Source organism: Enhygromyxa salina, from assembly GCF_002994635.1.
In the GTDB taxonomy this organism is placed as follows: domain Bacteria; phylum Myxococcota_A; class Polyangia; order Nannocystales; family Nannocystaceae; genus Plesiocystis; species Plesiocystis salina_B.
This window is the reverse complement of sequence record NZ_PVNL01000124.1, coordinates 1-56,143: the sequence shown is the minus strand read 5'-3', so window position 1 is coordinate 56,143 and position 56,143 is coordinate 1. Positions and strand designations below refer to the sequence as shown.

The 56,143-nt window shown below is 63.6% G+C and carries 58 protein-coding genes (1 of these 58 cut by a window edge); 33 read left to right on the top strand and 25 right to left on the bottom strand.

From position 1 onward, the window contains the following. The 6 genes from ENSA7_RS32815 to ENSA7_RS32785 all read right to left on the bottom strand — a co-directional run. Window positions 1–665: the 5' portion of a hypothetical protein gene (locus ENSA7_RS32815; protein ID WP_181234331.1), read on the bottom strand. The gene continues 127 nt to the left of window position 1, outside the view; only the first 665 of its 792 coding nucleotides appear in the window; its start codon is at window positions 663–665; the stop codon falls past the left edge of the window. Window positions 666–682: 17 nt separating this feature from the next. Then, on the bottom strand, window positions 683–1,819 hold the full coding sequence (locus tag ENSA7_RS32810) for a glycoside hydrolase family 5 protein (RefSeq protein ID WP_106093350.1): 1,137 nt from the start codon (window positions 1,817–1,819) through the stop codon (window positions 683–685). Between the two features lie 110 nt (window positions 1,820–1,929). Then, window positions 1,930–2,787, bottom strand: coding sequence for a carbohydrate binding domain-containing protein (locus tag ENSA7_RS32805; RefSeq protein WP_146158409.1), 858 nt, complete (start codon window positions 2,785–2,787; stop codon window positions 1,930–1,932). Between the two features lie 16 nt (window positions 2,788–2,803). Next, window positions 2,804–4,066 (bottom strand): glycoside hydrolase family 5 protein, encoded by a 1,263-nt coding sequence (locus ENSA7_RS32795; RefSeq protein WP_146158408.1) that lies wholly within the window; start codon window positions 4,064–4,066, stop codon window positions 2,804–2,806. A 71-nt stretch (window positions 4,067–4,137) separates the two neighbouring features. Next, on the bottom strand, window positions 4,138–5,511 hold the full coding sequence (locus ENSA7_RS32790; RefSeq protein ID WP_106093347.1) for a GH1 family beta-glucosidase: 1,374 nt from the start codon (window positions 5,509–5,511) through the stop codon (window positions 4,138–4,140). Next, window positions 5,508–6,812: an MFS transporter gene (locus ENSA7_RS32785; RefSeq protein ID WP_106093346.1), complete on the bottom strand. Its 1,305-nt coding sequence runs from the start codon at window positions 6,810–6,812 to the stop codon at window positions 5,508–5,510. The genes ENSA7_RS32790 and ENSA7_RS32785 overlap by 4 nt, the downstream gene beginning before the upstream one ends. 190 nt (window positions 6,813–7,002) lie before the next feature. Between ENSA7_RS32785 and ENSA7_RS32780 the strand changes: the two genes are divergently transcribed. The 13 genes from ENSA7_RS32780 to ENSA7_RS32725 all read left to right on the top strand — a co-directional run bounded on the left by ENSA7_RS32780 (window position 7,003) and on the right by ENSA7_RS32725 (window position 19,605). After that, a complete protein-coding gene (locus tag ENSA7_RS32780) occupies window positions 7,003–8,787 on the top strand; it encodes a DUF4215 domain-containing protein (RefSeq protein ID WP_244923988.1) in 1,785 nt (594 codons plus the stop codon). A gap of 73 nt (window positions 8,788–8,860) precedes the next feature. Next, complete coding sequence (locus tag ENSA7_RS45910) at window positions 8,861–9,481, top strand: DUF4331 family protein (RefSeq protein WP_106093344.1); 621 nt, start codon at window positions 8,861–8,863, stop codon at window positions 9,479–9,481. After that, entirely contained in the window at window positions 9,478–10,044 is a 567-nt protein-coding gene (locus tag ENSA7_RS45905; RefSeq protein ID WP_106093419.1) for a DUF4331 family protein, read from the top strand. The genes ENSA7_RS45910 and ENSA7_RS45905 overlap by 4 nt, the downstream gene beginning before the upstream one ends. A gap of 187 nt (window positions 10,045–10,231) precedes the next feature. Continuing rightward, window positions 10,232–11,602 carry a hypothetical protein gene (locus ENSA7_RS32765; protein ID WP_146158407.1) on the top strand — a complete coding sequence of 457 codons (1,371 nt, stop codon included), beginning with the start codon at window positions 10,232–10,234 and terminating at the stop codon, window positions 11,600–11,602. A gap of 5 nt (window positions 11,603–11,607) precedes the next feature. Further along, window positions 11,608–12,723, top strand: a complete 1,116-nt coding sequence (locus ENSA7_RS32760; protein ID WP_106093342.1) for a DUF2169 family type VI secretion system accessory protein — start codon at window positions 11,608–11,610, stop codon at window positions 12,721–12,723. Continuing rightward, complete coding sequence (locus tag ENSA7_RS32755; protein ID WP_106093341.1) at window positions 12,720–13,751, top strand: hypothetical protein; 1,032 nt, start codon at window positions 12,720–12,722, stop codon at window positions 13,749–13,751. The genes ENSA7_RS32760 and ENSA7_RS32755 overlap by 4 nt, the downstream gene beginning before the upstream one ends. Further along, a complete protein-coding gene (locus tag ENSA7_RS32750) occupies window positions 13,748–14,806 on the top strand; it encodes a DUF4150 domain-containing protein (protein WP_106093340.1) in 1,059 nt (352 codons plus the stop codon). Before ENSA7_RS32755 ends, ENSA7_RS32750 begins: the two co-directional genes overlap by 4 nt. 17 nt (window positions 14,807–14,823) lie before the next feature. Further along, complete coding sequence (locus tag ENSA7_RS32745; protein WP_106093339.1) at window positions 14,824–15,654, top strand: HEAT repeat domain-containing protein; 831 nt, start codon at window positions 14,824–14,826, stop codon at window positions 15,652–15,654. A gap of 300 nt (window positions 15,655–15,954) precedes the next feature. Next, on the top strand, window positions 15,955–16,644 hold the full coding sequence (locus ENSA7_RS32740) for a DUF2169 domain-containing protein (protein WP_106093338.1): 690 nt from the start codon (window positions 15,955–15,957) through the stop codon (window positions 16,642–16,644). Between the two features lie 7 nt (window positions 16,645–16,651). Continuing rightward, on the top strand, window positions 16,652–17,701 hold the full coding sequence (locus tag ENSA7_RS32735; protein ID WP_106093337.1) for a hypothetical protein: 1,050 nt from the start codon (window positions 16,652–16,654) through the stop codon (window positions 17,699–17,701). Between the two features lie 18 nt (window positions 17,702–17,719). Further along, on the top strand, window positions 17,720–18,676 hold the full coding sequence (locus tag ENSA7_RS32730) for a PAAR-like domain-containing protein (RefSeq protein WP_106093336.1): 957 nt from the start codon (window positions 17,720–17,722) through the stop codon (window positions 18,674–18,676). Window positions 18,677–18,679: 3 nt separating this feature from the next. Continuing rightward, a complete protein-coding gene (locus tag ENSA7_RS42740) occupies window positions 18,680–19,360 on the top strand; it encodes a hypothetical protein (protein ID WP_146158405.1) in 681 nt (226 codons plus the stop codon). A 35-nt stretch (window positions 19,361–19,395) separates the two neighbouring features. After that, complete coding sequence (locus ENSA7_RS32725; RefSeq protein WP_106093335.1) at window positions 19,396–19,605, top strand: hypothetical protein; 210 nt, start codon at window positions 19,396–19,398, stop codon at window positions 19,603–19,605. Window positions 19,606–19,746: 141 nt separating this feature from the next. On the opposite strand, the gene ENSA7_RS32720 is transcribed toward ENSA7_RS32725, so the two are convergent. From ENSA7_RS32720 to ENSA7_RS32710, 3 genes are all read right to left on the bottom strand, one after another. Beyond that, the gene (locus ENSA7_RS32720) at window positions 19,747–20,601 is read right to left on the bottom strand and encodes a hypothetical protein (protein ID WP_106093334.1); all 855 of its coding nucleotides are present in this window, start codon (window positions 20,599–20,601) and stop codon (window positions 19,747–19,749) included. A 78-nt stretch (window positions 20,602–20,679) separates the two neighbouring features. Continuing rightward, on the bottom strand, window positions 20,680–21,489 hold the full coding sequence (locus tag ENSA7_RS45535; RefSeq protein WP_244923987.1) for a hypothetical protein: 810 nt from the start codon (window positions 21,487–21,489) through the stop codon (window positions 20,680–20,682). A gap of 68 nt (window positions 21,490–21,557) precedes the next feature. Continuing rightward, on the bottom strand, window positions 21,558–21,923 hold the full coding sequence (locus tag ENSA7_RS32710; protein WP_106093333.1) for a helix-turn-helix domain-containing protein: 366 nt from the start codon (window positions 21,921–21,923) through the stop codon (window positions 21,558–21,560). Between the two features lie 316 nt (window positions 21,924–22,239). Between ENSA7_RS32710 and ENSA7_RS32705 the strand changes: the two genes are divergently transcribed. From ENSA7_RS32705 to ENSA7_RS32685, 5 genes are all read left to right on the top strand, one after another. Next, window positions 22,240–22,599 (top strand): site-specific integrase, encoded by a 360-nt coding sequence (locus ENSA7_RS32705; protein WP_146158404.1) that lies wholly within the window; start codon window positions 22,240–22,242, stop codon window positions 22,597–22,599. A 37-nt stretch (window positions 22,600–22,636) separates the two neighbouring features. Next, complete coding sequence (locus tag ENSA7_RS42735; RefSeq protein ID WP_146158403.1) at window positions 22,637–23,119, top strand: hypothetical protein; 483 nt, start codon at window positions 22,637–22,639, stop codon at window positions 23,117–23,119. A 483-nt stretch (window positions 23,120–23,602) separates the two neighbouring features. Beyond that, window positions 23,603–24,430 carry a hypothetical protein gene (locus ENSA7_RS42730; RefSeq protein WP_146158402.1) on the top strand — a complete coding sequence of 276 codons (828 nt, stop codon included), beginning with the start codon at window positions 23,603–23,605 and terminating at the stop codon, window positions 24,428–24,430. A gap of 343 nt (window positions 24,431–24,773) precedes the next feature. Continuing rightward, the gene (locus ENSA7_RS44460) at window positions 24,774–25,097 is read left to right on the top strand and encodes a helix-turn-helix domain-containing protein (RefSeq protein WP_181234329.1); all 324 of its coding nucleotides are present in this window, start codon (window positions 24,774–24,776) and stop codon (window positions 25,095–25,097) included. Between the two features lie 9 nt (window positions 25,098–25,106). Continuing rightward, on the top strand, window positions 25,107–26,465 hold the full coding sequence (locus tag ENSA7_RS32685) for a site-specific integrase (protein ID WP_106093328.1): 1,359 nt from the start codon (window positions 25,107–25,109) through the stop codon (window positions 26,463–26,465). Between the two features lie 232 nt (window positions 26,466–26,697). On the opposite strand, the gene ENSA7_RS32680 is transcribed toward ENSA7_RS32685, so the two are convergent. Together ENSA7_RS32680 and ENSA7_RS42725 are read right to left on the bottom strand one after the other, a co-directional pair. Beyond that, window positions 26,698–27,180 carry a type II toxin-antitoxin system VapC family toxin gene (locus ENSA7_RS32680; RefSeq protein WP_181234328.1) on the bottom strand — a complete coding sequence of 161 codons (483 nt, stop codon included), beginning with the start codon at window positions 27,178–27,180 and terminating at the stop codon, window positions 26,698–26,700. Further along, window positions 27,177–27,770 (bottom strand): hypothetical protein, encoded by a 594-nt coding sequence (locus ENSA7_RS42725; protein WP_146158400.1) that lies wholly within the window; start codon window positions 27,768–27,770, stop codon window positions 27,177–27,179. Before ENSA7_RS42725 ends, ENSA7_RS32680 begins: the two co-directional genes overlap by 4 nt. A 55-nt stretch (window positions 27,771–27,825) precedes the next feature. On the opposite strand from ENSA7_RS42725, the gene ENSA7_RS32670 reads away from it, so the two are divergent. Further along, window positions 27,826–30,117 carry a P-loop NTPase fold protein gene (locus tag ENSA7_RS32670; protein WP_146158399.1) on the top strand — a complete coding sequence of 764 codons (2,292 nt, stop codon included), beginning with the start codon at window positions 27,826–27,828 and terminating at the stop codon, window positions 30,115–30,117. A 1,006-nt stretch (window positions 30,118–31,123) separates the two neighbouring features. After that, window positions 31,124–31,765 carry a hypothetical protein gene (locus ENSA7_RS32665; RefSeq protein WP_146158398.1) on the top strand — a complete coding sequence of 214 codons (642 nt, stop codon included), beginning with the start codon at window positions 31,124–31,126 and terminating at the stop codon, window positions 31,763–31,765. A 383-nt stretch (window positions 31,766–32,148) separates the two neighbouring features. Here the strand turns inward: ENSA7_RS32665 and ENSA7_RS32660 are convergent, their stop codons facing one another. Genes ENSA7_RS32660 through ENSA7_RS32600 form a run of 13 tightly spaced genes read right to left on the bottom strand, consistent with a single transcriptional unit; the run spans window position 32,149 to window position 42,920 of the window. Beyond that, a complete protein-coding gene (locus ENSA7_RS32660) occupies window positions 32,149–32,358 on the bottom strand; it encodes a hypothetical protein (RefSeq protein WP_106093323.1) in 210 nt (69 codons plus the stop codon). Window positions 32,359–32,383: 25 nt separating this feature from the next. Continuing rightward, on the bottom strand, window positions 32,384–33,019 hold the full coding sequence (locus ENSA7_RS32655) for a peptidoglycan recognition protein family protein (RefSeq protein ID WP_106093322.1): 636 nt from the start codon (window positions 33,017–33,019) through the stop codon (window positions 32,384–32,386). Further along, on the bottom strand, window positions 33,019–37,365 hold the full coding sequence (locus ENSA7_RS44455) for a hypothetical protein (protein WP_181234327.1): 4,347 nt from the start codon (window positions 37,363–37,365) through the stop codon (window positions 33,019–33,021). Before ENSA7_RS44455 ends, ENSA7_RS32655 begins: the two co-directional genes overlap by 1 nt. 41 nt (window positions 37,366–37,406) lie before the next feature. After that, window positions 37,407–38,273 carry a hypothetical protein gene (locus ENSA7_RS32645; RefSeq protein ID WP_106093321.1) on the bottom strand — a complete coding sequence of 289 codons (867 nt, stop codon included), beginning with the start codon at window positions 38,271–38,273 and terminating at the stop codon, window positions 37,407–37,409. Window positions 38,274–38,313: 40 nt separating this feature from the next. Then, window positions 38,314–38,742 carry a hypothetical protein gene (locus ENSA7_RS32640; RefSeq protein WP_106093320.1) on the bottom strand — a complete coding sequence of 143 codons (429 nt, stop codon included), beginning with the start codon at window positions 38,740–38,742 and terminating at the stop codon, window positions 38,314–38,316. Continuing rightward, window positions 38,739–39,497: a hypothetical protein gene (locus tag ENSA7_RS32635; RefSeq protein WP_244923986.1), complete on the bottom strand. Its 759-nt coding sequence runs from the start codon at window positions 39,495–39,497 to the stop codon at window positions 38,739–38,741. Before ENSA7_RS32635 ends, ENSA7_RS32640 begins: the two co-directional genes overlap by 4 nt. Beyond that, window positions 39,494–40,339, bottom strand: coding sequence for a hypothetical protein (locus ENSA7_RS32630; protein ID WP_106093416.1), 846 nt, complete (start codon window positions 40,337–40,339; stop codon window positions 39,494–39,496). Before ENSA7_RS32630 ends, ENSA7_RS32635 begins: the two co-directional genes overlap by 4 nt. 3 nt (window positions 40,340–40,342) lie before the next feature. Continuing rightward, window positions 40,343–40,567, bottom strand: coding sequence for a peptidoglycan-binding domain-containing protein (locus ENSA7_RS32625; RefSeq protein ID WP_106093319.1), 225 nt, complete (start codon window positions 40,565–40,567; stop codon window positions 40,343–40,345). Beyond that, window positions 40,567–41,214, bottom strand: coding sequence for a hypothetical protein (locus ENSA7_RS32620; protein ID WP_106093318.1), 648 nt, complete (start codon window positions 41,212–41,214; stop codon window positions 40,567–40,569). Before ENSA7_RS32620 ends, ENSA7_RS32625 begins: the two co-directional genes overlap by 1 nt. 10 nt (window positions 41,215–41,224) lie before the next feature. After that, window positions 41,225–41,635: a hypothetical protein gene (locus tag ENSA7_RS32615; RefSeq protein ID WP_106093317.1), complete on the bottom strand. Its 411-nt coding sequence runs from the start codon at window positions 41,633–41,635 to the stop codon at window positions 41,225–41,227. After that, window positions 41,635–42,234, bottom strand: a complete 600-nt coding sequence (locus tag ENSA7_RS32610) for a hypothetical protein (protein WP_244923985.1) — start codon at window positions 42,232–42,234, stop codon at window positions 41,635–41,637. Before ENSA7_RS32610 ends, ENSA7_RS32615 begins: the two co-directional genes overlap by 1 nt. Window positions 42,235–42,270: 36 nt before the next feature. Then, complete coding sequence (locus tag ENSA7_RS32605; protein ID WP_106093316.1) at window positions 42,271–42,522, bottom strand: hypothetical protein; 252 nt, start codon at window positions 42,520–42,522, stop codon at window positions 42,271–42,273. Beyond that, entirely contained in the window at window positions 42,519–42,920 is a 402-nt protein-coding gene (locus ENSA7_RS32600; RefSeq protein WP_244923984.1) for a hypothetical protein, read from the bottom strand. Before ENSA7_RS32600 ends, ENSA7_RS32605 begins: the two co-directional genes overlap by 4 nt. A gap of 426 nt (window positions 42,921–43,346) precedes the next feature. On the opposite strand from ENSA7_RS32600, the gene ENSA7_RS32595 reads away from it, so the two are divergent. The 7 genes from ENSA7_RS32595 (at window position 43,347) to ENSA7_RS44450 (ending at window position 50,665) form a co-directional block, all read left to right on the top strand. Beyond that, entirely contained in the window at window positions 43,347–44,522 is a 1,176-nt protein-coding gene (locus ENSA7_RS32595) for a hypothetical protein (protein ID WP_106093315.1), read from the top strand. After that, the gene (locus ENSA7_RS32590; protein ID WP_106093314.1) at window positions 44,479–44,727 is read left to right on the top strand and encodes a hypothetical protein; all 249 of its coding nucleotides are present in this window, start codon (window positions 44,479–44,481) and stop codon (window positions 44,725–44,727) included. Before ENSA7_RS32595 ends, ENSA7_RS32590 begins: the two co-directional genes overlap by 44 nt. 4 nt (window positions 44,728–44,731) lie before the next feature. Continuing rightward, window positions 44,732–46,714, top strand: a complete 1,983-nt coding sequence (locus ENSA7_RS32585; protein ID WP_106093313.1) for a hypothetical protein — start codon at window positions 44,732–44,734, stop codon at window positions 46,712–46,714. Between the two features lie 19 nt (window positions 46,715–46,733). Beyond that, a complete protein-coding gene (locus ENSA7_RS32580; RefSeq protein ID WP_146158397.1) occupies window positions 46,734–47,168 on the top strand; it encodes a hypothetical protein in 435 nt (144 codons plus the stop codon). A 554-nt stretch (window positions 47,169–47,722) separates the two neighbouring features. Then, window positions 47,723–49,120 carry a hypothetical protein gene (locus ENSA7_RS32575; protein ID WP_146158396.1) on the top strand — a complete coding sequence of 466 codons (1,398 nt, stop codon included), beginning with the start codon at window positions 47,723–47,725 and terminating at the stop codon, window positions 49,118–49,120. A gap of 23 nt (window positions 49,121–49,143) precedes the next feature. Next, window positions 49,144–50,178 carry a hypothetical protein gene (locus ENSA7_RS42720; RefSeq protein ID WP_146158395.1) on the top strand — a complete coding sequence of 345 codons (1,035 nt, stop codon included), beginning with the start codon at window positions 49,144–49,146 and terminating at the stop codon, window positions 50,176–50,178. A 259-nt stretch (window positions 50,179–50,437) separates the two neighbouring features. Further along, on the top strand, window positions 50,438–50,665 hold the full coding sequence (locus tag ENSA7_RS44450; RefSeq protein ID WP_181234326.1) for a helix-turn-helix domain-containing protein: 228 nt from the start codon (window positions 50,438–50,440) through the stop codon (window positions 50,663–50,665). Between the two features lie 12 nt (window positions 50,666–50,677). Here ENSA7_RS44450 and ENSA7_RS32565 read toward each other — a convergent pair whose 3' ends face one another. Beyond that, entirely contained in the window at window positions 50,678–50,998 is a 321-nt protein-coding gene (locus ENSA7_RS32565; protein WP_106093309.1) for a helix-turn-helix transcriptional regulator, read from the bottom strand. Window positions 50,999–51,438: 440 nt separating this feature from the next. Here ENSA7_RS32565 and ENSA7_RS32560 point away from each other — a divergent pair, with 440 nt between their 5' ends. The 6 genes from ENSA7_RS32560 (at window position 51,439) to ENSA7_RS32540 (ending at window position 56,141) form a co-directional block, all read left to right on the top strand. Then, entirely contained in the window at window positions 51,439–51,771 is a 333-nt protein-coding gene (locus ENSA7_RS32560; RefSeq protein ID WP_106093413.1) for a helix-turn-helix domain-containing protein, read from the top strand. Window positions 51,772–51,781: 10 nt separating this feature from the next. Continuing rightward, on the top strand, window positions 51,782–52,207 hold the full coding sequence (locus ENSA7_RS32555) for a hypothetical protein (protein WP_106093308.1): 426 nt from the start codon (window positions 51,782–51,784) through the stop codon (window positions 52,205–52,207). Then, window positions 52,123–53,085 carry a hypothetical protein gene (locus ENSA7_RS45530; RefSeq protein ID WP_244923983.1) on the top strand — a complete coding sequence of 321 codons (963 nt, stop codon included), beginning with the start codon at window positions 52,123–52,125 and terminating at the stop codon, window positions 53,083–53,085. The genes ENSA7_RS32555 and ENSA7_RS45530 overlap by 85 nt, the downstream gene beginning before the upstream one ends. Before the next feature lie 434 nt (window positions 53,086–53,519). Next, complete coding sequence (locus ENSA7_RS42715) at window positions 53,520–53,798, top strand: hypothetical protein (protein WP_146158394.1); 279 nt, start codon at window positions 53,520–53,522, stop codon at window positions 53,796–53,798. Window positions 53,799–53,802: 4 nt separating this feature from the next. Further along, the gene (locus ENSA7_RS32545; protein ID WP_106093307.1) at window positions 53,803–55,635 is read left to right on the top strand and encodes a GGDEF domain-containing protein; all 1,833 of its coding nucleotides are present in this window, start codon (window positions 53,803–53,805) and stop codon (window positions 55,633–55,635) included. 290 nt (window positions 55,636–55,925) lie between these two features. After that, on the top strand, window positions 55,926–56,141 hold the full coding sequence (locus ENSA7_RS32540) for a helix-turn-helix domain-containing protein (protein ID WP_106093306.1): 216 nt from the start codon (window positions 55,926–55,928) through the stop codon (window positions 56,139–56,141). Window positions 56,142–56,143 lie beyond the last annotated feature (2 nt).

The window sequence follows — 56,143 nt, the reverse complement described above, 5'->3', positions numbered from 1 at the left end:
TCAAAGGGCAGCGTGAATTGCTGCCACTCGTCCGAGAGCAGCAGGACCTTGCCGTGCGGGTCGCAGTCGATGTCACAGGTGCCACCCTCTGCGGGTGGGATCGTGGCCTCGATCTGGACCGCGGCCCGGATCTGCGCGTTGCCCTTGGCCGTCACCACGATGCCCGTGTACGCGGAGGCGTCGTAGATCATCTTGATGCCGTCACCACCCTCGGGATCACCCTGATTGTTGAGGTCGATCCCAACCCCCGCGCCCCAGTCGATGAACCCGCTGCCGGTCGTGTGCATCGCCATCGCCGTCCCGGCCGCGCCGCCCGCCTCCGGCAGGACCATGTCGGTGGCCGGGGTCTGCGTCGCACCCATGGACTCGTCGTTGAACGTGTACCAGTAGCCCTTGCGCCCGTTGTTGGGGATCAGCGCGCCGTCGCCGTCCTCGAAGTTGTCGATCATGTTGTCCGGCTCGATCGGGATCCCGCTGTCGCCGTCGCCGTCGCCCGAGGGGTCGCCGTCACCGTCGCCCGAGGGATCGCCGTCGCCGTCGCCCGAGGTGCTGTCGCCATCGCCGTCCCCGGCGCTGGTGTAGCCTTCGCTCGAGCCGACGTCGTCGCCACAGGCCGCGACGATCGTGAGGGTGGCGCACAATGCGATGATAGTTTGAGTTCGCATGTATTGTTCTCCGTCCGTCAATTAGCCCCGAGGGCCGTCTTTACGATCTGGCCGGTCGCCGAGGGCGTGCCGGACAAGTCTTCGATCAGTGCAGGGAAGCCGCAGCCGCCCGGGAACCAGGCCCACGCGGACCACGACAGCCCCCGTTGCTCGGCATAGTCAATGAGTTGCTGCGAGTAGGAAGGGTTGCAGTCGAAGCTGCCAAACTCCGTCACGAAGATCGGGTCGGTCTCCGCCAGAAAGCCCCAGTCGGCGTCCCAGGTCCCCGGCTGCTTGTTGCCGAAGTCATAGGGATGCGACGTATAGACGATGTTGTAGCCCTCGACGCGATGATTGGGCACGCCGGACAGATCGTAGGCGTAGTTGAGCCCGCCGATCAGCACCAGGTTGTCGGCCCCCGCGTCGCGCACCGTGTCGTAGAGCGCTTGCATGCCCACGGCCTCGAAGCCGTCGCCCGAGTCGCCGCCGTTGAGCCACACAAACCACGCGACGTCGTGCGGCTCGTTGTAGAGCTCGAAGATCACCCGCCCGTCGTCCTTGTAGCGCTCGGCGACGCTCTGCCAGAACGCGCGGGAATTTTCGTCGGCCATGCGCTGCTGCGCGGGCACCTGCGACAGGTCGCCCTTGTCCGACCAGTGCAGGTCCAGGACCACGTCCATGCCCGCGGCCTTGGACCAGGCCACGACATCGTCGATGCGCTGCCGGTAGCCGGAGTTGTAGACGACCGAGCCCTCGAGCCAAAAACCCTGGTTGATCGCAACGCGGATGACGTTGGCGTTCCAGCTCGCAATGAGGTCGATGTCCGCCTGCGAGATCCCCTCGCCGTTGGGGCTCCACTCGAGCGAGGGCCGGTCGATCCCACGAAACACATGGACCTGGCCGTCGCTCGCGTAGATCTTGTTGCCCTTGACGTAATAGCCCTCGGGTGCCAGCGGCGGCATGTCGCCGTCCCCGTCGCCGCTCGCGCTGCCGTCCCCGTCACCATCCCCGTTCCCGTCGCCGTCACCACTCGAGTTGGAGCTACCGGTATCGCCAGCGCCCTCGTCGACGACGGGCTCATAGCAACCGCCGCCTTGAACGACGAACAACCCGAGCAGGCACCCCGCGAGGGGTCCAGCGTCGAGTCGGAGGACCGCGGGACGAGCCAGCTTCATCGCCGAACACAGTGGTCCTTGCCATGGCCAAGTGGATGAAGGTTTATGAGGCGGCGCTTGCACAATCTTCCGGGATGCGGGGTTCGCTCGGATTCGAGACAACGAGGCCCTCAGAAAAAGCCGATCTCGTCGACCCAAAAGTCGAAGTTGGCGTTTGCGGCGACCTTGAACTGGAGGCCAACGACGGTGGTCGCGTCCCACGCGGCCGGGGTGCCCCACCCCTCCTGCGCGAGCTGGTCAAACGGCAGCGTGAATTGCTGCCACTCGCTCGAGAGCACCAGGATCTTGCCGTGCGGATCGCAGTCGAGCGCACACGTGCCGCCCTCGCCGGGTGGGATCGTCGCTTCGATCTGCACCACCCCGCGGACCTGACCGTTGCCCTTGGCCGTCACCACGATGCCCGTGTACCCCGAGGCGTCGTAGATCATCTTGATCCCGTCGCCGCCCTCGGGGTCGCCCATGTTGTTGAGGTCGACGCCGATCCCCGCGCCCCACACCGCGAACCCGCTGCCGGTCGTGTGCATCGCCATGCTGGTCCCGCCCGCGCCGCCCGACTCCGGCAGGACCATGTCCGCCGCCGGGGTCTGCGTGGAACCGTCGCTCTCGTCGTTGAAGCTGTACCAGTAGCCCTGGCGGCCGTTGTTGGGGATCAGCGCGCCGTCGCCATCCTCGAAGTTGTCGATCATGTCCGCGATCGGGATGTCGCCGTCGCCGTCTCCGGTCGTGGTCGGATCGCCGTCGCCGTCCCCGGTCGTGGTCGGATCGCCGTCCCCGTCGCCGTCTCCGGTCGTGGTCGGATCCCCGTCCCCGTCCCCATCCCCCTCGTCCGTCTCTGCCGAGCTGTCTCCGTCACCCTCACCAAACCCAGTGAGGGTGATGAAGCTGCTGTCCTCCGACTCGGATCCGCCAACGCAGGCCGTGACAATCGTGAGCACGGCACACATCGCTACAATGGTTTGGGTTCGCATCATTCGTCTTTGTCCGTCAGTTCTGGAGGGCGGTCTTGACGGCCTGTCCGGTCGCCGAAGGCGTGCCGCCCCAGTTCTCGATCAGCGCCGGGAAGCCACAGCCGCCCGGGAACCAGCCCCACGCCGACCATGACAGCCCCCGCTGATCCGCGTAGTCAATCAGCTGCTGGGCGTACCAGGGGTTGCAGTTGAAGCTCCCGAACTCCGACACGAAGATCGGGTCAGACTCGGCCAGGAAGCCCCAGTCGTCGTCCCAGTCCCCCGGCTGCTTGCTGCCAAAGTCGTAGGGGTGGCTGGCATAGACGATGTTGTAGCCCTCGACGCGATGGTCGGGCACGCCGGACAGATCGTAGGCGTAGTCGAGCCCGCCGATCAGCACCAAGTTGTCAGCCCCCGTGTCGCGCACCGTGTCGTAGAGCTCTTGCATGCCCACGACCTGAAACCCGTCACCGGAGTCACCGCCGTCGAGCCACACCGACCAGCTGACGTCATGTGGCTCGTTGTAGAGCTCGAACAGCACGCGCCCGTCGTCTTTGTAGGTCTCGGCCACGCTCTGCCAGAACGTGCGCGAGTTCTGGTCCGCCATGCGCTGTTGGCCCGGGTGCTGCTGCAGGTTGCCCCGGTCCGACCAGTGCAGATCCAAGACCACGTCCATGCCCGCGGCCTTGGACCACTCCACGACATCGTCGACGCGCTGGCGATAGCTGGGGTCATGGACCACCGAGCCCTCCAGCCAAAAGCCCTGGCTGAGCGCGACGCGAATGACGTTGGCGTTCCAGCTCGCGATGAGGTTGATGTCCGCCTGCGAGATCCCCTCGCCGTTGGAATTCCACTCGAGCGAGGGCCGATCGATGCCGCGAAACACGTGGATCTGGTCGCTGTCGTCGTAGATCTTGTTGCCGTCAACGTAGTAGCCGCCGGGTGCGAGCGGCGGGTCGCCGTCACCGTCTCCGCTCGGGTCGCCGTCGCCATCCCCGTCACCGTCACCATCACCATCTCCGTCACCGCCGGGGTCGCCGTCACCATCTCCGTCACCGCCCGGGTCCCCGTCGCCATCACCATCCCCGCTCGGGTCGCCGTCGCCGTCGCCGTCTCCGCTCGAGTCCCCGTCACCATCGCCGTCGCCGGTCGAGTCACCGCTCGTCAAGGTGAACGCGCTGGTGTCTCCGTCGTCGGCAGGATCGTTGCAGCCGCTGACTTGCAGGACGAACAGCGCAGACAGGCACCCGGCGAGGGATCGCGCGCCAAGTTCGGAGACCGAGAAACGAGCCAAGCCCATCGTCTCGGTCTGTGCCCCCTCCGTGACCAAATGGATGAAGGTTTGTGACGCAGGGCGAGCAATCGTGCGCGTCAGTCGCTCGGAACAGCGTTCTGCGCGAACACCCTGGCCAGGAAGGCCGCGCTGTCCTTGGGCGTCCGTACTTGGCTGTCGTAGTCGACGTGAACGATGCCAAAGCGCTGGCCGTAGCCGCGCTCCCACTCGTAGTTGTCCATCAGCGACCACGCGAAGTAGCCGGCCAGCGGCGCCCCGTCAGAGATCGCCCGATGAGCCGCGCGGAGGTGCTCACGAAAGAACGCGACCCGGCGAGCGTCCGCGACCCGGCCCTCGGCGTTGGGCCCCGTCGAGTAGCTGCAGCCGTTCTCGGTCACGTACATCTTTCGCGGCCCGTAGTGCAGGTGCACGCGCATGAGGGTCTGGTGCAGCCCCGGCGGGTAGACCTCCCAGCCCATCTCCGTCCAGTCCCGCTCGGGCCCGAGCGCCCGCACCGGGGTCTCGTTGGCTTCCTCGGGGATCGCCTCGCTGCGGATGATCGAGCGGTTGTAATAATTGACGCCCAAGAAATCTGCGCGCGTCGCGATGGCCTCGAGGTCACCCGGCTCGATCATCGTCATCCCGCCAGCGGGCAAGAACCCCCCCGCCACATAGTCGCGCACCATGTCCTCCGGGTAGCCACGACCAAACACCGGATCGAGAAACCAGCGATTGAAGTGACCGTCGGCGTGGCGGGCCGCGTCGTGATCGGCCGCGCTATCGGACGCGGGCAGCATCGGCCCAAGGTTCAGCGTGATGCCAGCTCGAGCGCCCGGGCACTTCGCCCGAATCACAGGCATCGCCCAGCCATGCGAGAGCAGCAGGTGGTGGCTCGCCGCGATCGCCCGCGCCTTGTCCACGACACCCGGCGCGTGAATGCCCCGCTCGTAGCCGAGCATGCTCGCGCACCACGGCTCGTTGTGGGTGATCCAGTCGCTGACCCGATCACCGAGTCGATCGACGACCGCCTCGACGTAGGGCACGAACGCCTCGGCCGTCGAGCGGCGGGACCAGCCGCCCTCGTCTTCGAGCGCCTGCGGCAAGTCCCAGTGATAGAGGGTCGCAAACGGTCGAATCCCGGCCTCGAGCAGGGCGTCGACCAGCCGCGAGTAGAAGTCCAGCCCCTTTTGATTCACCGCCCCGCGCCCCTCGGGCACCACGCGCGGCCACGCGATCGAGAACCGGTACGCCGGAACGTTCAGCGACTTCATCAGCGCCACGTCCTCGGCGAAGCGATGGTAGTGGTCGCACGCGACGTCGCCGTTGCTGCCGTCGATCACCTTGCCCGGCGTCTTCGCGAAGCGATCCCAGATCGACTCGCCGCGGCCGTCGGTCTGGGCTGCGCCCTCGATCTGGTAGCTGGAGGTCGCGACGCCCCACACAAAGTCGTTGGGAAAAGCGTGGTCGGTCATGGCGGTATGTCTTTCGGTCCCGCTTGGTCGCGGGGAAACGGTGCGAGCTTCGCCGCCACCAGCGAGGGGATCGTGGCGACGACGACGAACACGAAGTAGGCGCGGTAGCCCATCCAGTCCGCGAGGGGACCGCTCGCCATCTGGGTTGGGATCAGCACGAGGTTCATCAAGGCCGTGCAGAACGCGTAATGGGTCATATGATAACGACCCGGGCTGATCTGCTGCATCATGTACAGCATGTTGGCCACGAAGCCAAAGCTGTAGCCGAACTTCTCGATGGTCACGAGTACCCCGATCGTCGTCATCGACAGGGGCGCCTCGGGGCTCACCGTCCAGCTCAGGTACACATAGCAGATGTTGGGCAGGTTCAGGCACAACGCCAGGAAGAACAGGCTGCGCGCCAGGCCGTAGCGCGACACGAACCAGCCGCCGAGCAGGCCACCAATGATGCTCACTGCCGTGCTGATCGTGCCGTCGATGACGCCCTTTTGGATCAGCGTCATCCCCAGCCCGCCCTCCTCGAGCGGCGCCTGCATGAACAGCGGCGCCTCCACGAGCAGCAGCCCCTCGGCGCTGCGAAACAGGAACACGAACGCCAACATCCCCCAGATCTTGTCCTTGCGGAAGAAGTCCCGGACCGTGTCCACGAAGGTCGCCGCGATTTCCTTGGTCGACTGTGGGCCCGTCGGCTTCGACCCGGGCGGCAGCATCACGAGGTGGTAGACCGCGAGCGCAGCCATCGTCGCCCCGCTCAGCCCCAGCGCGACCGCCCACGCCGCCTCCGGGGCGTAGCTCGCCCGGTCTTGCAGCATCCCAGCGACCCAGACCACGCCCGCGGTCGCAAAGATCCGGCCCACGTTCCAGGCCATCCCCTGCACGCCAATGTATTTGGCCTGGTTGGCCGGATCCAGCGACGTGATGTAGATGCCGTCGACGCAGATGTCCTGCGTGGCCGAGGCGAACGCCATCACCCACAAGATCGCAATGACGATCTGAAAGTAGTTGGGCAGCGGCAGCGCCAGCGCGACCAGGCCGAGCAGCACCGCGATCAGCAGCTCCATCGTGAGCACGAAGAAGCGCTTGGTGCGGAACATGCCCAAGAACGCCGCCCAGAACGGCTTGAGCGACCACGCCAGGCCGATGCTCGCCAGCGCGACCGTGATGTCGCCGTCGGAGTGACCCAGATCCTTAAATAGAGTCCCCGCGACCCAGATCACCATCGCGAAGGGGATGCCTTCGGCGAGGTAGGCCGTCGGCACCCAGGCGAGCGGATGGCGCAGACGCGGGGCGGGTTCGGCCATCGCGGGTTACGTGTGTAGGCCAGGTGGTGCGTTCGGATGAAATTTCGTTGCCCGTCGACCGCCCCCCCCAAAAAAATCATCCATTCGCGCCGAATGGGCACCACCGAGGACTGCGGATGTCGAGTCCGACACCCCTTCGGAGTACCCCATGCACCCTCGGATCGTCCCTTTCGTCCCCTTCGCGCTCCTCATGGGTAGCCTCGCTGCCAGCGGCTGTAACAACAACAGCGGAGGCGGGGACGATCGCTACGGCGACGTTGGGACCAGCTTCGGCGACGGGGACGGCGACGACACGAGCGGCGACGGCGACGGCGACGACGGGCCCAAGCTCGACATGAACACCGACGAGACCTGCATGGAGGGGGTGCCGCTGCCCTTGAACTGCGGCGACGGCATCCTCACCGAAGACGAAGCCTGCGACGACGGCAACACCCAGGACGGCGACGGCTGCTCATCCGACTGCCTGTGCGTCGCCGCCGGGTGGCAGTGTCACCCGCCTGGCGAGCCCTGCCACCAGATCGCAATCTGTGGAGATGGCGTCGTGGTCGCCCCCGAGCCCTGCGACGACGGCAACAAGCTCGACGGAGACGGCTGCTCCGCGACCTGCAAATTAGAGCAGGGGTGGAAGTGCGAGGACGAGCCCAGCATGTGCGAGCCCACGATCTGCGGCGACGGCATCAAAGAGGGCGCCGAGGCCTGCGATGACGGCAACGCCCTGCCCTTTGACGGTTGCTCTTCGGTCTGCCAGGCCGAGCCCGACTGTACCGGCGACGGCGGGTGCACCTCCGAGTGCGGCGATGGCTTGGTCATCAACGAGGAGTGCGACGACGGCAACAACGTCAACGGCGACGGCTGCTCCTCGGCCTGCACCCTCGAGGACGGGTTCGAGTGCCAAGAAGAGGACTCGTGCGAGATGATCGACGGCGAGTGCGTGCTGCGGGTCCCCGCCGTCTTCCGCGACTTCAACGCGGGCCACTCCGACTTTGCCGTGCAGTGCGACGGCCTCCAGACCGGTGGCCTCGCCAACATGCTCGACGGTCAGGGCAAGCCCGTCCCCAGCAACACCCCCGTGTGCCAGAGCGCCAAGTTCTCCGAGTGGTACACCGACAACGAAAGCAACGCGACGATCGTCAGCGACATCGTGCTGTTCGACAACGGCGTGGGTGGCTTCGTCAATCGCTGGGGCCCAAACGGCGAGCAGTGGACCGCCTACGAGAACGCCATGTGGGCCGCCAACACCGTCGCAGAGTGCATGATGCAGGGCTGCGTCCCCTGCCCCTGGGACGCCAACGTCGGCTGCTTCGCCGACGAGGTCACCTACGACGGCCAGCCCTTCTTCTTCCCGATCGACGATCACCCCGACGCCCTGCCCGACCCGCGCTACGAGGCCAAAGTCGGCCCGTCCTACGGCTACCCCAACTGGCCGTGGGAGAAGGAGATCATCCCCGGCGCGGGCAACCACAACTTCCACTTCACCACCGAGGTCGTCTACTGGTTCCAGTACAACGCGGCCACCACCGCCCAGCTCGACTTCACCGGCGACGACGACGTCTGGGTGTTCGTCAACCGCCGGCTCGCCGTCGACCTCGGCGGCGTCCACGTCCCCGAGAGCGGCTCGGTCACGATCAACGCCGCCTCGGCCGGCACCTACGGGCTCACCGACGGCGAGGTCTACCAGATCGTCGTGTTCCACGCCGAGCGCAAGCAGGACGGATCATCGTTCCGTCTGACCCTCGACGGCTTCTCCAACACTCCGTCGAACTGCTTGGGCATCTGCGGCGACGGGATCGTCGTTGTGGGTGAGCAGTGCGACGACGGGATCAACGACGGCGGCTACGGCGAGTGCGGCCCCGACTGCCTGCTTGGGGGCTACTGCGGCGACGGGATCGTCCAGGACGAAGAGGACTGCGACGACGGCAACTACGTCAACGCCGACGACTGTCCAAACTCCTGTAAGCACATCTTCATCCCCTGATCTGGGGCCGAAAACCGGCGTCGGCAGGATTTTTCGCCGCGCCGCCGCGTGGTGTGCGAGGATTCGCGTGCCCATGCGAGTCAACTCCAAGCAACTGATCTGGGCGGGCGTGCTCGCTGGCGCAGTGATCGGGTCGACCGTGGTGATCGCAGCCGATCACCACGAGGCCGACACGACCTCGGCCGACGACGCCTCCGCCAACATTGGCGATCTCTATGCCTTCCACGCGGGTGGGCGGCTGACGCTGATCCTGACCTTCGATGGGTACAAGCTCAAGTCGGAGACGCCGAGCTACGACCCCGACGTGCTCTACGGCTTTCACATCGACACCAACGGGGACAACTCGCCCGATCAGGAGATCTGGGCGCGGTTTGGCCAGAACGGGGCTGGTGAGTGGGGCGTGTCGGTCGAGGGGATCCCGGGGGTCGAGGGTGCCGTGATCGGTGCTGTCGACGAGGTTGTCGTCGACGACGCTAGCGGGGCCCAGGTGTTTGCTGGGTTTCGGGATGATCCGTTCTTCTTTGATCTCGAGGGCTACAACGACACGCTCATGACGGGGCAGCTGTCGTTCGATGCAGCTCGGGATTTTGTTGCGTTCAAGAACACTGGCGCGATCGTCGTGGAGTTTGACCACGCAGGGTTGGGCAGCACGTCGCTCGCCGTGTGGGCGACCACTGGGAGGCGGGGATCATGAGCATCTATGGCTACGCGAAGTTCTTGGGGGTCATTCTGCTGATCGTGCCTGCGTGTTCGACGGAGGATCCTGTGCCTGAGGATCCCTACGTGTTCGCTGAGGATGCGGCGTCGGAGTACACGCGGGTTGATCGGACGGGCATGCCCGCGATCGGGGCGGTGGTGATCATGGATCGGCAGGCGTACAACGACGCAGATCCGAGCGACGACGCGGATGGGGTGTTCGTTGAGCAGATCACGGGGTCGATCACCGCGCTGCATGACGCGCTCGACGATGACCTGGATGGGCTTGGGTTGACGCCGTGTGCGCCGGAGGTGTGCGTGGCTCAGGCGGCGCCGCTGGTTGTGCCGGATACGATCAAGCTGGATCTGAGTGCGCCGGCGGGGTTTCCGAACGGGCGGCTGCTGACGGACCCGGTGATCGACGTGACGCTGTCGGTGGTGCTGTTGGATCTCAGCGTGGCCGGGCAGAGTGTGACGAGCTTGGTTGGGGTTAATCCGCCGGCGAATGATGTTGCGTTTGAGACGGCGTTTCCGTACCTGGCGCCGTACTACTCGGGGTGAGGTGGGGGGTCTCTGCTTTCGAGCTGGTTTGTCGCAGTATCCCGCTCATGTCCGGCACGATCTCCTGGCACGGTGTGATCACGTCTGTTCAGCCGCGTATTCGCAGGGGAGGCATGGGTTTCGGGTGAAGCTCGACGTTGGTGGGGAGGAGGCGACAGCGCACCGGGGGGGATGTCGAGGAGTGTTCATGATGCTACCCACGCCAAGCAAGGGCGCAACGCCGGAGCACAAGGTCCTTTGGGACGTCGTCACCGAGCACTGGGACGCGGCGGGGTTTGCCTTTGATCAGTGGCAGGATGCCCTGCACTCGCCGATCTACGTTCTCGACGAAGTCGCGCGCGGACCCGAGGCGGCATGGCGCACGCACTTGGGCGCGGCGCTGTTCCCCGGTCCCGCGGCCTTTGACCGTTTGTTGGCGCCGACGCTCGAGCGCCCTGACGAGAGCGACCCGTCGTTGGTGTGCTTGGCCGCGTTGGTCGCCCTGCGGTTGGATCGTCGAGAATCGCTGGCGCCAACTCTTTGGGAGTCGGAGGATTCAGCCTTTTTCGCGCTAGCGCGTGCCGTTGGGCTGGCTGCGAACCATCAATTCGACGCCTGGATCGATCACGCGTTTGGCCAGACTCGAGCTCCCTTGTACCGATCCCGGCTGCTGCATCTCGCCGCTGTCCGCGGTGTGCGACTCCCAGGGCTCTCCGCATCCCTTCAAAGTGCCGATCCCGCCGAAGTCGTGGCAGCCTCACTCGCCGCGCGCTGGGTCGACCGTAACGAGTATCTTCCGCTGCTCGAGCACGTCGTCGAAACCGGACCCACGCAAGCGTGGGTGGCATCCGTCGAGACTGCTTTGCGCTGGGGTTCGACGCGAGCGTTCGCTGCATGCCGTCGAGCGGCAAGTGCGCAAGACACCTGCAACGCGGCGGCCCTGCGATGGCTGGCCCTGCTCGGCGATCCCAGCGATCATGCTCTGATCGTGCCGGCATTGGACTGGCAAACGGTGCGACGCGATGCCATCCAGGCGCTTGGTCTGAGCGGCAACGTCGCCGCTATCGAGTTGTTGCTACCGCTGCTCGGACCGAGCGACGACGACGAGTGCGAGGCGCAGCTTACCGCCGAAGCCTTGGCGCGCATCACCGGCCTCGATATGCACGACGAGACTCTTCAGCGCGATCGCGTGGTGCTCAGCGATGCCCAAGAGGCGGAGGCCGCGTTGCCCCCGCTCGCTAGTGATGATCTGGAGGGTGATCTCGAGTTGGGGCCCGAGCACGTTTTGCCCGTGCTCGACCCGGTTGCGGCAGGCGCATGGTGTGAGCGCGTCGCGGGTCGTCTCGACCCCCGGCATCGACACACATACGGGGACGCCGACACGGCCCACACGCTCGTGCTCCACCTGCGAGACGGAAACATGCGCGATCGCCATCATTTTGCGGCGAGCTTGGCCGTGCGCTCGGGCGACCGATATCGAATTCACACCGACGCGTTGAGCAGCGACCAACTCGACCAGCTCGCGGCACTCGAGGGCTGGCGCGCCAGCGACATCAATGTACGTTTCAGCAGGTGGTGACGTCCATGCAGATTGCAGCCAACACGACGGGCATGACCGCGGGAATGAGCGTTGCCACTGACAAGCACGGGCACGACTACTGTGTGGTGGTGGTCAAGGGCACATTCGACACTGACGCGCGCGGACACATGACTCTCGCGGGCGAACAAGCGCCGCTCATCCTCACCGACGAGCACTACGGCGATCCAGAGATCAGTTGCATCCGCTACGAGTGTGAGTTCGCGCCCGAGAAACCCCACGCAGAGGTGCTGGTCGTCGGCAAGGCGATACCGCCGGGAGGGCGCCCAGCATCTGCCACCACGGTTCGCCTCGACGTCGAGGGCTGCACCAAGGACATCCGCGTCACGGGTGAGCGCCGGTGGGTGCGTTCACTCGGAGGGGTGGTGCCATCGGCGCCGGTGCCCTTCACGGAAATGCTCCTGACCTACGATCGTGCGTTTGGAGGGCAAGATGACAGCCGAGGACAGGGGGCGGTCGCTGTCGAAGCGCGTAATCTGCACGGCGTCGGCTACAATCCCCATCGTACGGTCGCGCAGCTCGACGGCTCGCGGCTTCCGAACCTAGAGCGCCCCGACCAACCCATGACCGGACCACGCGACCGCCTCGATCCCGTCGGGTTCGGGGTCCTCGGCCGGGCCTATCAGCAACGCCTCGCATATGCTGGTACCTACGACCAGCGCTGGCTCGATGACGTATGTCCGTTTTTGCCCGAGGATTTTGACGCGCGCTATTTCATGAGTGCGCCCCAAGACCAGTGGTTTCCTCACTTTCTCGGCGGTGAACGTATCCGCTGCGTGCACATGGCAAACGAACCGGTTGTCCAGTATGTGCTGCCGTCGATGCACGTACCGATTGCGTTTTGTTTTCGGGACCGCGAGATCGTGCAGCTCGGGATCTGCGATACGGTCCTCGTCGAGCCTGCTTGCCATCGCGCGATGTTGCTTTGGCGAACCCGTGTTCGATTGGGCAAGAAGCTCGGTGACTTGAGGAGCGTCCTCGTCGGCCCGCAGCCCCCCAAACAGGCACCGCTGCTCGGCTATCGCGGCGGCAAGCCCCACTTCCGCACCCTCGGAAGTGCGCTCGCGTGGATCCGCGAACGCTCACGCACGGATCAGACATGAGCACGCCGCTCTACATCCACAGCGTCGGCTTGGCCTGCCCGCTCGGCTTGACCGCCGACGCCGCCTGTATCGCGATTCAGACCGGACTCACCCGCCGCGAGGAATTGGCCTTCGTCGGTCTCGACGGCGAGCCGATCGTCGGCTCCTTTGTCGGACAGTTTGAGGAGGGTCTCACCGCCCGACAACGCTGGATCGCGCTGCTTGGACATGCCATCGAAGACACCATGCGTGGGATGCCGCGCGGACTACTCGAGCAGCTGCCCATCGTCTGTGCCCTACCTGATCAGCCAAATCTACCGACCTTGCGAGTCGACACGCTGGCGTCCCGCGTGGGTGCGGCAGTCGGCATGCGCCTCGAAGTGGGAGCCTTTCAGACCCTTGCACGAGGCGCCTATGGCGGTTTTCAAGCGCTCGCCCACGCCCGGTCCATGCTCCTCGCTACGCGCCGAGTTCCGGCGGTCTTGGTCTGCGCCGCCGACTCGCTCATCGGTGCCCGAAGCTTGATGCAGATGCAAGCGACTGGCCGGCTACTGAGCGTGAACAACTCTGACGGTGTGACGCCCGGCGAGGCAGCGGCCTGTCTGCTGGTCAGCACCCAGCGCGCGGGTGCAATCGCGGTTGTGAATGGCATCGGCTTTGGAGAGGAGCCGGCCCTGCCGGCGAACGATTTGCCGCTGCGGGCAGACGGCGTGGTTGAGGCGGCCCGAGGGTGCTTGACCGAGGCCGCGCGGGCCATCCATGACCTGGACTTTCGGCTGTCAGACGCCGCCGGCCAGGGCTACCACTTCAAGGAGCAGGCGCTGCTGGTTTCACGGATGCTGCGCCAGCGCAAGCACAACTTCCCGCTGCAGCTCCCCGCTGCTTCGTTGGGGGACGTCGGCGCAGCGGCAGGCTTGTGTGGGCTCAGCTGGGCGACCACAGCATTTCGCGCCGGGTACGCCCCTGGCGCGCGGGCCATCGCCTTTGCCGGGGATGGCCACACAGGGCGAGCGGCCGTGGTACTAGATGCGACAGGGAGCGAACGATGAGCAAGAAAGTCTATGCGAACGGAAACTCGATCGCCTGCAAGGCGGGGGACGCAAAGGTAGTGGCCGCGTTTCCCGACGTCTGCATGAGCCCTCCGGCGCCACCCACCGGCCCGTTCCCCGTCCCGTATGCCGCGACTTCATTCTCCAAGGACCTGAAGAAGGGCAGCAAGCACGTCCTCATCGCCGGCAAGCCGATCGCCCTCGCTGGTCAGAGCTTCTACAAGACATCGCCGTTGGGGAACGAAGCTGCGACGAAGAACTTCGGTGCGTCGGTCCTAACCCACCAGGTCACGGGCGCATCGTATTTCTCAGGCCACTCCTTCGATGTCAAGGTGGAAGGTAAACATGTATGTCGCCACATCGACCTGATGACTTCCAATCACGGAAGCTACCCCGGCAACACGGTGCCGATGCCAAATATGGAGGACATGACCATCTTGGCGCAGCAGCGAATCGCAAAAGGCCAGTGCGCTTGCTGTGGTGGGATGAAACATAGCGATGACACCGGAAAGCCCATGGGACGCGACGACTGGTACAATGACAACATCAACAAGCAGGCACTGGAGCGACAGACGAATTCCGGGTTGAGCGATCACCAGCGAAGGCAGTGGGCGAAGGGCCAGAAGCAAAAATACCGGTCGCTCATCGCCCAGGCGAAGGCCCGGCCGGGCTGCACGTGTGCTCAACCCACGAGGGTGTTGCCGGAGCCTCCCTGTGACGTGTTCTACGGTCGGTCGCCGCCTGGTCCGTCGCGGACGTCACGAGCAACAAAGATCAAGAAGTCTTGGGACGAATATCGCCGTGACTACCAGAAGAAGGCGAAGATACCTTCGGCGCGACGTGTGATTCGAACTCTCAGCGTCGAGTTTCACCGTGCCCCAACCCAAGCAGAGATCCTCCGCGAGCGCCGAGTGAATCACCTCACTCCCAAAGCCGCGGGCGGGTGCCCCACGGGAGACATCTCAAAACCCGACAACGGCAACCTTCAAGCCAACTATCTGCTGTGCCCGGCGTGTCGCATGATTGACGAGGGGTTCGGCGAATTTCAGAACTAGCGAAGGAGCAGGTACAGATGTCACCGCACGACAAGAAGTACGAGTTCGACGGATTCAAGTGGGAGGGCAACGGCTACTTCGGGTGCCGGCGCCCCCCAGCGGGGGCGACGTTTCCTCAGAACCCACGCAAGCAGCCCTGGTACGCCCTGGCGGTTGCGCTCGAGCAAGCGAAGCATGGAAACCTCACGAACGTCCCCCGGCTCTTGGAGGTCGCAGACAAGGAGATCGACGGCGTCTTGGACCATGCCTGCGCCCAGATTCTCGGCGACGCCGGTCCGACTGCCTGCTACCCAGAGCTAATCGAGGTGATGCGTCTGAACGAAAACTACGAGTTCACATTTTCGATTTGTGATGCGTTGAGTAAACGAGGTCGCCTCGGCGACATCCCTCTCCTTCTCGATGCATTTGAGGCCAACCAGGAGAATGGTGACGCAGAGATCATTCCTATCGATATCGCCGATATGCTCGACCCGGGAGACTATTCGATTCCCATTGCTCCGGACGAGTGCGGCGGCATGACCCGCTACCGCGAGGTCATCGAGCGCACGTGGCGAGACCTGGCCGAACGCCTTGGAAGCGAGGACGCACTCGTGCTTCGCGGGGGACTACTCGATGTCCGCTCACTCGCCAAGCTCATGCATCACTACGCGAAGAAGCCCGTCTATTTCCCAATCGACCTCCGCCGGAAGTTTGAGGCGATGACAGGCATCGACTGCACCGCGTTCTATGAGAACCGTGGGTTTTGTCCGTTGCCCGCCATGGCTATCGTCGAGGATTTTCTGGACAGCCCGCAAGTCGAGAACTTCCAGCCGGGTGTTCGCTACTTTTTTGGTCACCGCGTGCCATGAAGGAGATTCTCCGACACAGGTGAGTGATCGGACGCAGCTGCGCGAGGTGACCCAAAACCTGAGGCAGCGCGGCGACGCGCATCGTTTGCATGAAGTCGAGCGCGGCGGCCCTACGAGCCGAAGATTTTGCCGCTTGTCGCGGTTCCGACTGCCTCTAGTTTTTTTTCATGATCACCAACACAGTTCTGGCGTTGGCGCTCTCGTCGTCGCCGACTATCCACCCGCCACCGCTGATCGTCGCGGACGACTACACGACCCAGGACGGTCACCGCACTCGATGGGCATCGGTGACGTACACGGATCAACGGTCGTGCGAAGGTGCTCACGGTATTCGGCGAACGCAGCTATGACGGGATCGTGCAGTTGGGCACCAGCTCCCCGGCCGAGTTCACGTCGTGTCCGATCCGCTACGAACTCGCGTTTGGTGGCACGGATACCGCGGATCCAGACCCCAAGCGACAGCGACTCGATCCCAGGAACCCGATCGGCCGAGGCGAGGCCAACTCCTTGGCAGCCCTTCGCGGCAAGCCGGCCCACCGCATCGAATACCCAGGCGCGAGCCCGGTACGCAGCGGTCCCGCGGGATTCGGCGCGCTGGCCAGCTATTGGTCACCACGGCTCGATCTCGCAGGAACCTACGGCCAACACTGGGAGCAAACCAAGCGCCCGCTGCTGCCCGACGACTATGACCCACGCTGCTTGTCATGTTCCCCCCAAGACCAGCGCCCACCGGGGCAGTGGCTCATTGGCGGCGAGCGCATCGAGTTGGTCAACATGACTCCGAGTGGCGCGCTGTCGTTTGAGGTCCCTGGCCATGTAGTCACATTCCGTAGCCTGTTCGGACGCAGGGCCCGGGAGCATGTCGGTCAGATCGCGAGCGTGGTGGTCGACGCCGAGGACTCGCGGGTGATCGTGGTATGGCATTCCAGCCTGGCCGTCGAGCCCGACAAGATCGACTATCTCGACAAGACCATCATCGAGGTCACGTGAGCCGCTCATGACGACAACAGCGCACATTTGCGCGATCGGGGCCCGAACGCCGGTCGGCCTGTTGGCCGAGACCTCCGCCGCCGCCGTCCGGGCGGGCATCTCGCGTATCACCGAACATCCCGTGCTGCTCGACCGCCACGGCGAACCCGTCTACGGCTGCATCGACGCCCAGCTCGACCTCGCACTCAATGGCGCGCAGCGGTTGCTCGCGCTCAGCCGCCCCGCGCTCACGGAGGTCTTCACCAAGCTCAGCGCGAACGTGCAGATAAACGGTTCCGTGGCCGTGTTGCTGGCGCTGCCAGAGCTGCGACCTGGCTGGGCCAACCACGACAGCGACGCGGTTGTACATGGCCTCACGGCAACGCAGGCGCCGGGCGTGGCAGCGCCTCACGTACAGGTAGTCGGCCACGGCCACGCGGGCGCCCTGCATGCGCTCGGGCTCGCCACACAACAGATCGAAGCCGGCGCGCTCGAGCTGTGCATCGTGGGTGGCGTCGACAGCTACTTCGATGGTCCGGTGCTCAACTGGCTCGACAAGCGCAGGCTGCTTGCCGGCAACTCGCGGGCGGGCTTCATTCCTGGTGAAGCGGCCGCGTTCACCGCTGTCGGCAGCGCCATGGCCCTGCGCGCGCTCGGGCTCCCCTCACTCGCCACGGTGCGAGGCTGGCACTCGACGATCGCAGCCGATCGTTCCAACGTCACCCCGGCCACTCCTGGCACCGCCCTCGCCGACGCGATCAACACCGCGACCCGCGGCCTGCAACCGCCCCAGGAGCGAATCAACGATGTATTGTGCGACATCAACGGTGAGCGCTATCGCAGCGAGGAGTGGGCGTTCACGATGTTGCACACCCACGCCCGGCTCGTCGACGGGACCCGCTACATCGCGCCGACCAGCGCGTGGGGGGACACCGGCGCCGCGACGGGCTCTTTGCTGTCGGCCCTCGCCGTGCGGGCGTGGGCCCGCGGATACGCGAGCGGGCCGCTAGCGATGGCCTGGGCCGGCTCATTCGGCGGCCTGCGAAGCGCGGTCGTCTTGCAGGCACCATCTGTCTAAACTGGAGCGCACGAGCCCATGTCCAGCGTCAGCGTCAATTCTCCCAAGACCCCCGTGACCGCGGGCAGCAACGGCATCGCGGCCGCGACCCTCCCCAACGTCTGCAAGATGCCGGGTCCGCCCGCGCCCTTCGTGCCCACACCGCTGCCCAATATTGCCAAGAGCGGGACGAAGCCAAAGGGCTTCACCAAGGACGTGAAGATCGAGGGCAAGACGATCGCGGTCAAGGGTGCGAGCTTCGGATCCCAGGGCGACGCGGCGTCCAAGGGTACCGGCGGGGGTGTGGTCTCGGCCAACACAGATGGGCCGGCGAAATTTGTTGGTCCGGGTTCGCTGGATGTCAAGGCGGAGGGCAAGAACATTCAATTGTTGAGTGATCCCATGGTCAACAATTGTGGGCCGAGCGGCAGTCCGCCCAACGCAGCTACGGCGGCAGGCATCATGCAACTCGCACAAGCGATGATGTATCCTGAGCAGGCCGGTAATACGACAACGGAGTGTACCAACTCATTCAACCACACCTGGGTTCACCGCGAGGCCAGCGGCAAAAAGCGGATGAGCCAGAAGATCGACGAAGCAGCGTCGCACCCACGAGTGGGCCCGCGATTCGAAGCCGCAGCTGCCGCGCATAACAAGGCGGCCGGCGATCTGACAAGGAGTTCTCAGTTGAGCCAAGACCCTCACGAGGAGAAAGTCTTCTGGAGGTGTTCGGAGTGCGACATCGAGCGTGAAGGTGACCAACTTCACGACGACCCCAACGGAGGCCCTCCGCAGGTGGTCGAAGTCAAGTGCAAGAACGAGATGAGCATGCAGGATGCGCGACAACTAGGGCGGAATATCCAGGCTGTCAAACAAGGTGGCGCGAGCGCGATCATTTACAAAGTTCCGGCTAGCGGAGGCGGCGATTTCCTATCCGCCCAAATCACTCGTCTCGGTGAGATTGCTGGCATGGCAATCCGTATCATCAAGGTCTGACTCATGGGCTACTCATTTGAAGCAAGGTTTTCACAAACTCGCCTCGATCTGGTTGAGCTTCTTCATCAAATCGACGATACTCTCCCCGGCTGCGGCCTGACTTTCACCGGATCTGCAGTCCAGCTATTTGCTCACAACGGTTGGCCAACGGTCGAAACCACAGAGTTCGCCGCCGTCGGCTCTTTGCCAGAAGTGGCGAGGATTGCGGGTTCCTGGTGGGGAGTCGGGCTCGAGTACGTTTCTCATGCACTACTCGATGGGCTCGGACGAAACACCGCAGCCGAGGTCTACGTCAACGTTTTCAGGGCTCCAGATCTCCAGTGGACGATGAGCTATCTAGAGTCGAGTGTAGCGGCCGACTATCGCATCGGGTCACCCGAAGCAGCCGCGAATCTCTCGGCTATGCAATTGGCCGTGTGTGAAGCCGGCGGATTCGACCTTTCGATCTACGATGAGGAGAACCACAACCGCGCCCCCGTGCCGACGCTTCGCAACGCCGAGGTAGCGGTCAAACGAATCGCAAGCGATCCAAAGCTAGGCGATCTGTCTGTGGCTGTATCTTCCAAGTTAATGAGCCACGAACGAGCTTGCAGCCTCGCCGGCCCTCGTGCGGAAGAAGTCAAGGTTTCGATAGCAGGCTACGTGCTGTTCCCTTTTCTCGCGCCAACCGTCGATCGTGGCTAGCCCGCCTACACAGTGAGCAACCATCTTAGGAAACGATGTTCGACTATCTGAAGACTGCAATCGTCGCGACCAGCGTACCGATGAACCCGGACGCACTATTGCTGGCTGATGCCATCGATCTACTCACTGAGCGGCACCAGTTTGGCTTCCTGGGCTACGGCGGTCTCGTCCGCACCACCGGTCTCGTCTGCCCGATCAGGCTCTACGCCGACCACCTGCGCCGCGACTCGTTGTGCCATCAATAGGGTCGAAGAGCTTGACTTTGTGGACGAACGGGCCGAGCCCGTCCCGCCGCTTCGACCCGTCGAAGCAATCGTCGACGGCAATCATAAACCGACCTCTGCTGCCGTACCCGGCAGCAGAGGCGCGCAGCGAGCTGGCGCCGCTCACTTCGAACGTTTGAGATCCTGCCCGATGAGTGCGGTGCTGTTGAACCACCCGCGGCTCTTGTTCACGTTGACCGCGTACCACCTGCTGCCCTTGACCTCGCTAACGGACCTGACCTCGACCAAGGATTTAGCGGGCACCATGACGACCTGAGCCAGCGCTGCCATGGGATCGGCCGGGTCTGGCGACGGCATCAATGGTGTCTCTTGGGTGAGCCGGAAGCGGTCCCCCTTGACCAAGCCCTCAGGGTTTAGGGTCTGAACGGGTTTGAGCTTGGCAGCAAGTGGGTACTTGAACTCCCAGGTCTGTTCGAGGTCCCCGCTCTCGCTTAGCTTGCAGGTACCCGAAGTTTTTGGCTCGCTGAGCCGGATCAACATCCAGACTTCGATCGCCTGACTGAACCTGTTGATCTCCTTGTCGATACCCATGGCCGCCCACTCCTCACGCTTTTCTTCAAAGCGCTCGAGGGCGGCCGTGTTGGAGAGATCGAAGTCTCGGCCAGTTGTCCAGTCCGCGACCTTGCTGTCGTCATCCAAGTAGTCGAGCGAGTAGGTCTCCTCGCTTCCGACCTCAGTGTAGTCGCGGGTCACTGTGATGCTGACCTCGACGTCCTCGGGTAGGTCGGTCTTGAGATCGACGTGAAGGTGGCCGTCTTCAAACTCGGCGGTGGCCTCGAACTGCGTGCACGCGAGACCCTTGGTGAGTGTCTGCGGGCCCGCGGTTTCCGGCGCCGGCTTCGCCCACATGTCCTTCCGCTCGAGGGGTGGCCCCACGTAGTGGTCCGGTCTGTCATCTCCGCAGCCCCAGAGCACGACACTGACGAGACATGATGTGGCTACGCGGAGACTCAACATGGGAGCCATGGTCGCAGGTCGGGTGCAGCACGTCGAGATCGACTTCGGGCGCAGACTCGAGCAGCCCGATTGCGCCCGTCATGGTTTGGCCCCCCTTCCTCGCCGCCTCCAGGCACTCAGGGTCGAGCGAGGGACCTCGAGCAGCTTCGCGGCGTTGCGGACTGAGCCGGCGTCGGTGACGACCTGGCCGAGCAGGTCGGCCGCCATGCGATCCCAGCTGTCGAGCTGAACCACATAGAAGTCGCGCACGCTGGGCAGGTCGATCGCGTTGTCGCCCGTGACGCCGCCACGCTCGACGGCTTCGGCCAGGTCGAGATACGCGGCGGCGTCGGGTAGGTCGCCGACCGCAGCGACGGGCCAGCGTGAGCACGCCGCGTCGCACGAGCCACGCGACAGCAGCCAGCAAACCCAGATGGTCAAGCTGTCGCGCGGCACGGCGATCACTGCCGACGCTCGCTCGATCGATCCAGCATCCCCGACGACTTGGCCGAGCAGATCGGCGACCATGCGCAACCACGGCCCGCGGTCGATCGTGTAGCGGCGGCGCAGTCGAGCCGGGTCGAGGGCGCCATCGCCAGCGATCGCCATGTCGCCGGCCGCTTCGACCAGATCGAGGTAGTCATCGCCGCGGAGGGTTCGCACGCTGAGCGTGAGCCCGACGCGTCGCACCGCGTCGGGCCGGAGAGCTGCGAACCATACTGCGGTCGCGTCGGTGCCGACCGTCGGACCCTGGACCCACGCGTCGAGCAGGTCCGCCGGGACGCCGAGCAGGACCAGCGCTTTGCGAGTCGAACCCGCATCGGCCGCGAGCTGGGCGAGCAGCTCGTCGATCATGCTCTCCCACGAGCTGAGCCCGATCGTGTAGCGCGCACCCAGCACGCCGGGCACGAGTCCGCCGTCGCCCGCAACCGCGCCCCGCTCGACGGCTTCGGCGAGGTCGAGGTAGTCGTCCCCGCTCAGTCGTCGCCCCGTTGCCGCCGGAGCACGGCCACGAGCTGAAACAACGCCTCTTGCACTTCGGGGGTCACGCCCGCGAGCGCATCGCCCAGCTCCCGCGCGGCTTCGCGTTCACCGAGGTCGAAGCTGTCGAACAAGGCGGAGAGCTGCATCTGCAGCCCCATGCAGAGCTTGCGCAGCGCGTCGAGCGACGGCGAGAATGTGCCTCTCTCCAGTCGTCGGATCGTGTCGGGCGAGAGCTGGGAGCGCTCGGCGAGTGCTTCCTGCGTCAGCCCGCGGGCACGCCGACACGACTTCACGTGCCGACCGAAGCGGCGATCGGACTCGACTCGCGCCGGTTGTTCGGCGGCTTGCTGGTCGCTCACGAGGACACCTCCTCATCCACTCGCGAGTTGATGGAGACGAGTCCGCGGTGATCCACGAGGACATCGGATGCCTGCTCGGGGACACGGCGGACCCTGCGATCCACGGTCTGGTTGGCTGCGTCGTTGCTGAACATGGCTCGACCCACTGATCCCGTCTTTCTTCTACTATCATGAATTTAGTAAGATGTGGAGGGTTGTGCAAGGCGACCTAGACCCGTACTCTGGGACGGGTACGCTGCTCCTCGTGTCGGGAGTGGCCAGGCGAGCGCAGGCGCTGATGGACCAGATTCGACGCCGGCTCGTAAAACTCGCCGAGATGTCCCCCGCCGAGCTGGCGGAGATGGGCGCCGGCCTCAACGCCGAGCTTGGCTCGCTCGCCGACATGGTTGCGCGGGCGCAGGGGTTGACGTCAGCCGAGGATCCGCTGGGCGGGACCTACCGCCAGGAGATCGCCAACCTGCGCAACTGGCTGCGGGCTCAAGACGAGTCGCCGGACTGCCCGGTCGCGCCGGAGCTGGTGGCCGCTTGGCTCAAAGAGCTGGCGCGAGATCGCGCCGCCGTCACGATGGGCCGCTACGTCGCAGGGATCCGAGCGTGGCATCGCGCCGAGGGACACGCGGACCCGACCGAGTCGGACGAGGTTAGGGAGGTAATTGCGGGGTTGGACACTGACTAGCGCCGGAAGGTCTGCAATGGGCAATCAACATCACGGGTTGAACAAGCATCTACGCCTCCCGCACTACCGCGACCACGAGCCGGTTGCAGTGCGACGAGTCCCGGGTGGCCGAGAATATACACTCCTCGTCGTCGGGCTGGCTGTCACTCATGTCGTTAGTGGCGAGGATGAGGCATCAGCCCCAGACCTCAAAAACTTCATGAATTCCGTCTATTCTGAACTCGCTAAACAGTGGGTTCAAAGGTACTGGATGAGAGTGCTCGAAAACGGTGGCATCTTTAGGGCCGATCGTGGGTCGGGTACGACCATATGGCTTGAAGTCGCAGGCGTCTCGATGCTGTTGACCTGGGACGACGGCACGGTAATCGCCGACCGGCTTGAGGAGCGCGGACACGCTTGGGATGCAGCGCTTATCCGTGAGCGGATCGAGGCCGCACGCCTATGGGACGCGAAACAAGAGGCAGATCGGACTTACTGGGCCGCTGATGGTAGCGCTGACGAGCCGGACATACCGTCGTAGTCAGTCACCCGCCGATCTCGGCCATGAGTCAGCGCGTGCGACGCTGATCGGGCCGTCGCAGCAGGAGAGCTTCGCGGCGCAGGTTCGTAGCTCATCGGCCCGGCGAAGCAGGGCCAAGTGGCCGATCTGCACCTTCATGTATGCCAAATAGGACCGGCCACCGCTCGCCGAAAGCCGGCTCGCTGCGTTCGACCTAACGGACCCATGGGCGGGCCGGGTCTCGTGGCCGGCGACGAGGACTGCTGTTGCTCGTCGTTTTGCCGCAGTGCAACCTCGAGTGTGTCGAACGGCCAACGTTTCCTGAGCAGCGCGAAGTCGCGCTAGGCCGTCAACCTTTCCCGTCGGTTTGGCTTGAGTTAGGTTAGGTCGCCAACCTCCCACCCTCGCCGCTGCGTAGTTGGATGTTGACAAGCTCCCAAAGGTAGTGCAAAGGTGAAGGGGTTTGTTCCATATCCCCGGCAGTGACCTCCCATGCGCCCAAACATGACCGCCATTTTGCTGTTTAGTATACCCTTCAACACGGGGTGTTCCTCGTTAGATAGGCCGACCACAGTGATGGGAGAAAAGGGAAAGGATTCCTGCGAGAGTTCGTTTGTTTACGATGAAGCGTTCGTCGGTGTCCCCGTGACGATTGCGCACCAAGCATGCGAGTGTTCATGGAACATAGGCCTGCTGGCGGATGGGAGGGCGAGTGCTCGAAATGCTCGATTGGGCACCACAATCGCTGGGGCGATTCTGATAGCAGCCGGCACAGCAACCACGACGGCGATCGGAATGTCCGGGCTACCCGAGGACGACCGTGAAGTCGGGGTTGCGACGGTGGGAGGGCTCACGGCCGCTAGTACACTAATGACGACGCTTGGTGCATTGATCCCAAGCGAAGAGAGTTATTCGTTGGCACACCAGAAAGCGTACGAGGAATGGACCGCAGGTTATGAGGCGGTCAACAAAGCTCTATTGTGCAATCAATCGCTCGCTCTGATGAGTAAGAAGCCCGACACCGGTGCGGTCACCACGAACACAGATGCCGTCACCACGAACACAGATGCCGTCACCACGAACACAGATGCCGTCACCACGAACACAGATGCCGTCACCACGAACACAGGTGCGGTCACCACGGACACCGGTGCGGTCACCACGGACACCGGTGCGGTCACCACGGATACCGTGAGCACTGGTGCCAACGGCACCGATACCGGTGCCCGTCGGTGCGGAGACACGATGGAACTCTGGGCTACCGCCAACCGAGCGTTCCTCAACTGTGCCAAGGTTTCAGTGTCCAATGCTGCATCCACGAAGTCCAAATGATCTCGATATGAGCGGCCAGGTCCCTGATCTGGACGCGGATGTCTCGCACTGGGTTGGCCGACGGAGCTGATGCGAGAAAGAGGATCGAGAACTGGTGCGGCGCAAGCATCGTGTCGCCCGAACCGGCTGGCAAGGATGCATGATGTGCTACTTCGGGATCTGCCGTGTTGCTTGTCGACTAATAGGATACCAGTTTGGATCTACATTGGCCGTGCAGCAGACGGAGTCTGCGATTGCCGATTTAGGACGCCAAGCCAACACCCAGACGGGTCCCAGCACTACCCGACGCGCCAGCTTGTCCCAATGCCCCATCCCTGAAATACTCCCCTCCTCACCTTGGCCGATGACCATTGAGGACACGCTGCGAACCCTGCTCCGCGAAGAACTCCTCGCGGTCAAGCAGGATATCCTCGCCGAGGTCCGCCGCTCCCTCCCCTCCTCCGACCCCACCCTCGAGTACCTGACGACCGAAGAGGCCGCCGAGCTGGCCCGTGTCACGCCAGCGACGATCCGCGAGTGGATCAAGACAGGCGCCCTCCGCGAGCGCCGTGCGGGCAACAAGCTGCTTATCAAGGCCAGTGAGCTGCACGCCCATCTCGCCGGCGATCTCACCCCCGATGAAGACCTCGTCGTCGCGCGGGAACTCGCCAGGCTGGGTTTGCGTTAGTCTCCAGCCATGGGTTCTGTCTATCCACGAAAAGACTCCCCCTACCTCTGGTGGGCCTACCAGGGCCCCACCGGCAAGCGAGTGGTGAGCCGCTCGCCCTACCGCAAGGGCCAGGAGCGATCCGCTCACCGAGCGCTCTCCAAGATCGAAGCGGCGATCGCCTCGCGCCAGGCCGACGTCGCCTCGGACCAAGTCCCGACGCTAGCCGAATACGCCGATCGATGGACCGCCGCCCGCAAGGCCCGGGGCATCCGCAGCCACCAAGAGGAAGCCCGCCACCTGCGGCTGCACATCCTCCCCCGCTTCGGCGAGCTCCCCGTCACGGGCGTGACCAAGGCCCACATCAAGGAGCTGCTCGCGGCCCTGCGTGAGCAAGACAAAGCCCCGCGGACGATCCGCAACATTCACAGCACGGCCCGCTCGCTATTCAACGACTTGCTCGACGACGAGATCGTCGAGACAAACCCCTGCGACGTTCACCGCAAACACCTCGGCCGCAGCGGCGACAAAGATCCAGAGTGGCGATCGTCCGCACTATACAAGCGCGACGAGATCATACGATTGATCAGCGAACCCCTGATCCCGCCGGATCGCCGCGTACTCTACACAATCAGCTTCCTGACCGGCCTGCGACTCGGCGAGGTCGCGGGGACCTGCTGGCGTCACTGGATCCCAGCCGAGCCCGCGTCAAAGCTGCTGATCGCCCACAGCTACGCGAGCTCGACCAAGACCGACACCCCGCGCGAGGTCCCGGTGCACCCGCTGCTCGAGCTGGTCCTACAAGCCTGGCGCGAGCACGGCTTCGAGCAGGCGATCGGCCACGCGCCACAGCCCGATGATCCGCTGATCCCAAGCCCGCGATCACTCGGCGGCAACGGCTCGCACCGTCACCGCAAGGCCGGCACGATGCGCACCAAGAACCAGGTCGGCAAACGCTTCACGCGTGACCTCGAGCTCGCCGGCATCCCCCACCGCCGCCTCCACGACGCGCGCCGCACCTTCATCTCGCTGGCCCAGGCCGACGGCGCCCAGCGTGAGCACCTGCTGCCCGTCACGCACTCGAGCGGCTCGACGCGCGCGGCGTTCGACCTCTACACGACGATCCCCTGGTCGACGCGCAGCAAAGCAGTCGCCCTCTTCCGCCCGGTTCCAACCTCCAACTACAAAGAGTTGGCAAGTCGGATCCTGGCAAAAGAGGGCTGCTACGCGAGCTGCTACGTAGCAAAGCAAGTCCCTGAAAATACAGGGGAAAAGGTAGTGGAGGCGCCGGGAGTCGAACCCGGCAGATGTGTCCACCCTAACCCCGCGATATCGCACGTCTTTCGCAGGCAAGGGCTCGAAATCACTCAGGTTCTAATAATGCGGTGAGTGCTCGGGAGTCCTCCCGATTTCTCCGCGATCCGCCCTGGTTTTGGAGACGAGTTTGGAGACGGGGCGGCGAAACTAGGCGCGGGGGCCGCGAAACTGGGCGCCGGGCATCACTCCCGAGTTCTCCGCGATCTACCTCTGGTTTTGGAGACGAGTTTGGAGACGGCCAGCGAACTCAGCGCCGTCTTCGTCGACACAATCTCCCCTGGATCACGTATGCGCTCGTCGTGATTTACGTAGAATCGAACAAGCCAACCTGCGGGCTAGGCGGATCGCGTGCGTAGAAGTCCACAGGATCGCGCGCGCGTAACCCGGCTTGGTTGGCGAGGCTGAGTTGCTTCCGGTCGTGGGTTATCAGTAGTTCGACACCATGGGCAAGACACGTTCCGATGATCATCGCATCGAACTTCACAACCTTTTTCGGGTAGCCCTTCGTGGCAAGTCCGGCACGATTCCCTATGGCATCCGCCATGGACCTGGCGCCGCGGATGTCAAAACTGAGGATGTCCAATCGCGGCAGCGTCAGCAAGCTGTCGTCACCATAAATGAGTCTCTCCCCCAACGCGGCCGCGGGGACAAGCAGGACCTGCCTCTGAACGATGTGCTCGATGAGTTGCCGGCATTGGATGAAGATCCTGTGGTCCTCGTCGAATGCGGCGGCCAGCACAGATGTGTCCACCGCTATCCGAGCGGGTAGATCGCCGTCAAGAATCACGATCCATCACCCTTTGATTCGGCCCCAGCCTCAGGTTCTCCCGGCATTTCTTCATCAACTTGCGTAGGCCAGTTCTTCACCCACCGCTCCAGCTCCGCCATGGTATCCAAGTTAGGATCGATCGGCGCCCACGACACCAACTTTGCACGTCGGATACGGAAGTTCTCATCGAACCATGCGCGCAACTGAATGTGGAGGTCGTGATAGAGGTACGCGCTCAGGTCGCGAGCTACGTTCTCGTCACCAACGGTTACAGAGATCAAGTCTTGGAAAGCGGTCGAAATCTGGATTTTCGGCTCTACGCCGCCAGCTCGGATCAGCCGACACCGGAACCCCATTGACGCTGACGCGGCCGGCGCGACCACGCTCGGCGCCCGTAGTTCAACCACATGCTCGTGAAGTCGAACCGACGCCCGCTGCCCCTCTGGGACCTTGCGCAACACGCTGCGTAGGTTGTCTACCGCTGCCCCCGCTCCGCGGGGCACCGGCTTCACACAGGCCACGACGAGACGTAGCTCCTCAAGCATCGGTTCGAGCTGCTCAAGTCCTTCGTCGACACCGAAACTGATGGCTGCGCATTTGTCGATCACACGGACGCCCACTAGCCGTGTCGGTCCGTAGCCCCGCGCGTCAAGAAGCCGGTCGATGGACTCGACAGACGCACTCGCCAGTCGAACTAGGACGTTCGCGTCCACTGACTCCGGCGAAACGCCTGGGCCGTCGAGCTCGACTAGCAGCTCAGGTGTGCGCCCATGCTCCATCCTTGACAAGAATACCTCAGTCTCGCCACGTCGTCGGTGCGCGAATGTCGCCGACGCGAAACTCTCGAGGATCCGGTGCTTGTCCGCGACTGCCGATTGGAGGTTGCAGCGCCTGCATGCGACATCGAGCGCGCTTCCCTTGTCGGATGATCCTGGACGGGTCAAACTGGAGAGCTGGACATCGCAGTGCCTGAAGGTGCGAACTCCCAAGGCTGCGACGTCGAGCAAGCGCTCGCCAGCTGGTGGCCGATGCGGCGGATCGACCAAGACTGGCGGGTCGGCCCCAAGTCGGCGATGCTCCAGGGCGCGATCGACAACGTGCACCACGTCGACGTCCAAGCTGCGAGCCCCGTCCTCTCGACCCATGGTTCACGAAGTGCCCAACGAGCACATCCGGTCCTACCTCGACTACTACAGCACGATCGCAGGTCCGCCGGGCTTCGCCGTGCTCGTCAATGGCCAGTGGGGGGTGGGCAAGACCTGGTTCATCAAGGAAAAGGTCATCGGGAACGACCACGACGACTACCTGTACGTGAGTCTCTATGGCGTCTCGAGCGAAGAGGAGTTCTTCGAGCGTGCGCTCGTCCAGCTCAATCCCTGGCTTGAGAACGCGGGTATCGCCATCGCCGGGCGGTTGGTCAAGGCGTTGGCCACCATGGCGCTGTCGGTCTCCATCGGCGACGGAGGAAAGGTCGGCGGACGAGCAGACGCCGCAGCGGGACTGATCGCCGACGCCAAGCAGCGCGGGATCGACTCCGCCATCGACCGCCGCATCCTCATCGTCGATGACGTCGAGCGAAGCTTGATGGCGCCCCGACAGCTGTGGGGGCTGGTCAACGGCTTCGTCGAGCAGCGCGGCGCCAAGCTCCTCATCGTCGCCAATGATGACGAATTCGCCGATGTCGACGAATTTCGGCGGACCAAGGAGAAGAACATCGAAATGACGCTGACCGTTCAGCCCGATGTCGCCGGTGCCCTCGACAGCTTCATCTCGGGCCAGCCCGAGGCTGCGCGGGCGCTGATGATCTCGCGCAAGGACGACATCGCACGAACGTTTCGCGCGTCCGGGTACCACAACCTTCGAGTCCTGCGATTCGCTGTCCGCAACTTCGTGCGGATCCACGGCGCCCTATCGGACGAGGTACGAGGCAACGAGGCCGCGATCGATAGCCTGGTGCGCACGGCGTTTCCGCTGGCGTTCGAGGTTCACACGGGAGCGCTCGCTGGCAGGCTCGACGTGGGGGTGATCCGACGGCTCGCAGGCGTGCGCGACGACGACGATGGTGGACGGGGGGATATTGGCGAGATCGAGAAGAAGTACGGGCCCGCGTACCCGTTCACGGTGCCCTGCCCCAGCCTCGCGTGGTGGTCAGACCTGGTCTTCTCCGGCAAGCTCGACGCCGCGAAGCTAAACCGGTCGCTCGAAGCTCGGTTCATCGACATCGAGAACCAGCCCGACTGGAAGCGGTTGGCGAATTTCGCGTGGCTCTCGGATGCGCAATTCGAAGAGCTGCTCGAGCGAACCTGGAACGATCTCGTCGCGGGTGACTGTCGGGAGTTCGGGGCGCTGCTCCACGTGGCAGGCGTGCGAGTCTGGGCGGTGACCAAGGGGTTCATCGAGGGTGACATCGACGAGGTGGTCGCGCTCGCCAAGCGCGGACTCGACGGGCTCGACGAGGCCGCATACCTCGATCTAGCCAGGTGTCTGGCTCGACACGATCGAATCTTGGAAGCCTACGACAGCATTGCCTACGCGGGCCGTGACGAAGCCGGGTTTGCGGCGATTCAAGACCACGCTCGAACCCTGGCTGAGGAATTCGTCGCCGCGCGCGTCAAGCTGGAAGCCAATCGCTTGTGGGATCGACTCCAGGACGGCAGCTGTGCGGCGTTTTGCAGCGCGTTGGGTGTCGAACCGGGCGCGCTCGATCCTATCTTGCTGAGGGAGGACATCCTGTGCGAGCTTGATCCTCGGGAGTTCGCGGATCGAGTCGAAGGATTCGATGTGCAGGAGCAAGAGTCGCTCGCGTCCGCGCTGTGGGCTCGCTTCCACCGCCGAAAGAGCACGCGCGAACAGGAGTGGCTGGAGGCGGTCCTTCGTGAGCTCGACGGGCGCCCTGCGAAGATGCAGCGTCACTTCTCGAAGCAGCGATTACGGCGCGTGCTGGGCGAGGACTGACACGAGGGACGATAGGTCCGCCGCAAGAGTTGCGTCGATCTGGGCGGCAGTCGCCGCGCCTGCGTCCTCAGCTGGGCGAGCGTCCCGCGATCTTGTCACGCTCCGTGCCGATCTTCAGATCACCGAACCAAAACGGAGCTCACCTAGCGCCAGCCAAGGTCCGCGGGACCAAGCGTGTCCACCGAGACCGCTGCTCATCCGCCCAGGCAGCCAAAACGATAAACAGCAAGGCCCGGCGCCGCTATCGGCGCCGGGCCTTGCTCGGTCGCTACTCCCTTTGCGGAACGCCGTTCTTCTCCTGATACATCGAGATGATGTGACTCGCCTCGACTGCAGCCGCGATCACGTCTTCGGCGCTAGTAGCGCGTGCTGAGCACAGACCGAAAACGACGTTCATCCACCTAGGCAGCCAGCCCCAGCCGTGACACAGCGGGCACGGTGATTCGGGAAGCTGTACACAGTGACAGCACTCGACGAGCTCCGAATGCTGCGAAATATCACACCCGAAAAGATGCAACTCGGGTTGTGCGGGTTGAGCTGAAATGTTATTGATTTTTTGCAACGAAATCTCCTGACTTTGGTACTTGAGACGGACTTGCGACGTCCGTTTCGTGGCGGATTTGCCACATCCGCGCAGAGTACCATAAGCAGAAGTGAGGCGCAAGGTCCGCTTTGGATTTGCGCCTTCTTTTTTTGGCTCTTCGGTACGAGTCCCGCGATCATGTCGCGCCCTACGCGCAATGCGGGTAGCACAGCAGATCGTCGCCGCGGGAGAAGGCCATCTGCCTGACGCATCACGGCATCGACTGGTTGCCGACGATACGAGGCGACCGCTTGGCGCGTCGGTTGGATACCGCGGGTGTCCACTGGATCTCGCGTCGACACGTAGCGGGTCGCAACCTCGGGATCGCGCCATGCGTCCGGATCTCCGAACTCCGCCTGGTCGAACAACGGCCACGCCCCGAGCAGTTCTCTCCTCGCTGGCTTCCGTGATAGCGTCAGCATCATGCTATCGCCAGAACGAGAAGCCCTAATAGCGAACGAACTGAGGGTCGGGAAGGTCATCGACGCCACGATCGAAACGTGTCGGATGGAGTCCGCGCGCGCTGCGAGACTAGGAAGCGACGACATCGTCCGGATCCACAACCTGGCAATCTATGTATGCCTCTCGGAACGAGACCAGGGACTGCTCAAGATCGAAGCACTGCGAGCAGATGAGTCAGACCACGCCCGGCTGAGCCTTGTCGCGCGACAGTGGGCCACGCTGCTCTACGAGGTCGCGGGCGACATCCGTCAGAAGGCGTTCACGATGCCAATCCGCGAAACTATCCTGGCAATCGACCCGGGCGCCCAGTTTGAATTGAACGAGATCAACTCACTCGCCCAGCAGTTCTGGCACCGTCGTGGTCAGGAGTTGAAGCGTTGGCGTAACGCCGCGTGTGCTCATCGGGATTTTGATGCGTTGCTTCAACTGCATGTGGTCCAAGAAATCGATCTGCTGGCCGTCATGGATATCGCCGGCGAGTTCGCCGATGTACCGCGTCGGGTGGTGCCGTTCCTGACCAACGTCCTAGCGAAGACGGTCGGACTCGACGGCGCGCTCCGAGTCCTCGGCCGAGCTAGTCGCCTCGGTGGGGTCGAAACGTAGGGGCGACGCAGGAAGCCACGTCGGCTAGGCTCGGCCGCATGACCCTCAGTTTCGAGCTCGCAAACGGACTTGTCGGCATGGTTCGAAGTGCGACTTCTCGCTGGCCGGCCACCACCAGCGGCCGCACGGTGATCATCGCTGGCCGGCCACCACCAGCGGCCGCACGGTGATCATCTCGCTGACGAACAACCGGTAGAATCAAGCGAGGGCGTCCACTACGCTTCTGCGAGGCCGTGATAGCGACCCACGAGAAAGCCGACCACCGCGATCTGCGAGGGCCGGCCTTCGAGGAGCGGCTGCTATGCTCAGTGGAACCGGTTGCAATAGTCGGCCTGGACAGCCTCGAAGCGCTCGGCCGCCTCCTCGAGCGCAAGATCGACGCGTCACGCAGAGGCGCCCGTGTTGTGTGCGGACAACAGGATCCAGAGGAGTGCGTCAGCGTGGATCGTAGACATCGCTCGGAGTTCGGTGATCGCCACAGCGAACCGCTCGGCGCTATCTGGGCTCCAGTCAGCGGCGCTGGCGGCTTCAATGAGCCGGTGGCTGAGTTCTCGTGCGTGCTTGTCCAGGTTGTCCAGGGCTTCGTCATCCATGTGAATTTCCGTTCTCAGTCGTGTCTCACGCGTTGATGTCAAACGAGCGCCAGCTGTCGGGGATCGGCCGGCCGGTGTCGATCGCAAACTCCGGCCCGCCGTCGGACAGCTTGAGCTTCTCGATCCCCCACTGCGCGACCGAGCTCCAGATCTCCGGCCCCGGATCGTTGCCACGATCGGCGTCGCTCTGTCGGTGCCCGAGCACGAAGCGGATCCCCTGTCGCTCGAGCAGCGCGAGCAGCTTCCGGCCTGCCTCGATCTGCTCGGTCGTCAGGGTGTCGCGGCCGTAGCTCTCGGGCCGCCACCAGTTGCCGTTGGCGGACCGCAGGTTGCCCGCGAACTCGATCGCCACGGACCGCGAGTTGAAGCCATGTGACGACGACAGGCGCGCGCTGAGTGGGTGCAGCTGCGCGACGCTCCCGTTCGGCGTGATCACGAAGTGAGCCGTGACCTTGCGGTAGCACAGCAGATCGTTGCCCCGCGAGAAGGCCATCTGGTGAAGCACCACGGCGTCGACCGGCTGCTGACGAGACGAACGCTTGCTCGCCGGCGCGGCGGCGCACAGGTTGACGATCTCGAGCCGCGTCGAGCGTGCGTGCGCCCACCAAGCGGCCACGCCGAACGCGAGAACCGGCGAGAGTCCGACCGCGAACGCCAGCATCACGACCTCCGCGCGAGCTCGGCCATGAGCCGGCGCGTCTTGGGGGAGATCGGGCCCTGGTACTGAGACAGCTTCGCCGCGCACGCGCGGATCTCGGTCGGGATCTCGACGGCACGCTCCACGATCGCCAGGTGACCGGGCGCGACCTTGATCAGTGCCGAGTGCTTGCCCTCGCCGTAGCGCAAGACCACCACCGGGCGGCCCTCGTCGTTCGACACCATCTCGACCTTGAACTCGGTGTCAGTGCCGATGCCGAGCCCGACGGCGATCTGCGAGCGCGTGCGGAACCGGACGACGTCGTTGCGCTTGAAGTGCAGTCGCCTCTTTTTGCTTGGCTTCGGGGCGGTCGACGGCTTCGCGTCAGCCGTGGTCACCGACTGGGGGGCCACGACCGGCTTCTGATCGGCCTTCTTGGTGGTCGCGGCCTTCTTCGCGGTCGCGGCCTTCTTCGCGGTCGCGGCCTTCTTCGCGGTCGCGGCCCTCTTCGCGGTCGCAGCTTTCTTCGCGGTCGCGGGCTTCTTTGTGGTCGCGGTCGTGGCCTTCCTCACGGTCGCAGCCTTCTTCGCGGTCGCAGCCTTCTTCGCGGTCGCAGCCTTCTTCGCGGTCGCAGCCTTCTTCGCGGTCGCAGCCTTCTTCGCGGTCGCAGCCTTCTTCGCGGTCGCGGCCTTCTTCGCGGTCGCGGCCTCCTTCTCAGTCGCAGCCTTCTTCTCAGTCGCAGGCTTCTTCGCGGTCGGAGTCGTCTTCGCAGTCGCGGCCTTCTTCTTCGCGGTCCCCTCGGTCTTCGTGGCGGTCCTCTTCTTCGACTTCTTGGCGCTCATGTCTTTCTCCTCGACGGACTGCTCGCGCTTGCGAGCCGCCTTGCGTTCGGCTTCGATCCACGCTTTCGCCCAGCGAAGACGCTTCTTGCCCTCGGCGGCCAACCGCTTCGCCCGCAGGTCGTAGACATCGGCCGTCATCAGGGCAGTGTTCTCGGCGAACTCCCGCTCGAGCTTCGCCAGATCCAGCTCGCCACCCGTCGGCTCGTCGAACTGCACCTTGTTGCCGAAGTCGCTCGGATACAGATGTCCAAGCCACGGCCCGGCCACCCGGAACCTCACGCCCTGCGGCGCCTCGCCGAACAGCCGATCGAACGTCGCCGCCAAGACATGAGGGAAATCCGCATAGCCAACTTTGGGATCGTAGGTCGAGCTCGCGGGCATGGGCTTGGGTGGCAACCACCCCGTGTCCTCGCCAGCCTTGGTGCGCAGCACCATCTCTTTGATGTTCCAGGCTCCCCACAGCGGCCCGCCACGTCGCAGCATCGCCGCGACCACGGTGTCCTGCAGCGTCCAGCCCTCCGGCAGCTCGGTCAGCGGCAGTCCAGTCTTCGCCTGCTGAGCCAGCTCTTTGAGCACGCTCTTGCTGGTCACGTTTCCGCCCGTCGCCGTCACCGGCCCGACACCCACGGACCCGTCCGGCGCGGGCACCCAGTAGACCGTGCGCCCACCAAAGCGCCCCGAGCGAAAGTCGTTGAGCGAGGTCTTCGCCGTCTTCAGCTTGCCGCTGACCCGCGAGCTCGGGATCAGGTTCACGAGCTCGTGCAGTGTCTGCCGACCGATAGGCCCGCGGTAGGGCACATACTTGGAGCCGAGCCCCGCGATGAAGTCCTGCAACGACACCCCAAAGGGAGTGACGTTTGTCTCCGCGGTCATCCCGGCCGGAAACGGCTTCCCCTTGATCCAGTGCTGCGACTTCCTGCGGTCGCCGTTCTCCAGCACGAAGTACGGCTGACCGATCTCGATCTCGATCGCGCGGAGCGGATCGTCGGGCTCGTACACGATCCCACTCGGCACCAGCTGCTCGAGCAGCGCCTGCTGACCCGCGAAGTCCTGCACGCTCGGCAGCTCGTCGACGGCCGGCGCCTTCCGTGCACCGCGGCTGGCACGGGTCCGGGCGACTCGGTTGGCGCTCTCGGCCTTGGCCTCGCCGATCCCCACCAGCTTCCCGCGAAAGAACTCCGGCTCGTCGTCAGGCTGACAGAGCATCAGCTGTCGCGCCGTGCTCTTGAGCCCTTCCATGGTAGGCGGGCACGAACCCACGGGCGCCGTCTGGTACGTCGTGCACAGCGTCAGCGACTCGTCGTCGACGTGCTTGAAGCACGACGTACCCGCGATCGAGCTCCAGCCCGTCCCCTGATCCTTGCGCGATTGTTGAAACTGACTCCACGCGAGATCGAGTTCCTCCAGCGTCGGTAGATTGGCTTGTGGCATCGTGGTGGGTTCCTTCACGTTGTCGGGGATCGTCGCGGGCTTCGGGGGTTGGTCGACGCCCGCGTGTCGACGCAGCTCGGCGATCAAGCTCTCGATCGCGTCCTCTTCAGCTTCGAACACACCCTTGACCTGGAAGCCCCAGTCCCCAGGTCCGCGGACCATCACATCGGTCCGGTGACCCGCGGGCCCGAGCCCCTTGGTGTAGTTGATCCCGCCCGGGTTCCAGCGCATCTGCAGGCGTCGGCGCTCTCGATCATACGAGCTGAGTTTGGTGTGCGCGCGCCAGTAGGCCGCGTTGAAACGACGCACGCTCAGCTCACCCCTGGCCAGCGCCGCGTCGGCGACCTCGAGCAGCGCCCGCGCGTCGGCTTGGCGTCGCTGCTCCGCGTCGGCTTCGTCCTCGGCTCGCCGCTTCGCCTCAGCCTGCCCCTTGGCGCTGAGCCCCGCGAGATCGATCCCGCCACTACACAACGCCGATCCATCATCTCGGTCGACGAACGAGACGCTATGCACGGACGCGAGCACCCGCTCCGCGACCTCGGATCCGATCGAGCACAGCTTCTTGTAGATCTGCTCGGGCTCGCTCTTGGGGTCGTACAGCGCGGGCTCCAATGACAAGCGCATGCTGTCGCCGTAGCTGGCCAGATGCCTCCGGCTCGCCGCGAGAGCATCGAGCGCGAGCTGAACCGTGGCCGCCTCGTTCTTGCCGAGCACGTCAAAGAACGCGCGGCGCTCGAAGGACTCGCGGGTCTCCCAGGGGACTCGTCCGACCCAGTGATCCAGCGAGTGATCGCGGTACCAGGACTGCGAGCGATTGTCGGTGAGTTGCTCGAGCTGACGCTGCCAGGTCTTGCCGAGCTCGAACACCGCCGCGCTCTCGGGGTCGTGCTCGATGCTGGCGAGCACGCCGCTGAACTCGGCGCGGCCGTAGGTGTCGCCACGCTCGGGTGGTGGCGGCCAGTCGCCACGCTCGAACGCAAGCTGCCCGCGCACGCGAGACAGGAGCGTGCTCGCCTCGTCGGGTTTAACGATCCTGTTGCGGTTGATCCACGCGCGAAGCTTCGCGCCCCACCCCTTGCGCTCCGCGGCCGTGAACGCTTCGCGGACCTTGTAGAACTCGGGTTTGATCGTGCCCGGTTGGACGTCGAAGCTCTTGGCGAGGGCGGCGAGATCGTCATCGGACGGGCCCTCAACGCTCGGTGATCGGGGCTCCGCGGCGGGCTTCGCAGCGACGGCCGGGCTTGCATCCGCCTCGACGACTTCCCCCTCGTACTCCACCTCTGTCGGGATCCCCTTCGCACGCAGCGACCTCGCCACGAGCTCGACGCGCTCGCGCGGCTGAAAGCCCCCGCGCGTCTTCGGCACGTACCAACCACACCCGGTCGGCAACCGCCGCGAGTAGCGAAAGCGATACGGCGAGCGCAGCCTCTTGATCGTCTCCTTGTGAGTAGCAGTTGCCCCACACAGCAACACCCCCTCTTTTCGGCTGTACCGCACCACGAGCCCCAGATGCTCCGGGACAGCGCGAGCCGGAGCAGCTTCTCGCTGAGTCTCGCGCTCGATCCGATCAGCTTCGATCTCGGCGCGCTTGCTTGCATCCTCGGCAGCGCTAGCGAGCAACTCCGCGACGGACTCCTCGAGCTTTGCGGCGATCGACTCCGTGCCGCCGTAGGACCGGGGCCGCTGCCATCCGCCGACGTACCGATAGGACACGCGCGACTGAGTACTGACCGAGCCATCCTTGTCGATCACGATCCGAAACGTGTCAGTCGGATCCGTGACGAACTCGTTGACCCCAGCCCAGCGCTCGCGCGGCGTGTGTCGCCAGCCCTCAGCTTGCAGCCGCTCGATCACGATCTTCCGCGCGTCGGCTTCGGTCTTGGGCTTGTCGTCGACCGCGAACAGATCCCCCGGTCGCTGGATCTCCAGCTCGACCTCGCCAGCCCACACCACGCTGGGCTGTTCGTTCTCTTCGTCGCCGCGGTACCACGCGCGCACCTGGTCGCCGGCCTTCTCGACTCGCCGGATCTCCCGTTCACCGTCGCCGATGATGCGCACGACATCGGCGAGGCGCAGCTCTCGTGCCTCGATCTTCATTGCTCACCTCCGAGTTGTCGCCGACTCGTGTCGGCCGCTGGTCACGGATCGATGTTGAATTCCCAGCGAGCGACAAAGATCTTGCCCTCTTTGGGATCATTATCGAGGGCACGCACGGTGACCGGCCCGCGCATGCTGTCCTCGCTGAACATGATCTGCTCGAGCAGCCCGCTCTCGCCGATCCGGATCATCTTGACCATCTCGCGATCCACGTACCACTCCAGCTCATTGGTGCGGTACGGCAAGATCAGATCGTAGGGCGTCGCCGGTCGCACCTGGTACGTCTCCTTGGTCAAGTTGCTCGGCTTGAAGGTCTGTTGGGACTTGCCCTCGCCCCCGTACCCCTTCTTTTTCGGCTCGATCGATCGAGCCGCGAGCAAGATCTTCGAGCGCGGGACCTCGATCAGATCCCCAACCCTGAAGCCGTGGCCGGCGTGCGCTCCATGGTGCTCGGCGTAGACCACCGGCCCGATGATCCGACCGCGAACCAGGGTCTTCTCGACGCTCAGCACCTTGGCCGAGATCAGCTCTTGCCGGGTCTGGGTGTAGTTGCCGACCTGCTCGCTCTCGACCGCGATCACGATCTGATCCTCTTGCGTCATCCCGTTGACCACCGCGTCCTCGGGCGGCCACGAATCCGGGAACTGCTCATCGAGGATCTTCTGGAGCTCGGGCGGCAGCTCGGGCGCGTTGAGCATGTGGCCGCGCGGGTTCGTGGATTTCTGCTCCGGGCTTGGAGCTGGCCGCGGCGGTCCGCTCGGCGTGGGTCCTGGGCGCGCGTCCGGTGTGACCGGTCGCGCGCCGTCTTGCTGTTTCTTGCGTTGTCGCCACCACCACACACCACCGCCGACGAGTCCGGCGACGGTGAGACCAGTAGCGACGATCCCGATGATCTTCATCGTGTTCATCGTGTCCCCCTCGTGTTCGAGAACTTGCGGTGGTCGCTGATCAGCATCGATCACCTACCCACCCAAACGTCAGTTGGCCGTGCGTGCCGAGGTCGATCCCATCGACACGCGCGACCAAAACCATGGCCTGGCCCTTGATCCCCACCACGGGGAACGCCGAGCCGTCGTCGCTCATGAAGGCGACGGGCAGCTCGAGCTTGGGCACGACGATCAGCGGCACTTGATCGGGATCGGCCAGCGCCGCGTCGATCTCGATCGCGCTGCTGGTCTCGTCGGTGATCTTCTCGGCCGGGACCCACGCGATCGAGAACGCGGGCGCCTTGGTCTTGTCGACGTACAAGCCCGTGCCCTTGTCGATCGTTGCCCAAGAGACAAAGCGCAGCCCCGTCGCGCCGCGGGTGAACGCCGCCGTGTGCAGCGTCGATCCGGCGTCGCCGTCGAAGCGGCGGATGCTCGACCTGCAGATCACGGGACCAGCTCCTTGGCGCCGATGTAGTCCGGCCACGCGAGCGGCACTTGCTGATAGAGCTTGTCCTCGCTGATCCCCAGCGACTCCGCAGCCTCGATCGCACGCCGACGAACCGAGCGCGACCGGGCGCTCTCCTCTTCGAAGTCGGCCAGCAACGCTGGCGAGGCCATCCCCCGCTTGAGCGCGAGCACGTTGCGAGCGGCGGCCGGCATCTTGCGAAACTCAGCCCGGTTCACGAGTCGCCACGCGTAGTCCACAAAGAACACGGTCGCGCGCCACGGGTTGAACACGTCATAGGGCGTGACCTTGCCGCGGCGCATCTCGTCGGTGCCTCGCCACGGCGCCAACGCGCTCGACGGCAGCAACCCGTAGGGGCCGCCGCTGCCGAAGATCCACATGCGCCGCGGATACGGCGACTCGCCGTAGGTGGCGAGGTTGCGGTCATACCCCTCGGCGGCGGCGGCCGACTCTGCGACCTGCTTATCGCGCGACGCGTTGCTGGGCTCCGCCCACCACGGAAACAGCTCCGGCCGCCCAAGCCCGGCCTTGGGGTTGCCGCGACTCTCCGTGTAGCGCTGGATCGCCGCGAGGATCTGCAGCTCCTTGGGCGCCCCCGTGCGCGCGACCAGCCGCTCATACCCGGGCGAGCGCGCAGCGAAGACAGCCGCGCCCGCGATCGAGCCCACCGCGAGCCCGGCCGCCGCGAACCACACCCACGGCGGCACCACCCGCGGCCGCTGAACCTCGGCGTTCACCGTGGCGGCTCCGCAGGTGTCTTGGCCGCGTTGATGATCAGCACGGTCCCGCCGATCGCCACCAGCGATCCGACAAACGCCCCAGCTGCCCACAGCCACGGGCGCGTCAGCTTCTCCCACATGTTGGTGGCCTTCTGCTCGGCGTCGGCGGCCGCTTCCTCGACCGCTTCCGACGCGTCGTCGACCACCTTGTTGGCCCGCGCGAGCCCGTCCATGACGCGACCGACGAACCCCTTGCCCATGTCGTCGGCATGGTCGGCGAGGATCCCCAGCTGCTGGGCAAAGTACATGTGCATGATCGCGTCCGGCACTGGCCCCGCGCCTTGCCGCCGCTTGACCAAGCCCAGGTAGACCGCATTGGTCGCGGTGCTGTCCGGCTCGAGCTCGTGCAGGACCTTGCGGTAGTCGTTGAGCCGCCGCAGGTACGCCAAGAACTCCGTGTCGTATCGCTTGCGCTCCGAGTCGGGGATCTTGTAGCTGGGGACTCGCTCCCAGATGTCCTGGGCGAGCAGGTGCACCCGCTGCGCTTCATCGGCCACCTCGTCGAGCAGCGACTCGAGCCGCGCGGCCGTCCGCTCCTCGGGGTCATCGAACTCCGGCCAAAGATCATCGAGCACGTTCGTGTAGTGGGCCGCCGTCACCGGCGGCGGCAACCCAGGGTTCAACGACACCCGGCCGAGTGTGGCCGACTTGGTGATCGGCACGCCCTCCTCGAGGTCGTCATCATCGTCGAACCCATGCGGACCGCTCGGCCCCAGCCCCACGTTGGCGACCTTCAATTGTGGAGTCAGAGCCGCGAGCGCAGCCTTGGGATCAATGAACGCGACCTTCGTCGTCGGCATCACTCAGCCCTTCCCCGTCGTCGGTGCAATGGGCTGATCCCGCACGGCCTTGAACATCTCGCTGGTCGAGTGCGCCAGCTCGACCGCCGCGATCGTCGTCGCGTCGAGCTCCCCGGTGACCAGCAGCGGCCGCGAGCCCACGCGATTGAAGTCCCGTTGAAACGCCTTGATCCCCGAACTCGCGGTCGTGTACCCAAGGTCGCGCAGCATGTTGTTTGTCGTCGTCATCACGCTTGCCCCACCAATGAAGACCACTTGATCAGGTTCTTCAGCGAGTTGTTGAAGGCGATCTCCATCGCGTTGAGCGTGTTCTTGCCGGGGATCCCATCGGCGTCGAGCAGCCCGCGGAACGGCTTGAGCTTGCTCGGGTCCGACCCGGACGGGAACTTCACTTTCCCGCTGTCGAGCCCCTTGATCACCCGATTCCAGTCATTCTGAAACTTGGTGACCTCGGGGTGTGGCGTGTTGTTGGGGACCAGCGTCTCGTTGTTGTACTCGACCTTGTAGCCGAGCCCCGTCATGGTCAGACGCACCGATCCCGGGTGCGGGTACCGCTGCGTATTGTAGCCCTCCGGATCGCCGCTAATGTTGGGCGGCTTGCCGATCGCACGATCGCGGCTGTTCGACTGCCCGCCGTCCGCGGGCGTGTCGTCGGTCTTCTTGGGGTCGCGTTTCTCGTCGTCGATCACGATCAGCGAGCTCCCGCCCCACCAGCCCATGAAGGCACCAAGCCGGTAGAACCCGAACGCGGCCAGCCCCGTCGCGCCTGCGACCCCGGCCCCGACCCCGGCCTTCTGCCACTTGGTCATACCCGCGGGCGTTGGCTTGGCCAGGTCAGCTTGGTCGCGCACGGCCAGCTGGTCCGGCTCGCGCACGGCCAGCGCCTCATTCGTCTTCGTGGTTGCTCGAGTGTTTGTCGCCACAGCAGCAGCTCTCCTTGGGTGTTGCGAATTTCGAGACGGGATCCATGACCGCGCCGTCTTCAAGCTGGTAGGCCAGCCGATCCCCGTCGATCAGTACGGGCCGACAAGGCTTGCCCGCCGCGAGCTCGCGGCCCATCGAATAGGCCACGATGCTCACGGGGTGCCCCACGCGGGTCTCCAGCAGGCGCTTGGCGTCCTGCAAAGCCGCGTCCTGGTCGAGCACGCACCCGGCACAGCGAGCGCAGCACGGCGAGTCCTCGGCTTGCTCGCGGACGAACTGCCTGGCGTTGATCTTCGCGAGCGCCTCGGTGAAGAACACCGCCGCCTCGCTGACCAGGTGCTCGCCCACGAGCTCGGTGGGGAAGCTGATCATCAGCCCTTCTTGCCCGTGTCTGTCGGGTTGATCCCCGACTCGTTGAGCCAGTTGCGCAGCAACCCGTAGAGCTTGTCGGACAGCCCGGCGTGCTCTTTGAGGTACTTCAAGCCCGCGTATCCGCCGATCGCCCCGAAGAACGTGGCCTGAAACATCTGGCTCGCGCCACCGGTGAGGTTCGAGACTTCGATCGTGAACCCCTTCGAGCTGTCCACCGGCCCGATGTCCGGCGGGAACGGATTGAAGGGAGTCTTGAGCGGCTCCCAGTCGAAGGTATCGGGGTCGCGCGTGGTCGTGATCCCGGCGCCGGTCATGCCCGCGTCACGATCATCGCGGCGCGAGATAGCCTCGATCCGAATGTCCGGCCCCGACAGATACGCGACCATGGCCACGGGCAGCAGCCGCTCGTAAGGCTTGACCTCGTGGCGCACCGTCGCGCCCGGCCCGACGGGAATCTCGACCTCGAAGGGCACGATGCATCCGAACGAGAATTCGCTGGGGCACACGATGTCCCGCTTCATCGCCTCTTGGGCGGCTTCGAGGCCATACGGCGCGCCGGGTGTGGCGCAAGGGAGCAGACTGCTGAGGTTGGTGCTCATCATCATGATCTTCTTCTCTCTGGGTCAGTGGTTTTTTCAGACCGGCGGCCGGGGGTTCTCGAGCCGCTGGATCCGGCCCTCGTGCGCGTGAAGGCGAGACTCGACCTCGCCGAGCCGCTTCTCGATCTTCTGTTGTTGGTCTTCGAGCGCGTCCTGGCGCCCCTTCTCTTTGGCTTGCTTGTCGAGCAGCAGCTCCGCCCGACGCGATCGGCCTTCTTGCTTCTGTTGTCGTCGTTGCGCCGTGCGCTGCTCGCTCGGCTTGAGTGCGTTGTTGTCTGATTCGCTCATGGCGTCCCTTGAATGAGGTTTCGGGTGATGATCGAAAGCTGCGAGTGGAGCAGGACCTTGCCCACGCGGCCGGCCACTCGAACGCCCCGGTTCTCGGGGTTCCAGATGCTCACCGCTTTGGCGCCGGTTCCAAGCAAGATATTGGCGATTGCGCCGATCGGGATGTCCTTCTTGGTCTTCCAGGTCGAGATAGCCCCGGCGGCCGGCGTGACGACGACCTCCAGAGCCTCGGTGGTGAGGATCTCGGTGCGGTCGAGCCGCTCTGTCACCTCTATGTCCCGCAAGCATTGTTGCGAGAAGGCGTGGGCCTGAAGTTGCGTTTCGAGGCTCTCCGCGTCGTCGAGAATTGCCAGGTGACCCTCGAGTGCCTCCATCGCCTCGGGGCTCCGGTCCAGCATGGTCCGTGTGTGATGCGCCATCGATCAACCATCGGGGATCGGCGCTCGGATATCCACGATATTCGGGCCGAGCTCGGCGTGCGAATAGTCCACGACCTTCGGTCTAGGCTCGTCGTCGGATTGGCAAAAAACTAATCCAGTGATCAGCGACCGGTGAGACGTCGCGGCGAAAGTGCATAGCCGAAAATCTACCGAGCGCTGCTCTCTACCATGCACAATATCCAAAGTGCGGCCCACAATCGGCACCGTGGGCCGCACAGTGCTACGCCGAAAGTCCACCGTGCATAGTAAAGAGCACGCCACAATTGGCGGGGTGCACCCCTCAATCCGCGATTGGGTGGACATATCTGGGCAGAAAAAACCTCTTGCAGCATCGACGCGGTGATGACAAGTTGCCGTCTCTCTCTCGATCACACGAGGTGTTTCATGACCCGACGCAAAGGCAGCCTTACTGCTCCCCCGTCCGAGTGGTGTCGACTCCTGGCCGACGCGCATCACGAGCTCGATCGCGTGCGCATGCTCTGGCGCCGCGGCAACGTCCCCTACCGGCCGCTCGTCCCCGACAACGTCAAGCTGGATGATCTCCACAACGATCACGACTGGGACGGCTTGGAACTGGCCGAGACCCACTTCGTGTGGGACCTCGAAGATGCTGAGTTCCCGGCGAAACGTGCCAAGCAGATCGAGGAGATCGTGGTGAACCTGTGGACGGTCGCGGCCAACTGGACACGGCAGCGGGGTGACTGGTGCGACTTTCAGCTGGTCGGCATAGGACACAACGGTGAGCAGCTGTTCGAGGATGGTCGACGCTGCCGACAGAGCGACGACGAGGACGACGGGGACTCGACGACCCCGCCCAGCGAGGGGCCGCGCGCGTGGACTCGGGAGTCGCGCGAGTCGGCTGGTGGGCTCGATCTCCAACGCGAGCACGCCAGGGCACTTAAAGAGATCATCGACTACACCAAGTCCGATCGAGACAACGCGGTCGAGCGGTCAAACGAGACCCTCGAGAACAACCATCGACTCTGGGCGCAGGCGAACAACGCGGTGCGCGAGGCGATCGAGTACCAGCGCGAGCAGGTCGAGCGCGCACGAGACGAACAGTCTGGCCGGATTGAGCTCAAGGCCCGCGCGCTCGAAGGAATGGAGCGGACCAAGCGAAGCGCACAGATGTTCGGGTTCCTCAAATACGGCCTGGACTGCGTGGTCGCCAACGTCATCCCGTTTGCGGATCGGGTGGTCGAGGTGCTGGGCAATCGCAACCTCACCGTGTTTCCAGAGTTCAAGTGCGCTCAGCAGGCCATGGCCTACCTCGTTCACACATTGACCGTGACGCAGCTCGACTTGCTCATGAAGGGTGATCGCAAGGCCGGCGGCGCCGTGCTGGCCGTGCTCGACCAGGCCGCGAGGGTCAAGAACGAGCACGAGGCCCTCGTGCAGATGAGCCGGCTGGTTCCGATTTTTCGCAGTGATCTGTTTCAGGATGTTGCGAACCCCGAGCAACAGCTGGCCGCTCGCTACATCATCGGCCGCTTGGCCATGTACGCGATGGGTGATTATGGCGAAGACACAGAATCCACAGACACCACAACAACCGCCTGACCAAAAAGACCCTGACGACCAGGCGCGCGAGGATCTGTATCGGGAGCTCGGGCTCGACGACTTCAGCCATGAGTCGTGCATACGCGATCTGTTCGGTGACCTCTACACTCTCGGCCCTGCCGAAGACGAGCCCGCGACCGGCGACTCCGGCCGCGTGACACAGATGGGGCCGGGCCGACGCAACCAGCCAGACGAGAACGAGTGAACCCATGCTGCTACGACCCGACGAGACCTTCATCGACAAAGCCACCAAGCGCGCCGAGCGGGTGTTTCCGCGGGGCATCGACTGGCAGACCTTCAGCAGTCAGCTACCGGGCAAGGAGGTGTTCGCCAACTCGGTGCTCGACCCCGCGATCGGGATTGGCGGGGATCTGGCCATGAAGACCTTCGCCGCCGCCGACTGGCAGAACTGGGTCTCGACCACGCAGATCAGCTTGTTCGAGCTCGGCACCCGGGTCGGCATGCCCCAGCTCGAGGGCACCGGGCTCGCCGAGGGCATGTCGCACGTGTACACGACCCTCGGCAGCACGATCAACACGATCAAGAACTTCGAGGATCCCGCGGAGATGCTCCCCGAGCTGCTCAAGAACACGGCCATCCAGATCCTGCAGATGGTCTGCCAGAGCAACATCGTGACGCAGACCGTCGCGCAGGTGCTCGCGGTCGCGGTCTGGGCCGTGGACGTTGGCCGCGCCCAGGTCGAGGCCAACCTCGGCAAGAACATCTCGTTTCCGCCGCTGCAGACCGAGGATCCGGCGACCGACACCTGGCAGGTCAACCGCGTGTTCGAGGTGTTCCGCAGCAAGGGGACGGGCGGGGTCGTGTACCCCGACGGCGGGATCGAGCCGGCGTCCAACGCCGACTACACCAGCTTCTACCTGCCCGCCTACAAACACCATCAGCCGTGGCAGTTCCAGCATCGAGCGCAGGGCCTCGCCGCCCAACAGGGGCACCCAAAAGAGAGCCGTGGCCCGAAGGGCGACGCCCAGTATCAGTTCGATCCCGGCGACGCATCGACGTTCGGGTTCATGCCGGGCACGACCACCTCACTGCGTGTGTTGCAGGCATCCTATCGTTTCTACCAAGCGGTGCGTGCGACGGTCGGCGTTGATCGCTACTCGCTCATCTGCCGCGGCGAAGACAAGCCCTGCTACAAGACCACAAAGACTTTCGACGGAAAGCGGGACTGTCGGCAATGCGTCAGGGCAGAGTCGGTCTGGCCGGTTGAAGGGTTGGGATGGGCCTACGGCGGCGCGCCACTCAACGCGACCACGCCCGGCGAGAACGTCGGCTCGTTCTATCCGTCGACCAACAAGCTACTGAGCAACCTGCTCGACATGGTCGCGCGCCCGGGGCCGCTCCTGTACACGATCGATGTTGAGCTCATTCACAGCGCGTGGAAGAAGAGCTTTGAGCAGTTCTGGGAGTTCGCGGCGTCTGAGTGGCGGCGACACAACGGCGCAGGATGGCGTGGCCTCATCTCCCGCTTGGCGACGTTCATGACCGCGTTTGAGGTTGATGACGAGCTGCGCCTGGGGGGTCGTGAACCGGCCATGCCGGTCAGCCTGATCAGCTCGCCGCGTGAGGCCGACTTCAAGGTCGCGTTCTCGAACTCGATCTTCTCTCAGATCATCGCCCCGTTCTGCCGAGATCTGGCGGCCATGCAGCTGCACTACCTCGACGCGGTGGAGGTCGCCTACATCCCCCCGGGCGCAGGGGCGCTCTACTACGCAGGTAGCATCCGCAAGAACAAGCTCGGCGACCACTTCACCACCGCCCGCCGTGAACTTCTCGGCAGCACCAAACGCATGTTGATCGATCTGCGGCAGGTCAGCGACCCCGACTACCGAGCCGAGCTCGAGCGGGTCGGTGTCAAGGCGTCGCCCGTCAAGCAGTCGCTGCACGGCAGCCCGGGAGTGGGCGGCCAGCAACTCCTCGCCCCGGACATCAAGCCGCGCCGAGCCCCCGGTCGACCAAAGGTCTCGCGGGCGTCGCCGTTCGAAGGGGCCGTCGAACTCGTGCAGCGGGCTGCGGCGGCGCAGCTCAAGGTGTCACGAGCCAAGCCCAAGGTCGCGCGCGCGACCCCTCCGAGCAAGAAGACCAACACGGGTCTGGCGCTTGGAGTTGCGGCCGGGAGCGTGCTCTTGACCGCCGCGGGCATCATGCACCTGCGAAGGATGACCGACGACTGACCCCCGGTTACGATGGGCCATGCCCCCGCTATCAAGTCGCGGACTCTCACTCGGGTTGCTGTGTGCCCTGCTGTCCTGCCAAGCGCCGCCCGACCTCACCGCCGATCTCAACGAGTATCAAACGGCGATCAACGACGCCAACGGAGCGGCGTGCGACTGCCCCATGGATCTTGGGTACGACAGCATCGTCGAGTGCGACGAAGCCGTCGGCACCGTCACCAACGATGATGTGCAGTGCCTCGCCGACGTGCTCGACGGCAACGAGGATGCCGGCAAGGACTACCTGGACTGCGCGAACTCGGCCTACCGGTTCTACGTCCAGTGCTTGCAGTCGAACCCCAACTGCCAGGACGGCTGGTACGACGACTGTGCCAGCGATCTCACCGCGCAAGTTGCGGGCTGTCCGCAACTGTCGTCTGATCTGCGGCCGATGTTCATGGCGTGCGTTGAGTAAAGGCTGGCCCGGGCATAAACTGCGCGGACTTCACGCCTGCATCGTATACAATTTGTGCCCAGATGCCGTTCGGCCTCCCCAAAAAACCGTGGACCCCAACCACTGCGAGTCATGTCCACCGAACACAAGCCCATACTTTGGTCGTTCACGCCGCGAAGTCGAGTTCGAGCTGGCCAGCTAGCGCTGGCCTCGGCCGCGACCCTGAGCAGGCCGTGACGGTCGAGCCGTGTCTCGGGCTCACGGCTCGAGACAGGGCCGGCGCGAGAACGCGCCCCATCGAATGCCCTTTCCGCAGGAGGCCGACGAGCGAGACGCGATCGGGCTGCTGCGGGACTCGAGAGGTTGTTTCGGTGTAGGGCGTGAGCGGAGATTGCCACACCCGAGCAGCAGATCTGCGCGGTTCATCATCGAGCGGCGGCGGTCTATCAGATGGAGTCGTCTGGCAAGTAGCATAGAGCGGTTCGGGCTTGCCGCATCCGTGGGGTCGTGAGAGACTCGGTTGCCATCGCGTGGGCGGACACTCAGGAGCCCGCCCAAAGGAGTCCGAAGTGCCCTTGACCCTTGACGAAGTCAAAGAGTCCGTTGACATTCTCTTCTTGGATGCCGAGCACCGCGACTCTGCGTTCAACATTAGGCCCTTCACCGACGAACTGCAGCGTGCCCTCGAATATGTAAATCAAGGTGGCTCTCTTGATCGCGAGTATCTAAACCGAATTCTGATCGCATGCCATCTCGGCCCTGTTGACCAAACGATCTTCGACCTCTATTTTCCGCGTGGAATCAATTCGGCAGAGAAACTCAAGGAGGGCGTTGCTAAATTTGCGGAAGACGCGCTGCTCCACTTCGGAAGCTTTCATCAGGCTTTTTTTCGGATCAAAGCTGATGCGAATTTGCTGCCCGCGGTTAAGCAGCCTTTCGGAAGTGAGACACGCGCCCCGTTTACCCTTTCAAGTCCGTTGCAAATCAAAGAGCTTGCCTATCTCGGATACGTGAGCGGCGGATTGCCCACTCAAATGAGTGACGCCCACCAAACTATCATGCGAGCGATGGGCGCGCTGGGTAGTCGTTTGGCGACCGAAGAGAATATTCGACACAGTGCCACGGAAATCGGTATCGACATTGAGAAGACTCTGAAGACGGTAAACGCTGGGCTTGAAAAACGTGGGCAAAAGCAGGTGACGATTGAAGATTACGTGACTACCGCCGAAGAAATCAGGTTGAAAATAGAGACCTTTATCGAGGAGGTACGCCGGTGCCGACAGAAAGGAATCCGGAACCAGGAACAATACATCAACTCAGCCGCAGAAATGGACGTGTATGTTGCCACATCCATGCGCGACGAGCGAGACTACCACGAAATGCATGGGTTCATTCGTACCGTCTTCGAACGCCACGATATTGCTCGGTTAAATCTCCGTTATTTCGACCCGACCCAGGCTTACTGTCCTAACAAATATGACAAAGGACTGGTCGAGTGTCTGATGATCCGCTGTGCGAAAGTGACAATTTATTGTGCTCAACTGCAAGATACAATGGGAAAAGACTCAGAACTGGCGATTACGCTTGGTCTTGGGAAACCCGTCATTGTTTTCGTCCCACGTGGCAATACTCCCGAGGATCGGGTTGCATACGACAAGCGAGCGCGGATCTTCGCAGATATCCACCCCCTTTCCCTTCAAGTTGACCAGCGTACTGGAAATTCTAACGGGATCATGCTGGTGAGGGACGCCAATGAATGCGCGAACGTTCTCTACGCGATTGCAAAGAATCAGCTCCGTGTTGAGGTGATGCGTGAATGCGAGCAGGACTCCCTGTCGGGCGAGACGACAACCAACTGGGTCCTACGTGAGAACATGACACCCAACCATAGCGTTATTCGCGTCGCCACGGGGTGGAAGCACTTGCGGACGGCATTTTGGTCAGCATTTCGACCCGATCTGCATATTCCTTAGATTGCCGCGAGCGATACCGAATCATGAACGACTCTCCGCACACAAACGAGACCAGTCAGAGGGAAAATAATGTACGGTCAGATGAGACATCCAATCAGAACAGCGCCAGTCGAGTAATCGAAGATCTTCAAATTGAAAAATTGCAGGCCGAGATCGCAAAGCTTGAAGCCGAGAGGCAGACAGAAATCCAGAAACTTGAGACTGAAAAATCGAAGACTATACTAAAGAGCGCTGTTGAACTCGAAGCTGAGAGGATGCGAGTTGAGATCGCCAAACTTCAGGCGGAAAAGCGGCTGCTTGAAGCAAATGCGGATCAGAAATCGTGGGGCTCCTGGACCATTCGCACACTTTTCCCCACACTCGTGGGCGCGGCGGCAGTTGCAGCATGCTCTGCATTGTTTTCCGACTCACTACAAGAGCGCACTCGGGCCGAGGTTCAGCAAGAAGTGCTAAAAACATACTTCACCACTGAAAATGGCCAGGGGGGCAAACGGCTGCAAATCCTTGCATTTGTAGAATCTGTGATTGACGACGACACTCTATGGAAATGGGCACAAGCTGAAAAGGGAAAGGCCGAGGATGCTCGGGTCAAAGCCGCAGCTTACGAAGCCGAACTCTACAGTGAATTGGAGGAACAGAACAACCAGATGGTAAAACTGCAGGAAGCCCGAGATAACTTTGTCGAAATGATGGCTTCTTCGGATGTCATCAATTTCTGGAGGACGAACCGAAGGCCACCGAAGTCAGTGCCGGGGGAGGTCGGCTCCATGCTAAGTCAGGAACAGAATGGAGCAATGCTGTCCCTGATGGAGGTGATAGGTGCGGCTGGTATCCGGAAATTGGATAATTGCGATGAGGCTGCAAAGACGCGATCCTCCAATTCACCTAAATGGGCGTCGCTCGCGGAAGAGTGCCGCGTCGAACTCATTGTCTGGGCGACCGACGATTCTAAAATCGCCAAAGATGAGATCGATGATGAGATCCGGGTCCTACGGAATATAAAGCGCGCCAGCCAGTCCCTTACGTTGAGTGGAGGAGACTCTCCATTGGGAGGCTAAACGAGGGCCTTCGCGCCGGCCGAAGTGAGTCCCCGAAGGAGCAGTCGCAATGCGGGGCATGCGCATGGCCAACGGCCAGGACAGGTCGGTCCCCATCGCGCGGGTGACGGGACCAAAAAACAGCGCTCCAGCGCCCCAGCCACGGGGGACGCTCGCTCCTCATGGCACACAAGAACCCCGTGGATGCACAGCTGGCTCAACTGCGGGACCGACAGTGGTCGGAGACAGACAGCTCGCAACTCCGTGTAACGTCGCCCTCGTGCCCACCCGCCCCCTGCACGAACTGCTCGCTTGGAACGTCCGGCGCCTCTCCCACGTCCGGGGCATCCCGCTACCGACGCTGGCGGCGACGATCGGCATCACGCCCGCCCGCCTCGACGCGATCTTCACGGGCGACTTCGACCCCGATCTCGATCTGCTCAACAAGATCGCAAACGCGCTTGGTGTCGGCGTGGGGGACATCCTCGCCGACACCAAGCTCAACTGATCGCCGTCGTCGTCAGTGAGACGCGGCCGCGTGATCGGTCAGCGACCGCAGGACCACGTATGCGATCGATTGCTCGAGCTCCGGCAGCTCGCGGTACATGGCGGCGACCTCGCGGCTCTCGAGCTGATCGCCAAGCATCTCGCTGGCCGTGAGCCCGAAGGCGGACGCCACCTTCTCCAGCGTGACCAAGGTCGGGCTGATGCCACGGCCTTGCTCGATCCGGCGGATGGTCTTGCCCGAGACGTCGGCGGCTTCGGCCAGGGCCTCTTGCGTCAGCTCCCGGCGCCCGCGGAGCTCCCGAAGGCGTGCGGCGAGCTGCTGCGGAGTCACCATGGTGGCCTCCAGGAACGCAGAGGGGGCAAATCTAGCGGAGGTTGGTAGTCGTATCGGATGTGTTGATGATGCATGACGTCGGGCCTCGCACGCCCATGCGGGTGCGAGGTGGGTGCGAGACCACCACGCTACTGACCAAGCCCCGACTTCGCTCGGCAGGTCTCCTAGCAGCCGACGTGAGCCACCAGGCGACAGATTGAGTTGTACGTGCGACCCCTCGCACAGGGCCAGCACGCACCCTAGCAGAGTGACGCGGCGCTCGCAACGGCTGTCGACGATCCGTGGGTCGCTCGGCGAGGGACACGGACGGCGCACAGATTCGGCTTCGCTGACCTGTTCGCCATCGCGACGCTTCGCCATCGTGATCGCATGTTTCGACGACCATGTTCAACGATCTCCGATGGCACTCGATCGCTGTCCAACAACCAGGAGTGCAGCCGATGAGCGTCAAAAGCTTCGGCCGCCATATTCGCTCATGTAGGCGCGCCCGCGGCCTGACCCAAGAGGCCCTCGCCGACCTGAGTGGCCTGTCGCCGGACACGATCCGACGGCTGGAGCACGGCAGCTTCTCCCCTTCACTCGACACCCTTCGCAAGCTGTGCATGGGCTTCGACATGCTGCTGTCCACCCTCTTCGAGAGCTTCGAACTCGGCGAGCGCGACGGGCCGCGGGAGTTGGTCGACGCGCTCGCCTTCATCACTCCCGAGGAGGAGCAGGCGCTACTCCAGTTCATCGCGGTGTTTCGACAGCGGTTCCAGGATGACGAGAACTAGGCAAGGGCGCATGTCGACGAGCCCGTACTTCGTTGGGATCGGCGCTTGGGAGCGCATGACGCTCGAGCTGTTGTTGGCGATCGTCGACCGCTCCGACGGCGACCTCGCCCGCGGGGCCGAGACAGTGGGCATGAGCGAGGCCGCCATACGGCGCGCGGTCGCTGATGCCCGCGCGGCGAACCTGCCCAAGTTCTACGCGGTCGTGCGCATCGAGGTCGAGCCGGATAGCTGGAAACGCATGCTCGCGCGGATGCTGCTTGCGGTGATCGATGAGGCGTGCTCGCTCGCCAGCGCTGCGGCGGTGCTCGGCCTGCGGAAGTCGGCGCTGCGCGGTCGCGTGCGCCGGGCTCGGTGGTTGCTGCGGGGCACAGGGCGCGGATCGGCGAGCACGGCAACCTGCGTCGCTACGAGTCGGCGCGAACGGGGTCGGGGCTGACCGGCGACGACTACCTCGACCTCGTCGAAGCCATCGAGCGGGGCGCGGTCGGGGGCGACGGCGGACTCGAGCCGGATGGTCTGCGTGCTCGCTACACGATCCGGCTGGGATCGTGGGCGATCATGCTCGGCGATCTGCTCGGCCAGCTCGCCGCGGATGCTGGCTCGACTCGCAAAGCGCTGATCCTGCTCGGTGTCCCAGCGGACTTGCTTGGTGCGTGGGTTCAGGACCCGATCGTCGGGACCGAAGCGACCGCGATGTGGTTCGCTGCCCGACGGCCCGAGACGTTACGACGCATCGCGATCCTACGCTGTGTGCGACCCCTCCGAGGGGATGAGTACCTCGATCTCGCTGACGCCGTCGGCGGCCTGGCGATCGCGGGCGATGGCGCTCTCGACCCGGCGCGACTCCGCGACCGCTACACGATCGATCGGGCGCCGTGGCTATCCATGGTCGCCGATCTGCTCGGCCAGCTCGTCGCGGACGCTGGCTCGATCGAGCGCGCGTCGACGGTGCTCGCCGTGCCGCTCGCGACCTTGGCCACGTGGGTCCGCTGGCTGGTGTCGCGGGGGTCGCCGTACGCGGCGAGTTCACGCTGGCCCGTCGCACCGGTCGGCGACACGCCCCAGCCGGCGGCGTATCTCGACCTGGCCGAAGCCGTCGAGCGGGGAGCGCTCGACGGCGACAACGCGATAGACTCGCCGGAGGTGGCGGACTCCTACACGGTCCAGCTCGACAGCTGGGAGCGTATGGAGGCAGACTTGCTCAGCCAGGTCATCACGGACGCGGGCTCGGGCCGCAACGCGGCGAAGGTGCTCAGCGTGCCCCGCTCGACGCTCGGCGCGTGGATGAAGCGGACAAGGGAGATGAAGCGATGACGCTAGACTAGACTTGTCGTCGCGGAGCACGTCAACTCCGAGCACAGCGGCGAGTTTGTTCAACCAGTCAAGGTCGGGATCGACCTCGCCTGCCATCGCCGCTGGCGAAGCGCAGTTCGTTGTTCCGGCCCTCTAAATTCAAGGATCCCCGCAAGCGCCAAAACTCCGAGAGTCCGTCAGTCACTTGACGGCGGCCCGGTCGTCATACCAAGATCCCACGGAGCAGAGTTCCGATGAAGATGCAGCTTACAGTGTCGTTTCCTCTCGATCAAGATGGTTTTCTCCGACGAGAGTGTCCATCTTGTGAGCGAGAATTCAAGTGGCTTTCGACTGAAGGAGAGAGTGACAGTAGCGATGACACACCAGAGCACTACTACTGCCCATACTGTGGTGTCCCTGCACCGCTCGACCAGTGGTACACCCAGGAGCAAGTCATGCTCATCAACGAGCATACGGCTCAAGCTGCCCGGGAGCACGTCTCAGGAATGCTCGACAAGTCATTTCGTGGCGTGAAGAGCAACAAGTTCCTCAAAGTCACGGTCAAGAAGTCTCGCCCCCCACTACCGCCGAAGCCCTTGCCAGATGAAGTCAACGACATGGCGCGTGTAGACTTCGAGTGTCACCCAAGCGAGCCCCTTAAAATCGCGGAGCACTGGGAAGATGCGCCCTGCTGCCTGATTTGTGGGCGTCCTCATATCGCCGGCGATCAGTGATTGTATGACGGAACAATACAGGGACATCATCGTCGCACTGGTCGATTTTGCGAGCAGGCAGCCGTTACCGAAAACAGGGATGGAGGTCTCAATCGACATCGAGCAGTTCAAGATGGAGGCGGGTATGACGGACGAGGATTTGCCGCCCCAAAACGCTCTTGTGCCGCTATTTTCACACTATCTGGGCGGAAAACCACCCACCATGGATCTCTCCTACATTGCGGAGTTTATGGCGAGGGCTGCGCCGGTTGATCCCGTTTCAGAAGAGAACATTCCGTACACGGACACTAGGCCGATTGTGGCAGCATGCATATACGGTCGGATCAAGCATCGTCAAGAATTCTCAGCCGAAGGCATCATGTGGGAGACGGGAATACCGCTCCTTCACGTGAAACGCATCATTTCCGACATTATCGCTAAAACCCGCGGACCGGAAATCCTGTCTGACGGGCGCCCCTACTATGAGTGGGGCGACGAAGAGAAGGTGTACGAAATTTTGTGGCCACTCGCCCATTCTAGGTCGGCAAAAGCCGCGACCCCGGGATCGGTCGGGGCAGCACAGATCATTTTCACATACATGGTTGGCGAAAAGCCATTTGACTGTGCCAGGATTCCGCGCGAACTGCGAGGGTATCTGCAGAAATATAGCAGTAGCCATCTCGCGGACATGTTACTCGGGTGGAGCATCTTTGTTGAGCCTCACATCGAGAGTTTGATTGAGTTCGGGCTCATCGAACGTACTCACGCTACATCAAAAATTGTCCAGCCGACTCCTAAAGGCATTGCTTGGCACGACATAGTGCATCGGGAGCCAGGCGGCAGTCTTGTGGTTGCACGAAGCAGTCTTGATACACGTAGCGAGAAGGTGCTTGTTAGCGCAGTGCGTAGTTTCAGTGAAGGTCTTGAAAAACTCGAACAGAAGATATCGGAGGTTCTAGGCGTTGATCTATCGTCGCCTCGCCGGCTTAGCCGGCTGAGGCTCGCGGCGGATGTGCTCACCTCTGAGACTTTATTGAGCGGGACGGTCGAAATCGGAGAAATTGCGGAAACACTATTCTTGACTTGTAAATCAGAGATGGCAAGGCTTCGGACTCGACGCGAGAAGCTTCGCGGAAAAGTGAAGGATTCCGAACTCGTAGCGGGGCTTGAAGCTGACTTGACGATGTTCGGTAAACTCGCAATATCGGATGCGCTCAAGGGGGCCAGGGGAGCATTGCAGCCTCAGGTTACGGACTTTGTTAACATCGGGACCTATCATGAATACCTCAGCCGCGCAGGACAAGGGCAGGAATTGCCGGCACGGATAGCAGACGAGAAATTCGGCATATTGAATGCACCATCGCTATTTGCCGACGACTTCCATTATCAGAACCGGGCGGCATTTGAGCGTCGGCGTGCTGTTGCAGTGGCCTTTGTTGACATCGACAAGTTCAAGGATGTGAACTCTGAGCACACGGAACTCGTGGTCGATCGGGATATCCTCCCCCGTTTCATGAGGGGGATGGAGGCTTTCTGCTATGGGCGCGCTGCAGCTTATCGACAAGGAGGGGATGAGTACCTCATTCTGTTATACAATACCAGTCCTGATGAAGCTGAGGACTTTTTCGAGAGGCTCAGGGAGCACATCAAGCTGATCGACTATCCTGATAACATCAGGTCTGCGCCAACCGTATCAATTGGATATCACGTTGTGATGGCCGAAAATGAGGTGAGCGTGTGGGAGGCCGTTGGGATTGCAAATATGGCCAAAGATCACGCTAAGCGCACTCGGGACCAAGTCTTCGCTAGTTTAGCCGAGGATTTCCGAAAGGTAACGGGGTTTGATCCTGTGGTTTAGTTGCAAGAGCAATATCCGGCACAAAGCAGGTCTTAGCCAAGGTCCCTCCCACGTCGACCTATGGGCGACCGCGCCGGGAGAAGCTAGTGCGACAAAACAGTGACTCGCTCGTTAACACCACCACACTGCAACCATTCCCGCGAGCCGCAAAACATCGAAAGTATGGCCAAACCATACTTTTCGAGCCTGGCAGCAGCGCCATCGATGTGGGGGCAAAATACTGACCCGCGGTTGGGCCCGTCGCTAAGCCAGCTTGTATCTCTCACCACCATTGCGCAGAATGAGCACAGATGCCGCCGCGACGCACACCCGGCGACGCTCCTCATCTGCCGTACCTCCTGTGCGTAGACGAGGTCGCCACCCTTCTCCGAGTCACCCGCAAGGCCGTGTACTGCATGATCGATCGCGGCGAGCTCCCGGGCGTGACCAAGATCGGCCGCCGCGTCCGCTTCCACCGAGACTCGCTGCTCGACTGGCTCGAGAGCCAACGCGTCGTGCTCGACTGAGC

Bases quoted from the DNA above. Each gene is read 5' to 3' on its own strand.
- ENSA7_RS32810 (WP_106093350.1), bottom strand. From the start codon at position 1,819: ATGAAGCTGGCTCGTCCCGCGGTCCTCCGACTCGACGCTGGACCCCTC.
- ENSA7_RS32805 (WP_146158409.1), bottom strand. From the start codon at position 2,787: ATGCGAACCCAAACCATTGTAGCGATGTGTGCCGTGCTCACGATTGTC.
- ENSA7_RS32795 (WP_146158408.1), bottom strand. From the start codon at position 4,066: ATGGGCTTGGCTCGTTTCTCGGTCTCCGAACTTGGCGCGCGATCCCTC.
- ENSA7_RS32790 (WP_106093347.1), bottom strand. From the start codon at position 5,511: ATGACCGACCACGCTTTTCCCAACGACTTTGTGTGGGGCGTCGCGACC.
- ENSA7_RS32785 (WP_106093346.1), bottom strand. From the start codon at position 6,812: ATGGCCGAACCCGCCCCGCGTCTGCGCCATCCGCTCGCCTGGGTGCCG.
- ENSA7_RS32780 (WP_244923988.1), top strand. From the start codon at position 7,003: ATGGGTAGCCTCGCTGCCAGCGGCTGTAACAACAACAGCGGAGGCGGG.
- ENSA7_RS45910 (WP_106093344.1), top strand. From the start codon at position 8,861: ATGCGAGTCAACTCCAAGCAACTGATCTGGGCGGGCGTGCTCGCTGGC.
- ENSA7_RS45905 (WP_106093419.1), top strand. From the start codon at position 9,478: ATGAGCATCTATGGCTACGCGAAGTTCTTGGGGGTCATTCTGCTGATC.
- ENSA7_RS32765 (WP_146158407.1), top strand. From the start codon at position 10,232: ATGATGCTACCCACGCCAAGCAAGGGCGCAACGCCGGAGCACAAGGTC.
- ENSA7_RS32760 (WP_106093342.1), top strand. From the start codon at position 11,608: ATGCAGATTGCAGCCAACACGACGGGCATGACCGCGGGAATGAGCGTT.
- ENSA7_RS32755 (WP_106093341.1), top strand. From the start codon at position 12,720: ATGAGCACGCCGCTCTACATCCACAGCGTCGGCTTGGCCTGCCCGCTC.
- ENSA7_RS32750 (WP_106093340.1), top strand. From the start codon at position 13,748: ATGAGCAAGAAAGTCTATGCGAACGGAAACTCGATCGCCTGCAAGGCG.
- ENSA7_RS32745 (WP_106093339.1), top strand. From the start codon at position 14,824: ATGTCACCGCACGACAAGAAGTACGAGTTCGACGGATTCAAGTGGGAG.
- ENSA7_RS32735 (WP_106093337.1), top strand. From the start codon at position 16,652: ATGACGACAACAGCGCACATTTGCGCGATCGGGGCCCGAACGCCGGTC.
- ENSA7_RS32730 (WP_106093336.1), top strand. From the start codon at position 17,720: ATGTCCAGCGTCAGCGTCAATTCTCCCAAGACCCCCGTGACCGCGGGC.
- ENSA7_RS42740 (WP_146158405.1), top strand. From the start codon at position 18,680: ATGGGCTACTCATTTGAAGCAAGGTTTTCACAAACTCGCCTCGATCTG.
- ENSA7_RS32725 (WP_106093335.1), top strand. From the start codon at position 19,396: ATGTTCGACTATCTGAAGACTGCAATCGTCGCGACCAGCGTACCGATG.
- ENSA7_RS32720 (WP_106093334.1), bottom strand. From the start codon at position 20,601: ATGTTGAGTCTCCGCGTAGCCACATCATGTCTCGTCAGTGTCGTGCTC.
- ENSA7_RS32705 (WP_146158404.1), top strand. From the start codon at position 22,240: ATGTCCCCCGCCGAGCTGGCGGAGATGGGCGCCGGCCTCAACGCCGAG.
- ENSA7_RS42730 (WP_146158402.1), top strand. From the start codon at position 23,603: ATGACCGCCATTTTGCTGTTTAGTATACCCTTCAACACGGGGTGTTCC.
- ENSA7_RS44460 (WP_181234329.1), top strand. From the start codon at position 24,774: ATGACCATTGAGGACACGCTGCGAACCCTGCTCCGCGAAGAACTCCTC.
- ENSA7_RS32685 (WP_106093328.1), top strand. From the start codon at position 25,107: ATGGGTTCTGTCTATCCACGAAAAGACTCCCCCTACCTCTGGTGGGCC.
- ENSA7_RS32670 (WP_146158399.1), top strand. From the start codon at position 27,826: ATGGACTCGACAGACGCACTCGCCAGTCGAACTAGGACGTTCGCGTCC.
- ENSA7_RS32665 (WP_146158398.1), top strand. From the start codon at position 31,124: ATGCTATCGCCAGAACGAGAAGCCCTAATAGCGAACGAACTGAGGGTC.
- ENSA7_RS32660 (WP_106093323.1), bottom strand. From the start codon at position 32,358: ATGGATGACGAAGCCCTGGACAACCTGGACAAGCACGCACGAGAACTC.
- ENSA7_RS32655 (WP_106093322.1), bottom strand. From the start codon at position 33,019: ATGCTGGCGTTCGCGGTCGGACTCTCGCCGGTTCTCGCGTTCGGCGTG.
- ENSA7_RS44455 (WP_181234327.1), bottom strand. From the start codon at position 37,365: ATGAAGATCGAGGCACGAGAGCTGCGCCTCGCCGATGTCGTGCGCATC.
- ENSA7_RS32645 (WP_106093321.1), bottom strand. From the start codon at position 38,273: ATGAACACGATGAAGATCATCGGGATCGTCGCTACTGGTCTCACCGTC.
- ENSA7_RS32630 (WP_106093416.1), bottom strand. From the start codon at position 40,339: ATGCCGACGACGAAGGTCGCGTTCATTGATCCCAAGGCTGCGCTCGCG.
- ENSA7_RS32625 (WP_106093319.1), bottom strand. From the start codon at position 40,567: ATGACGACGACAAACAACATGCTGCGCGACCTTGGGTACACGACCGCG.
- ENSA7_RS32615 (WP_106093317.1), bottom strand. From the start codon at position 41,635: ATGATCAGCTTCCCCACCGAGCTCGTGGGCGAGCACCTGGTCAGCGAG.
- ENSA7_RS32610 (WP_244923985.1), bottom strand. From the start codon at position 42,234: ATGAGCACCAACCTCAGCAGTCTGCTCCCTTGCGCCACACCCGGCGCG.
- ENSA7_RS32605 (WP_106093316.1), bottom strand. From the start codon at position 42,522: ATGAGCGAATCAGACAACAACGCACTCAAGCCGAGCGAGCAGCGCACG.
- ENSA7_RS32600 (WP_244923984.1), bottom strand. From the start codon at position 42,920: ATGCTGGACCGGAGCCCCGAGGCGATGGAGGCACTCGAGGGTCACCTG.
- ENSA7_RS32595 (WP_106093315.1), top strand. From the start codon at position 43,347: ATGACCCGACGCAAAGGCAGCCTTACTGCTCCCCCGTCCGAGTGGTGT.
- ENSA7_RS32590 (WP_106093314.1), top strand. From the start codon at position 44,479: ATGGCGAAGACACAGAATCCACAGACACCACAACAACCGCCTGACCAA.
- ENSA7_RS32585 (WP_106093313.1), top strand. From the start codon at position 44,732: ATGCTGCTACGACCCGACGAGACCTTCATCGACAAAGCCACCAAGCGC.
- ENSA7_RS32580 (WP_146158397.1), top strand. From the start codon at position 46,734: ATGCCCCCGCTATCAAGTCGCGGACTCTCACTCGGGTTGCTGTGTGCC.
- ENSA7_RS42720 (WP_146158395.1), top strand. From the start codon at position 49,144: ATGAACGACTCTCCGCACACAAACGAGACCAGTCAGAGGGAAAATAAT.
- ENSA7_RS32565 (WP_106093309.1), bottom strand. From the start codon at position 50,998: ATGGTGACTCCGCAGCAGCTCGCCGCACGCCTTCGGGAGCTCCGCGGG.
- ENSA7_RS32560 (WP_106093413.1), top strand. From the start codon at position 51,439: ATGAGCGTCAAAAGCTTCGGCCGCCATATTCGCTCATGTAGGCGCGCC.
- ENSA7_RS32555 (WP_106093308.1), top strand. From the start codon at position 51,782: ATGTCGACGAGCCCGTACTTCGTTGGGATCGGCGCTTGGGAGCGCATG.
- ENSA7_RS42715 (WP_146158394.1), top strand. From the start codon at position 53,520: ATGCTCATCAACGAGCATACGGCTCAAGCTGCCCGGGAGCACGTCTCA.
- ENSA7_RS32545 (WP_106093307.1), top strand. From the start codon at position 53,803: ATGACGGAACAATACAGGGACATCATCGTCGCACTGGTCGATTTTGCG.
- ENSA7_RS32540 (WP_106093306.1), top strand. From the start codon at position 55,926: ATGCCGCCGCGACGCACACCCGGCGACGCTCCTCATCTGCCGTACCTC.